This is a genomic window from Streptococcus vulneris (assembly GCF_019218685.1).
Classification (GTDB): domain Bacteria; phylum Bacillota; class Bacilli; order Lactobacillales; family Streptococcaceae; genus Streptococcus; species Streptococcus vulneris.
In genome coordinates, this window is the sequence record NZ_JAHUZC010000001.1 from 57,672 (window position 1) to 115,342 (window position 57,671).

The following is a 57,671-nucleotide window of genomic DNA, read 5'->3' on the forward strand; positions in this document are numbered from 1 at the left end:
CTCTTTGTGGTAGAAGAAGTTTATCACCATTTTTCACGCTTTTTCTGGGTATCTACTCTCGCAGCTAGTCTCGTAGCAAACTTTGTCTCACTACTCATATTTGGCTTAACACCCGTACTGGACATGCCAGACAACATCCCACACATGACCCTAGACCAGTATTGGATTTACCTCCTTATGGGAGTTTTTCTTGGACTATCTGGTTTTCTCTATGAGAAAGCTGTGCTCAATGTTGGTAGAGTTTATGACTGGCTTGGTCAAAAAATCCGTTTGGATAGAGCTTATTATCCAATTCTGGCTTTCATTCTCATCATCCCAGTCGGAATCTTCTTACCCCAAATCCTTGGTGGTGGAAATCAGCTGGTTCTTTCCTTAACTGAACAAGATTTTAGTTTCCAAGTTCTATTAGCTTACTTTTTGATTCGATTTGTTTGGAGCATGATTAGCTATGGAAGTGGCCTTCCAGGAGGTATTTTCCTACCAATTCTGGCGCTTGGCTCCTTACTTGGTGCCCTAGTTGGTGTTATTTGTGTCAATCTTGGCCTTGTAAGCCAAGAGCAGTTTCCTATCTTTGTCATTCTAGGAATGAGTGGCTATTTTGGAGCAATATCCAAAGCTCCCTTAACTGCTATGATACTCGTAACTGAGATGGTAGGAGATATTCGCAACCTCATGCCACTTGGATTAGTAACCTTGGTCGCCTACATCATCATGGATCTACTAAAGGGTGCACCAGTATATGAGGCTATGTTGGAAAAAATGCTGCCAGAAGAAGCGACAGATGAAGGAGAAGTCACTCTCATTGAAATCCCTGTTTCAGATAAAATAGCAGGAAAACAAGTACACGAACTCAACTTGCCACATAACGTACTCATCACCACCCAAGTCCATAATGGCAAGAGCCAAACCGTTAACGGCTCAACCAGAATGTATCTCGGAGATATGATTCACCTAGTTATTCCAAAAAGTGAAATTGGGAAAGTCAAAGATTTGTTATTGTAGAAGTTTATACATAATTTATGTTATGTGAAAATGAATTTCTTAATTAAATACACTAGAAAACCGATTCTCAGCAATGAGGTCGGTTTTTTCTTGTTAGAAATATTATAATATATTATAAAAAATGATTAAATTATTCTAGGTTATAGTATAATGAGAAAAGGAGGAAAGCTTAAATGAATAATTCTTGCATCAAAAAGAGTCATAAAAGGTTACTAATATTTTTGTCAATCGCAATCATCACAGCAGGAGGTTTTTTTATGTTTAGCATGTTAGGGAAATCTCAAGAAGAACGTCGGAATAGAGAGTACGAAGTCAGTCTGGTGAATGCTTTAAAGAATTCCTATGAAGGGATAGAAGAGATCAAGATTACGGAACCTTATTATAGTGAGAAGCCAGGATCATGGTCTTGTGATATTGAAATAAAGTTCAGTGATAATCAAATGATAACTTATGGAATTAATCACAGATTAACTTATAAAGAAAACCACGATGGCCTTATGAAAGGAAATACTGATGAGGAAATTAATCAACAATGGTTGAAACTAAAAAAACACATTGGTAAAACAGAATCTACTGTTTTAGTGCAATATTCAAATGATGAAACAGGAGAGCAATAATGGAATTTAATTATACTGATAATCAATTGAATCATTTAAACCAAGATTTTGCTATTTATATTATAAATGAAGAGTTTTCAAGTAGAAAAAGGAGGAAATCTTAAATGAGTAATTCTGGCATCAAAAAAAGTCATAAATGGCTTCTAATCGTTGTGTCACTCGCAATCATCACAGCAGGAGGTGTTTTTATGTTTTCTATGTTAGGGAGATCCCAAGAAGAGCGTCGGAATAGAGAGTATGAAGTTAGTTTGGTAAATGCCTTGAAGAATTCTTATCAAGGGATAGAAGAAATCGAAATTTCCAATCCAACATATACGAACCCTCCTGGCGACTGGTCTTGTAAGATTGATATCTTGTTCAAAGATGGAGAAAAAATCTTTTATGGAATTCCACATAACTTAGATGATAAAGAAAATTATAACGGTCGTATGACTTATGGACAACGAGATTTTCTTAACCTAAGAAAAGGAATAACAACTAATACAGTTACGGTTACATACTCCAACAAAGAAAGAGGGAAGCAGTAATGGTATTCACTTATACAGATAAACAACTTAATGAATTAAACCATGGGAAGAATGTATATAGCGTCAATGCTGAATACGCTGAGAGAAATAATAAACCTTTGGTTACAGAAACTCCTAATCCGAATCCTTCTTCATCTGATTTCGAAGAAACCAACACTATAACTACCTCCGATGGTCAAGAATTCCGTGTCGTTGTCACTAAGTTTGACCTAGGAACAGGTTTTGATGTTTTGGCGGTAGCTCCTATGGTCAACGGCGAACCAAATTATAAAAATGTAGCTGTGATTGCTGCAGGGACGGATCAAGAGAGTCCTACTAAGACTGACAGATGTAAAACAACTTTTTCTTATTATAGTGTAATATAGACTAATCTTATAGTATAATAAGAAAAAGGAGAAAAGCTTAAATGAATAATTCCAGCAATAAAAAAAGTCATAAAAGGCTGCTAATCGTTGTATCACTCGCAACCATCACAACAGCAGGAGGTGTTTTTATGTTTAGTATGTTAGGGAAGTCTCAAGAGGAACGTCGAAATAGAGAGTACGAAGTCAGTTTGGTAAATTCCTTAAAGAATTCCTACCAAGGGATTAAGGAGATTAAGATTTCCAATCCAAACTACACAAACCCTCCAGGTTCATGGTCTTGTGATGTAGAAATCAAATTTAATGATGAAAGAAAAACTAACTATAGGATAGGTCATGGACTTAATGATAAAAAGAATTATCAAGGATCATTGACCAATGAGAAAAGGCAATTCCTTAACAATTACAAAGGCGTGACTGACTTAAAAGTAATTGTTACATATTCAGATAATAGCACAGGAGAACAATGATGACATTTTCCTATACAGATGAGCAGTTAAACAATTTGAATCAAGATTATGCTGTATATAGTGTAAATCTTGAGTTCGCTAAGCGTAACGGTAGGACTTATGTCAATTCAAATCTCATTGAAAATACATCTCCTGATGATTTAGAAAAAACCAACACCATAACCACCTCTGACGGACAAGAATTCCGTGTTGTTGCCACTAAGTCTGACACTGAAACAGGTTTTGATGGGCTGGCAGTTGCACCAATTGTCAATGGCGAACCAGATTATAAAAATGTAGCCGTGATTGCTGCTGGAACGGACCCTGATAGTCCGGTGAATAAACAAGGTCCTTTTACACGCGATGTCTATAGTGCTATAGTTGCTAGACAAACTTATTTATCTCCACAATATAAGGTTGCTGACCAATTCGTAAAAGAAATTATGGATGATTCCAGATATGAAGTTAGTCAACTATCCGGTTATTCACAAGGATCCTACATGCTGAAAGTAGGGGCTAAATACCACATCCCTACGACTACCTTCAATGCTTGGTTTAAATACGGTGCACTCACACTGGAAGAAAAAGAATTTATCGAAAATAATCCTGCTATGTTTATAGATTACCGTAGAAAACATGATGATGTAGTACGTTGGAATGACTCTAATCACCCAGAAAGGTACACCAGTCCGATTGATATTACAAATTCTATGCCTAACACGATTCATTGGCTTGATGGGACAAGTCACAAAATTGGTGATTGGGAGTTTGATCCTGTAACAGGTCAAGTTGTTGATGGTAAAGGTGGAAAACCCTTAATTAGTGGTGTTTATCGAGCTTATGCCAACAGTCTCCGAGGAATGGCTCATTACAAGGACTTGAAGTCAAAATGGTCATCAGGTGGCATTAGTAGCTCTGAGGAAATATACTTAGATGCAGCTCAAGGTTCTATCCTATCATCATCAATGGCTACGGCAGCAAGAACTGGAGCTGATGAAGTGAGCGCCTTAGCCAAAAACGCCAATCAAGAATTACAAGAAATTTGGTCAAAAATCGATTTTACAAGCTACACAGCCTTGGCTCCCTATGAAGTTGAAAGCCTTTTTGCTAGCCAAGGTATCACTCAAGCACAGTTTATCGATACTTTTCAGGCAGAAACGGATCAAATAGTCGCTAAGATGAATGCTCCCGCCCAAGCATTTGAACAGTTAGATAAACAATTACAGGAAGTCATCGAAAAAACAGTGGCAACAGACACACAATTTGCTAAGGAGTTCAGACAATGGAAAGCAGAGATGTAAAATGGGATGCCATTAGACAAAAAGAGAGGGAAATTCTTAACCTCGAAGAACAATACTATCTGGAAAAGAACAAGTTAGAGAAAAAGACCCTAGAATTAGAGGAACGTTCTGCAAGATTGGAAAGGATCATGAACGAAGAAGCTGATAAAATGTACCTAGTATTAAGAAAGTTTTCGTCACCAGCTGATTGTGTTAGAGAGTACTTTACAGAAATAGAAAATTTGAGATATCATTCTAACCAAGTTTATAGAACTAATGAAATAAAACTGGAAGAAGAAAAAGAAAAAATAGATAAAGAATTTCGACAAAGAAAAAATATCTTAGATGAAGAATATCAAAAACTAAGGAGAAATTATGCAAGCACCAATGAATGAGTACTATACTGATGAAGAATACCAATATGCTCTAAAACAAATGTATCGCATGATGGAAAGAAATCGTATCCTGGCTCAATGCCAATTGGCAAAGACCGCTAAAAATCAAATAAAAGAAAGTTTTGACCAAAAATCGAAAACAATTGCAAGAGATACTAAAGCAACAATAACAAGTATTAACAGCCAAATGGACACTGCAATACAAGGAAAAGTCCGCAAAAGTCTTGAAACAAAAATACCTAATATGTTAGTCAAGTATGATGATATATAAAGAAGAATTTTTCGTATGGTTATATAGTTTTCTTTGCATCTATGTCCTCTATAATATCTTTCCGAAAAACTATAATTTTCTTGAAAGATAAATGAGTCTATGCTATACTACTAGTAGAGTTTATTTATGGAGAAAATACATGAAACGTGAGATTTTACTGGAACGAATCGACAAACTAAAACAAATCATGCCCTGGTATGTTCTTGAATACTACCAATCTAAGCTTGCTGTTCCTTACAGTTTTACAACCTTGTACGAATACCTCAAGGAATATGATCGATTTTTCAGCTGGGTTTTAGAGTCTGGTATCTCAAATGCCGATAAAATATCTGATATTTCTTTATCTGTCTTGGAAAATATGTCTAAGAAAGACATGGAATCCTTTATCCTTTACCTACGTGAACGTCCTTTGCTGAATGCTAATACAACCAAGCAAGGAGTTTCTCAGACAACCATCAATCGGACTTTGTCAGCACTTTCTAGTCTTTATAAGTATTTGACTGAGGAAGTTGAAAACGATCAGGGAGAGCCTTATTTTTATCGTAATGTAATGAAAAAAGTTTCAACCAAGAAAAAGAAAGAAACGCTTGCTGCCAGAGCTGAAAACATCAAGCAAAAACTCTTTTTAGGTAATGAAACAGAAGGTTTTCTAACTTATATTGACCAAGAGTATCCACAACAACTTTCAAATCGAGCTCTCTCATCATTCAACAAAAATAAAGAACGTGATTTGGCCATTATTGCCCTTCTATTGGCGTCTGGTGTCCGCTTATCTGAAGCTGTTAATCTGGACCTAAAAGATCTCAATCTAAAAATGATGGTTATTGATGTCACTCGAAAAGGGGGCAAACGTGATTCGGTCAATGTCGCTGCTTTTGCTAAGCCTTATTTAGAGAATTATCTAGTCATTCGAAATCAACGCTATAAGACGGAAAAAACAGATACAGCCCTTTTTTTGACTCTCTACAGAGGTGTTCCTAATCGTATCGATGCTTCCAGCGTTGAGAAAATGGTTGCTAAGTACTCTGAGGACTTCAAAGTCCGTGTAACCCCCCACAAACTACGACATACCCTAGCAACTAGGCTCTATGATGCCACTAAATCGCAAGTTTTGGTCAGTCATCAGCTAGGACATGCCAGTACACAAGTCACTGACCTCTATACACATATCGTCAACGATGAACAAAAGAATGCTCTAGATAGTTTATGATTTTACGTATTTTAAATTATGTAAATACATATCAAAAAAAGAAGCTGGTCCTACAACCAACTTCTTTTTGATTTATCCAACTACCGCCTCAGCGATTTCTTCACGGCTAATACCAGCGAAGTAGCGTGTGATATCAATGGTTTCTAGCGCCTTAAGGACATCTTCGCGTTCGTATTTCACCCCACGAAGGATATCTTCTACTGCAGCAACGTCTTCAATACCAAAGAAGTCACCATAAATCTTGATGTCTTGGATTTTTGATTCAGTAACGTTAGCAAAGACTTCCACCTTACCACTAGTGAATTTTGTTCCACGACGGACGTTAAATTCAGGTGATTTACCGTAGTTCCAGTCCCAAGTACCGAACTTAGTATCCTTGATTCGATTGATTTCAGCCAATTCTTCCTCAGAAAAAACGTATTCTGTCATCTCTGGATACTCTTTTTTCATGTATTCCAAGAGTAAGTCACGGAATTCTTCGACTGTGATTTTTTCTGGTAGTTCATTGACAATATTGGTTACACGAGCACGGACGGATTTCACACCTTTTGACTCAAATTTATCTTTTGAAACCTTAAGAGCATTTGCGAGGACTGACAAATCAACGTCAAAGAGCAAGCAACCGTGGTGCATGATACGGCCGTTGATATAGGCTTGGGCATTGCCACAGAACTTCTTACCATCAATCTCAAGGTCATTACGACCTGTGAACTCAGCTTTAACCCCAAGTTGAGCCAGGGTATTGATAACCGGAGTTGAGAAGCTCTTGAAGTCAAAAGCCTTGTTTTCATCTTCCTTTGAGATAATCGTGTAGTTGAGGTTATTTAAATCGTGGTAAACAGCTCCACCACCGCTGATACGGCGGACCACCTCAATACCATTTTCTCGAACATAATCACGGTTGATTTCTTCGATGGTATTCTGGTGACGACCAACAATGATAGAGGGCTTGTTAATCCAAAGTAGGAAGATTTGATCCTCATCCAAAAGATGTTTAAAGGCGTATTCTTCCAAGGCGATATTAAAGGCAGTGTCGTTTGAATGATTGATAATATATTTCATGATATCCCTTTATACGATAGAGACTGGAAAGTTATTTTCCAGTCTAATCTATCTTTCTTTTATTTTTTCTTAGGTGAATGGATGGCCATTCCTAGAACATCCGCAAATGCTTCGTACATGACTTCAGAGTAGGTTGGGTGCCCATGGATAGTTTTCAGCATTTCTTCAACAGTAATTTCCATTTCTATAATGCTCGACGCTTCATTGATCAATTCTGCAGCAGCAGGACCAATGATATGAACACCAAGGATTTCTCCGTATTTCTTATCTGCAATGACTTTTACGAAACCTTGAGCAGCATCTGAGGCAATAGCACGACCGTTAGCAGCAAAGTTGAACTTACCGATGGCAACATCGTATTTCTCACGGGCTTGTTCTTCAGTCAAACCTACTGCTGCTACTTCAGGAAGAGTATAGATGGCTGCAGGAGTCAAATTCAACTTGGCAACAGCATGATTTCCTTTAAGAGCATTTTCTGCCGCAACTTCCCCCATACGGAAGGCTGCGTGCGCCAACATCTTAGTACCATTGATGTCACCTGGTGCGTAAATTCCTGGAACAGAAGTTTCCATGTATTCGTTGACCTTGATACGACCACGATCCAATTCAAACTCAACCTCTCCAATACCTTCAAGATCCGGCACACGACCGATTGAAAGAAGAGCTTTATTTGCGATGATATCGTCTTTTCCTTCAACCTTGATACGAAGTTGACCATTTTCCTCGATGATTTCTTGCAGTTTAGTACCAGTCAAGATGGTCATTCCTTTACGCTCAAGAATCAAGCGAAGGTTCTTAGACACTTCTGCATCCATAGCTGGCACGATACGGTCCATCATTTCGATAACAGTTACTTTTGAACCAAATGTCATGAAGGCCTGACCAAGTTCGATACCGACAACACCACCACCGATGATAACAAGGCTTTCTGGCACTTCGTTCATTTCAAGAATGTCGTCACTTGTCATCACGAGTGATGATTCCATACCAGGAACGTTGATCTTGCTGACTTTTGAACCACCAGCAAGGATGATTTTCTTGGTTTCAAGCAATTCAGAACCATTTACCAAGACATTCTTGTCTTTAGTAATAGTACCGATACCCTTATGAACAGTAACTCCGTAACTACGAAGAAGTCCTGCAACACCACCAACAAGAGTATTAACAACTTTAGATTTAGTTTCTAAAAGTTTGTCCATATCAACAGTGAAGTTAGGATTTTCAATCACGATACCACGATTTGCAGCATGACCGATATTTTCAATAATTTCAGCGTTATGAAGGTAGGTCTTGGTTGGAATACAGCCACGGTTTAAGCAGGTTCCACCAAGTTCAGATTTCTCAACAAGGGCAACCTTACCACCGAGTTGGGCAGCTTTAATGGCTGCCACGTATCCAGCAGGACCTCCACCAATCACAACGATATCAAAAGCATCATCGCTCTTACCATCATCGTTTGAGGCACTTGCTGCAGGTGCAGGGCTAGCTTCTGGGGCTGTTGCTCCAGAAGTTGGGATGTTTTCCCCTTCTTCACCAAGGTAACCGATAACTTCCGTTACAGGGACAGTTTCGCCATCTCCTTTGAGAATGGCAATCAAGTACCCATCTTCTTCGGCTTCCAATTCCATGCTGACTTTGTCAGTCATGATTTCCAAAAGGATTTCTCCTTCTTTTACAAATTCTCCGACTTTTTTATTCCATTGGACGATTTGTCCTTCTGTCATATCCACACCGGCTTTTGGCATAATTACTTCTAAGGCCATGTCTTCCTTCCTTTATCTATATCTTTAAAATGAATACTCTTGTTCTTAAATCAACATTGAGATTGGATTTTCAATCAACTCTTTCAAGTCTTTCATAAACTTAGCACCAGCCATACCATCTACGACACGGTGGTCAATTGTTAAACCAAGACTCATGATTGGGCGAATCACAATTTCACCATTGATAACAACAGGCTTCTCAATCGTCGAACTGACACCAAGGATAGCTGAGTTTGGTTGGTTGATGATCGGACCAAAGGACTGAACGCCAAACATTCCCAAGTTACTGATAGTAAATGTTGAATTTTGCAGTTCGCTTGGAGCTAATTTACCATCCAAGGTACGACCAATAACATCCTTGAAGGCTACAACCAGTTCAGAAAGACTCATCTTCTCAGCATTGTACACAACAGGTGTCATCAATCCATTATCCATTCCAACTGCCATCGCAAGGTTGACATAGTTGTGAGTGATAATAGTCTTGCCATCTTCAGTCAATGAAGCGTTGATGTAAGGATGCTTCATCAAGGTTTTTACAACAGCAAGTGAAAGAAGGTCTGTTACAGTGGTCTTCTTCCCAGTTGCTTCCATGATTGGCTCAAGAACCTTCTTACGAAGAGCCAACATTTCAGTCATATCAACTTCATAGTTGAGCGTGAAGGTTGGCGCAGTTAGGTAAGATTCAACCATCCGTTGGGCAATAACCTTACGCATTGGTGTCATTGGAATACGTTCAATTTCACCGTATGGTGTTACGTTATCAGGAACTTCTTCCACTTTTTCAATCTGAGCAGGAGACTTGATGGTGTCGTTTTCAATATTTTCAGGAAGCAAGGCCAAAACATCCTTCTTCATAATTTTACCACGATGACCAGTTCCTTGGATTTCCTGCCAAGCAATATTATGTTCGAGGGCAATTCGTTTTGCAAGTGGCGAAATGCGAACCACGTTTGTGTCTTTATAAGTTTCCACGTCTTCTTTGTGGACACGACCGTTTGCACCTGAGCCAGAAACGTCGTAGAGGTTGATCCCTAAATCATCCGCTAACTTTCTAGCTGCAGGAGTCGCTCTTAGCTTGTCATCAGCCATGACCTCTCCAATTCTATACTAAGATATTAAGGACGAAGAGCTCTGCACCTAAGAGATACAAAGATTCTCGTCAGCTTTATTTTGTTTACATAACTTATCTTATGTAATTCTATTCTTTGTTATATGTTTTACGGATGGCATCTTTGATGCTTTCAACTGTTGGAATCATTGCATTTTCTAGGTTTTGCGCATAAGGCATCGGCACATCTTCTCCTGCACAACGACGAATTGGTGCATCTAGATAATCAAATGCTTCTGATTCTGAAATAATTGCTGAAATCTCTCCGATATAGCCGCTTGTTTTGTGGGCATCGTTGACCAGAACAACCTTACCAGTCTTCTTAACTGAGTTAATGATAATATCCTTATCAAGCGGAACAAGGGTACGTGGGTCTACAATTTCAACAGAAATTCCTTCTTCTGCTAATTCTTCAGCAGCTTGAACCACACGGCGAAGCATTTTTCCATAAGTAACAACTGTTACATCCGTACCTTCACGTTTGATTTCGCCAACTCCAAGTGGAATCGTGTAGTCTGGATCAACTGGCACTTCCCCTTTTTGGTTAAATTCTGACTTGTACTCAAGTATGATAACTGGGTTGTTATCACGGATAGAAGACTTGAGAAGGCCTTTCATGTCTGCAGGCGTACCTGGAGCTACAACCTTTAGGCCAGGAATGTGAGTAAACCAAGACTCTAGTGATTGCGAGTGCTGGGCTGCAGAACCAACTCCGTTACCTGCTGCACAACGGACGGTCATTGGAACCTGACCTTTCCCACCAAACATGTAACGTGTTTTAGCAGCTTGGTTGACGATATTGTCCATGGCAATAACCGAGAAGTCCATGAAGGTCATATCGACGATTGGACGAAGTCCTGTCATCGCTGCTCCTGCTGCTGCTCCCGAGATGGCAGCCTCAGAAATCGGACAGTCACGAACACGTTCTGGACCAAATTCTTCAAGCATTCCAACAGAAGTTCCGAAGTCTCCTCCGAAGACACCAACATCTTCTCCCATCAAGAACACATTTTCATCGCGACGCATTTCCTCAGACATAGCAAGGATAATGGTGTCACGGAAGGACATTGTTTTTGTTTCCATTTTATCTCTTTCTCCTTAGTCTGCGTAAATATCTTCAAATGCTGATTCAAGCGGTGGGAATGGACTTTCTTCAGCAAATTTAACAGAAGATTCTACTGCTTCCTTAACTTGCGCTTGGATTTCTTCCAATTCTTCGGCACTTGCAATGTTATTTTCAATAAGGTAATTGCGGAGGTTTTCGATTGGATCTTTTTGTTTCCACAACTCCACCTCTTCACGCGTACGATATTTACCCGGGTCAGATGATGAATGGCCAAGCCAGCGATAAGTTACACTTTCAATCAATACAGGCCCATTGCCACCACGAACATGATCTACAGCTTTCTTAAATCCTTCATAGACGTCGATGACATTGTTACCGTCTTCGATGAACATTCCAGGAATTCCATATGCAGCACTACGTTGATGGATATGCTCTACATTAGTCATTTTCTTGATATCCGCAGAGATTCCATAACCGTTGTTAATGCAATAGAAAATGACTGGCAGGTTCCAGATAGAAGCCATGTTCACTGCTTCGTGGAAAACACCTTCATTGGTCGCACCATCTCCAAAGAAGCAGACTACGATTTTTCCAGTATGTTGCATTTGTTGGCTGAGGGCTGCACCAACAGCGATCCCCATACCACCACCTACGATACCATTGGCACCTAGGTTACCAGCATCAAGGTCGGCGATATGCATAGAACCACCTTTACCTTTACAGGTTCCAGTGTATTTGCCAAGGATTTCAGCCATCATTCCGTTGAGGTCAATCCCTTTGGCAATAGCTTGTCCGTGACCACGGTGGTTTGAGGTGATCAGATCATCTGGATTGAGAGCCAACATAGCACCCACGTTAGCTGCCTCTTCTCCAACAGAAAAGTGCGTCATTCCTGGCACTTTCCCTTTCTTTACCAATTGTGCAATTTTTAAGTCCATACGACGGATTTCTTCCATCTTACGGAACATCTCTAGCAAAAGATTTTTATCTAAAGTTAACATCTTCTTGCCTTTCTAAGTTTCTTCTTACCTTACTATTTTACCGTTTTTGGCAAATACTGTCAAAGTTTTTCTAAAGAAAATTTCACAAAATAAAAAAGAAAACCCCATGAAAACAAGGGATTTACTTATAAAGAATATTTTTTCACAAACTTTTTAGCGTTTAGATTTTTCTACAGATTCAAATCTCTTCATAATCACAGTTAAACGCCAACGGTAGAGAACCCCACTCACAATTAGACTAATAATCAAGCCGATCCAGTAAGAATAAGCTCCAAAATCTGTTAGGGAATCAAATAGCATAGCCACTGGGATTGCTACGCCCCAATAGCCAACCAAACCAAGGTAAAAAGGAATCACTGTATCCTTATACCCCCGCAAAATTCCCTGAAGGGGGGCCGCAAAGGTATCTGCTAACTGGAAGAAAAGGCTGTAAGTCAAAAAACGCGCTGTCAAATCGATAAATTCTGAGTCGTTCCCATAAAGACTGGCCACATTTCCCCTAAAAATGTAAAGAAAAGATAAGGTGAAGGCCGCAAAAATGAGGGCAGTCCATCTTCCTAGACCAATATAGGTTTTCGCATCATCAAATCGCTTGGCTCCAACTTCATAGGAAACGACAATAGCCATAGCCGATGAGATACTCATAGGGAAAGCATACATGAGAGATGAAAAATTCATAGCTGACTGGTGACTAGCGATAATCAAGGACGAAAACTTAGCCATAATCAAGCCAACCACGGAAAAGATAGCCACTTCCGCAAAGACAGTTCCCCCAATAGGCAGACCTAAGCGAACTCCTTCCTTGATTTTATTCATATTAAGTGGAATTCGTTTCTCAAGATGTAGGGCTTTGAGCTTCTCCTGTTTAAATAAAACCAGAACAGAAATCCCAAGCAAGACCCAGTAGGCCAAAGAAGTCCCTAAACCTGAACCAGCACCACCCAGCTCTGGAACTCCAAAGGCACCGTAAATCAAGAGATAGTTAAATCCACTATTCAAGGGAAGTAACAAAAGCATGAGGTACATGGACAGTTTGGTCAAGCCCAGCGAATCCAGCAAGGAACGAATGACACTAAAAAGCAACAAGGGGATAATTCCGATAGATAAAAACCAGAGATAGCGAACCGCTACTGCCGCCACCGGTGCTTCTAGTCCAATATGATTCAAGATTGGTGGTGCCAAGAAAAGCACCATCCCCAGCAAGACCACAGATAGACCCAAGGCCAGATAGATGAACTGGTAAAAATCAGACGCAACCTCTTCCTTTTTGCCTCGACCAAGATGGTGGCCAATGATGGGCACCAAGGCTGACACAATACCTGTTAGAAAGGTAAAGAAAGGATTCCAGATACTGGTTGCCATAGATACACCAGCCAAGTCCATGGTATTGTATTGGCCTGTCATAGTCGTATCAACAAAGGATGCAGAATAATTGGCAAATTGATAAATCAGGATAGGGAAAAATATCTTTAAAAATAAGATAAACTTGTCTTTAAAATGATGGGTTTGGTACATATAGGCTCTCTATTCTTTTTGTTTACAGAGCAGACTCCCACCTAGTTTTGATAGACGATTTGTCCCTTACAGATGGTATATTTAACCTGCCCTTTTAAGGTTTCACCAATGAATGGTGAATTAGCTGCTTTTGAAGCAAAATGGGAGTCCACAAGGCGGTCAGCCTTAGCATCAAAAATAGTAATATCCGCTGGACCATTCTCAGCCAAGTAACCTGCTTCAAAGTTGTAAAGCTTGGATGGGTTGTATGTCATTTTTTCAAGTAATTCCATCAAGCTTAACTCACCAGCTTCCACCAAATAGGTCAAGCCAAGAGATAGGGATGTTTCCAAACCTGTCATACCAGATGGCGCTTTGGTAATATCCTCAACATTTTTTTCATCTGCATGATGAGGCGCATGGTCAGTCGCTATAACTGTGATGACGCCTGATTTAAGACCTTCGATAACAGCACGACGGTCTGATTCCAAACGAAGCGGCGGATTCATCTTAGCATTGCTACCTTGTGTCAAAAGAAGTGCTTCGGTCTTAGAAAAATGCTGTGGCGCTACTTCTGCTGTTACTTGCGCACCCAATCCTTGAGCAAACTCCACTACTTTAACACTTTCTTCCTTAGACAAATGTTGAATGTGAACATGGGACTTGGTTGCATAGGCAATCATGACATCACGCGCCATCATAGCGTACTCAGCCACCCCAGTTGCACCACAGATATGGAAATGTTCTTTAGCAATATTTTCATTAAAGCCAAGAATCCCATTCAAACCTGGATCTTCCTCATGAAGACTAATAAAGGTATTAAGCTTTTTAGCTTCCTCCATGGCTTCCTTGACAACTTTACTGCTTTCAAGTGGAATACCGTCATCAGAGAAACCAACCGCACCTGCTTCTAAGAGTGCCTGAAAGTCTGTCAAATCTTGGCCATTAAAATTCTTAGTAATGGTCGCAACCGTCTTGACATTGATTTTTTCCTTGGCAGCTGACTGGAGAACTTCTTGCAAAGTCTCCACGTCTGAAATGGTTGGACTGGTATTAGCCATCATGACAACAGTTGTAAAACCACCTGCAGCGGCTGCTAGGGCACCCGTATGAATATCTTCCTTGTGGGTTTGACCAGGTTCACGGAAATGAACATGAATATCGACCAAGCCAGGAGCAACTACAAGACCAGTAGCATCAATTATCTCTGCTCCTTCTTCTTTAATCTCAGGCGCAATTTTGATAATTTTCCCATCTTGAACTAAGACATCACAAACTTGATCCAAACCAGACTTGGGATCCATTACACGACCATTTTTGATTAGTAGCATCTGCTTTCTCCTTTATTCATAGAAATCAACTTGGGTATCCAACAATTTATCCCCATCATAAACAAACTTGGCTGAAAAGAAGGGTTTATCCTCTAAAAGCCACTCAACAAAGGTATGGTCACCTTCCCAAGTCGGCTTGCTTAAGACTTCATCATAGGGAACCCATTCCAGCGTTCCCTCATTACAGTCAATCAAGTCCCCCTCAAACTCTGTCACCTTAAAAACATAGGTGTACCAGTCTAAATCTGGTGTAAATTCAGGAAAAGTGATGACGCCTTTTAGAACTGGCTTGGCTTTCAGTCCTGTTTCTTCGAGTATTTCACGCGCTGCGCATTCCTGAGGTGTCTCGCCTCGCTCTAGCTTACCACCCACACCAATCCATTTCCCTTCATGGACATCATTAGGCTTCTTATTACGATGGAGCATGAGCAGTTCTTTTCCGTTATCAATGTAGCAAATCGTCGCTAACTGAGGCATATTTTCTCCTTATCTAAGCCAATCGATTGGCTCTTGTCCTGTCTCTTTTAAGAATGCATTGGCCTTGGAAAAAGGCTTGGAACCCCAAAATCCTCTATAAACTGACAAAGGACTAGGATGGGCTGATTCGATAATCAAGTGATGAGGATTGGTAACTAAGGCCTTCTTCTTGCGTGCAAAAGAACCCCAAAGGACAAAGACTACAGGTCTATCCAGATTATTGACAACCTTAATAACCGCATCTGTAAAAGGTTCCCATATCTGACCAGCATGACCATTGGCCTGTCCAGCAGGAACCGTCAAACAAGCATTAAGAAGCAAGACTCCTTGCTCAGCCCAAGCTGTCAAATCATGAGATTTCTTAACGCCGATATCATCTGACAATTCTGTCAAGATATTTTGCAGAGATGGCGGTGCTGGAATAGAGTCAGGTACAGAAAAACTCAAGCCCTGCGCTTGACCTGGCCCGTGATAGGGATCTTGCCCTAGAATCACCACCTTAACTTCTTCAAGCGGTGTTGTCAAGAGAGCTTGAAAAACCTTTTCCTTGGGCGGATAAACAGTACCCTGAGCATAGACCTGCTCCATAAACTGATTGATTTTCCCAAAATAACCCTCAGGTAATTGCGCCTTAATCAAAGCATGCCAAGACGAGTGTTCCATAGCCGACTCCTTCATTTTTACTGCCTCTATTATAGCAAAAAGTGGCTATGGAAACCACTTTTTACAGTTTATCTAAGCAATCCAGCAAGTCTTGGTAAGAATGAACTTCGTAAGTCGGCTGGGCTAGTGTGTGATTTTCGAGGTGATGAGGATTGTACCAGATAGTGTCAATTCCAGCATTATTGCCACCCTGAATGTCGGCGGTTAGGGAATCTCCAATCATCAGCGTCTCTTCTTTGCTAAAACCTACAATCTGTTGACCAATTTTTTCATAAAAGAGAGCATCAGGCTTTTGTGTTTGCAACTGTTCTGAGATAAAAACTTGATTGAAATAAGGTGCTAGACCAGATTGAGTCAAACGCCCTGTCTGAATGGCAGTAATGCCATTTGTCGCAGCATACAAGTCATAATCTCGCTCGATGAGGATATCCAAGAGTTCATGAGCGCCTGAAAAAGTTTGTCCCTGTTGAGCGAGGTAAAATTGGTAACGATGGGCTAGAAAACTACCGTCTTTTTCCTGTCCAAAGTGAGCAAATAGACGAGAAAAGCGCGTGTTAACCAACTCTTGTTTACTGATTTTCTTTTGCTCTAAGTCCTTCCATAGAGCCTTGTTCATAGGAACATAATAGTCTTTATAAGCCTGAATATCTGTAACCCCTTCTTCTTTTAGGAGTTGCGTCAAAGCCACATCCTCAGCAGCATCAAAATCAAGAAGAGTGTGGTCGAGGTCGAAGAGTAGAAATTTGTAGGACAATTTGAGGTTTTCCTTTCTAGGTACTTAATAGATTAGTTTATTTCTTCTTTTTCTTAGTTTTATTCATCAACATACCAACTACAACTGGAGTAACCACACTTCCAACTTGTCCAACAACTTTAAGTATCTTTTTTGCTTCATCTATTTTTTTGTTTCTACACGATTCGCACTTATTGTGCTTATAACTTAATGGTAAATCCCTAGTACATGTCTTGCATTTTTTTATTTCTTTCATTCTAGCACCTCTGTCTCAATAGCATCTGGTTTATTTGGCAATTTCATTATAGAAGTTTCAATTTTTGGCAATTCTTTTGTCCAGTAATTTGTAGGCGAAGGATCAAGTAGATCAAGTCTCTCTACTAATTCTTGAGAACTGAGATAAGTTTCGTTAATAAATTTCCCAAAGTAATCCAAACTTTTTTGAGCAGCCTTTTTCTCGCCCAACTCATTATAAGCTATTGCTGCTGATAGTGAAACGATATTTACGGCTGCTAATCCATCTCTAATCTCATTCATACGAGCTTCAATTTTATCTGGTTTATCCCCTTTTAATAACTTCCCCCAAGTAGAATCTGGTTGTTCTTTAATAAAATTTACATTAGATTTTTGACTAAGCATTAGAAGGTTTCGACTATCTTCTGCATCTGAAATAACTTGCAGTAACATCATTGTTCTAATGTTTGGATCTGATATCTCTCTAGCCTGCAAGAGTTTCTGTTGACAACTATAGGCTATGGCAAGTCTATCTGACTCCTGTCCTTTTCTGACGTCTTCAATAGCATATTGTACATTTTGAATCTCCTCTGCAATCTGAGCCATTTGAATTTGTGACGAATAATCAGCTAACGCTTTATTTAATTCTGGTGTCAATTTAACAGATTTCAATGGTACATTTCCAATGACTTTATTAGTATTAGTATCTACTAATACCGCCAAGAGAGAGCCATCTTTCTTTGTCATTAATTTTAGCACTCCTTGAGCAATTTGTTCCCGTTGTTCTGGAGAAAGAATTGCCTGAAAAACCTCTTCAGGTATACTAGATTGGACAACATGGATAAAGGCTGGAGCAGAATATAACATTTTTTCTACTTCAGATAAGATTTTATTTGCATTTTTGGCTAAAGGTTGGGCTATTTCTGGTAACTTATTAAAAAACGTTGAGGGTTTTAGTTCATAACCGTCAATATCAAGAATATCAAAGTCAACTTCGCCAAAAAATAAAACTTCATCCATAAATTACTACCTCATTATGTTTAAATTATTAGAAATATTATACCATATTAAACAAAATTATGATTTTGATTTTTCTTTAATATTATCTATCAAATCATTTTTACTGGAATCTAACATAAAAAAACACTCTCCTATCCAATTGACAGCCCAAATCTTTCAGAATAGAACTATCCTGACTATCTAATACTCTGAATACATAAATATCCATGTAATTCTAGACCTAGAACTCCTATAAACTAAATGCTTTCGTACTATTCTAAGTCCATGATAGTCTTAAATTTTAATTTTTGAAGGATTCTAAAGCTAGAATTGCTCTAAAACAAAGAAAAATAAGGTATTCGAAACTTAGAAGAGCCCATCTACACCTCAACTACGACACTTACAATTTTTCTGATGAGCTTTGAGTTTTTTCATAGCCCAATCATAATGACTGGAGGTGTTACTGACAAAGTAGAACCTAGACTTGTTCCGCCAGTCCACTTATAGACACCTTTGGTAAAGAGTTCGTCATTGCTAAAAACTTCTATCAACTCTAAAACCTTCTATCAACTCTAAAACCTTCCTATGTGATTGTTCTAGGAGTCTAGTCGCTTCTTCTAAGGAGGTTTTCTGGTGCTTCTTCCAAAAAGCGACATTCATTTCTCCATAAGTTTTCCAATTATAAGATTCAGGGAGAAAAAGTCTCTCGAGACCTTCTTGATTAGAATGTACCCAAGTCAAAAGTAACTGCTGCCATTCATAAAGATGAATCAGGACATCTCTTAGATTCTTATCCCTTTTCCAGTGAGCTTCTTTTTTCTTTGGGTCTCTTGATAAATCAAATGGAGTCTGTAGCTCATCTTCACTTAGTTGGGAGATGAAACGATTAAGCTTTTCATAGTTTTCCTTAGAGGCCAGTACTAGCTCCTCTTTTGTTTTAGGTCTTGGCATAGAGTTCTCCCTTCATATCTCTAGTTATTATTAGAGATTTTTTATCCTTTAAATCTCTATAACTTATCCTTTAATTTCTCAACAAAGAGATAGGCTGCTGGACAGGTCAAAGTATTCTTAATCGTCAAATGGTTGATTTGATGGATCTTTTTCCTGTCTGTATGAGGAAATTCACGACAGGCCTTTGGACGAACGTCATAGATGGAACAGAGATTATCTCCTCCTAGAAATGGACAAGGCATAGATTTGAAAACCTTGTCACCATCTTCATCTACCTGCAGAAACTCTGCTTCAAAAGCGGGTAATTTCATCTTAAAATACTTGGCGATTCGTGTAATATCCGCTTCTTTAAAGTCAGGTCCCAATGTCTTGCAACAGTTGGCACAGGCAGTGCAATCAATCTCCTCAAAAACTTCTTGGTGAATCTGTTGAGCTATCTTATCTAGATTTTTTGGTGGTTTTTTCTTTAGATTTGCTAAAATTTTACGGTGCTCCTTTTGCTTTTGCAAGGCTAGCTGGTGGTAATACTCAATATCAATTTCTTTAGACATAATTTCTTTCTAATTCACGTATTTTTGTCTATTATACCATAAACACTGCCCCTTTTTTGCACCCTGAACAGAAAAAAAGCCCTTCGGATAAAATCCGAGGGGCTAGAAACGTTGTTAAATCAACGGCTGAACTTTTGAATTTCAAGGTTCAGGATAAAATAGTTCACTGAACTATTTTATTTTTTAAGGTTGTAGAATGATTTCAATCCACGGTATTCAGCTACTTCACCAAGTTGGTCTTCGATGCGAAGCAATTGGTTGTATTTAGCGATACGGTCTGTACGTGAAAGTGAACCAGTCTTGATTTGTCCTGCGTTAGTTGCAACTGCGATGTCAGCGATTGTTGAATCTTCAGTTTCACCTGAACGGTGTGATACAACGGCAGTGTAACCAGCTTCTTTAGCCATTTCGATAGCTTCAAAAGTTTCAGTAAGTGTACCGATTTGGTTAACTTTGATAAGGATTGAGTTAGCAGCACCTTCTTGGATACCACGTGCAAGGTAGTCAGTGTTTGTTACGAAGAAGTCGTCACCAACAAGTTGTACTTTCTTACCAAGACGTTCAGTAAGAGCTTTCCAACCATCCCAGTCGTTTTCATCCATACCATCTTCGATAGTGATGATTGGGTATTTGTTAACCAATTCTTCAAGGTAGTCGATTTGTTCTGCAGATGTACGAACAGCAGCGCCTTCACCTTCAAATTTAGTGTAGTCGTAGACTTTGCGTTCTTTATCGTAGAATTCTGATGAAGCACAGTCAAATCCGATAAATACGTCCTTACCTGGAACATATCCAGCAGCTTCGATCGCAGCAAGGATAGTTTCAACACCGTCTTCAGTTCCTTCGAAACGAGGAGCGAATCCACCTTCGTCACCTACGGCAGTTTCCAAACCACGTGATTTAAGGATTTTCTTAAGAGCGTGGAAGATTTCAGCACCGTAACGAAGAGCTTCTTTAAATGTTGGCGCACCAACTGGCAAGATCATGAACTCTTGGAAAGCGATTGGAGCGTCAGAGTGAGAACCACCGTTGATGATGTTCATCATTGGAGTTGGAAGAACTTTAGTGTTGAATCCACCAAGGTAGCTGTAAAGTGGGATTTCAAGGTAGTCAGCAGCAGCACGAGCTACAGCGATAGACACACCAAGGATTGCGTTAGCGCCCAATTTACCTTTGTTAGGAGTACCGTCAAGAGCGATCATAGCACGGTCGATAGCTTGTTGATCACGTACATCGTAGCCAATGATAGCTTCAGCAATGATGTTGTTTACGTTGTCAACAGCTTTTTGTGTACCAAGACCACCGTAACGAGATTTGTCACCGTCGCGAAGTTCAACTGCTTCGTGTTCACCAGTAGAAGCTCCTGATGGAACCATACCACGTCCGAAAGCACCTGATTCAGTGTAAACTTCTACTTCAAGTGTTGGGTTACCGCGTGAGTCTAGGACTTCGCGAGCGTAAACATCAGTAATAATTGACATTTTTTACTCTCCTTATGAGTTAATTTTTTTACACCTCTATAATACCTTAAAAGCCCTCCTTTTTCAAGAAAAAACGTTATCTTTGTGCAAATTTTCCTTAACTTTATAAAGTAATCGCTTTCTTTTGTCTGTTTTATTCTAACTTTTATGATATACTGTTTTCATGACAGATTTATCAAAACAATTACTTGAAAAAGCTCATGGTGGAGCAAAATTAAATCCAGATGAGCAAAGACGCTATCTTGGTACCTTTGAGGAAAGAGTTCTTGGGTATGCAGATATTGACACAGCAAATAGCCCTCAGTTAGAAAAAGGTTTTTTATCTATTTTAGAAAACCTTCAGGAAAAAGCAGAGCCACTATTTGTAAAGATTTCTCCAACTATCGAATTTGACAAGCAAGTTTTCTACTTAAAGGAAGCTAAAGAAACTGATAGTCAAGCTACCATTGTATCTGAAGAGCATACTTCTTCTCCTTTTGGCCTGATTATCCATAGCAATGCACCAGTTCAAGTAGAAGAAAAGAACCTTCGACTTGCTTTTGCAAAACTTTGGGAAGTTAAAAAGGAAGAACCAGCCAAAACATCCTTATGGAAGAAATGGTTTGGCTAAATCATGCGCATATTTAATAAATGCCCGATATTGGCAGCCGTGTGCTCCAAATAGAGACTGGCATTTTTCAAACTATCTTCTAGAGGTTCACTTTTCTCCAAAATAGAAAAGGCAGCTTGAATATTTTCAAATGGTAGGGAAGGTAAATCCTCAGCAAGACTACCGCAAATAGCAATAACAGGAACTCCGACAGGGTTTTTTTTGCAACACATATAGGCGCTTTCCCAGCAAAGCTTTGACAATCTAGTCTTCCTTCTCCAACAATAACCAAGTCAGCATCTGAAACTTTCTTATCAAAGTTGATCAGGTTCAAGCAGGTATCAATTCCCGACACGATATTTGCCTGAGTAAAGGCACACAAACCAGCAGCAATGCCTCCACCAGCTCCTGCTCCTTTAATTTGCAATGTTGCTGGTGAAACTTTTTTATAAAAATCTTGGATTGCCTGATCTACGACTGCAAACATAGTAGGTTGTAGGCCTTTTTGTTTGCCAAAAGTGTAAGTCGCACCTTGAGGACCACATAAGGGACTCACGACATCTGCTAAAATATGAATTTGAACACCTTCAGGAATTTCATAGAGATTTTCTGTTGAAACAGAAGCTAAGTTTAGTAAGTGACCGCATGCAGGCAAGACATTTCCATCCCTATCATAAAATCGATAACCTAAACCAGCAGCAATCCCAATACCTCCATCATTACTGGACGTGCCACCAACGCCGATATAGATATCTTTAATCCCTTGAGCAATGAGATGACGAATCAACTCTCCAATACCACAAGTTTGGATTTGAAGTGGATTTCGTTTCTCTAGCGGAATCTTTCCAAGGCCAACCAAGTCGGCAACTTCAAATAGCGCCAGTCCCCCTTTTTGAAAATAGCGCATGGCTTCTTTTTGTCCAAAAGGTCCTGTCACTTTGATCCATTTTTCTTCAAGGTCAATAGAATGCCGAATAGCATCTACTGTACCTTCGCCACCATCACCAACAGGGCAGAGAAAACATTCTATATCTGCTATCGATTGTTGGAAGCCTCTTTTAATAGCTTCAGCCACCTCTTCAGCGCTCAAGCTTTCCTTAAATGAATCTGGTGCAATTACAATCTTCATATTTTCCCTCATTCTAAACAGTCAATCAAAGATAGAACTTCTAAAAAATCCCTCTTGTCAACATGATTTGGTATTTCTTGTTTCAGCACTTCTTTGGCACAAAAAGCAATTCCCAGTCCTGCTGACTTCAACATTAATAAATCATTGGCCCCATCACCAATTGCAACCGTTCTATCTTTAGAAAGTTTTAGTTCCTCTCTCCATTGTTCTAGAGTATCTTTTTTGACCTCGGGATTGATAATTTGTCCAACTAACTTTCCTGTTAGAAGACCTTCTTTGACTTCAAGTTGGTTGGCAGAAAAATAGGCAATTCCAAGAGATTTTGCTAGTCTCGCAACTATTGGTGTAAAGCCACCAGACAGTAGACCAACTAGGATACCATTCTTTTGGAGAATGGAAATGAATTCCTGGGCATTTGGCGATAGATGAATAGAGTTGAATACTGTATCAAAGACCGAATCAGGGAGGCCTTTTAACAAAGCTACTCTCTCTCGTAAACTCGTTTCAAAGTCTAACTCTCCTCTCATTGCCCGACTTGTAATCAGCGAAATTTCCTCCTCACGACCTGCCTCTCTTCCCAAAAGATCAATTACTTCTTCTAGGAGTAAGGTTCCATCAACATCCATAACACACAAACCTTTTACTTGAGACATCAGTTCTCCTCTCTAAACAGCCCAAAAATCGTATGAAGTCATCATACGATTTTATCTATTAATTAACTAAACTATGGTACAACTCAAGGTATGACCTGCAGGCTGTATCCCACGAGAAATCACACTCCATAGCTTGTTTTTGTAGGTTTCTCCAAACATCAGGATGGTTTCTATACAAGTCCAAAGCTGTTTGGAAAGTCCAATTTAACCAGTAAGGAGATAAATTGTCAAAGCTAAAGCCAGTACCGCTTCCTTCGATTGGATTGAAGGCTTTAACGGTATCTCGCAAGCCACCAACTTCATGGACCAATGGCAAGGTTCCGTAACGCATAGCCATCATCTGAGACAAACCACACGGTTCAAAACGACTCGGCATGAGGAAGAGGTCACAAGCAGCGTAGATTTCTTGAGCAAGTTTGACATCAAAAGTGATATTTGCTGATAGCTTGTCTGGGTAAATCTGAGCAAACCACGAGAAAGCTCCTTCAAAGGCTGGATCTCCAGTTCCCAAAAGAACAATCTGAACATCATTTTGCAAGATATGGTGAAGACTTTCCACCACCACATCAAAACCTTTTTGACGTGTCAAACGAGAAACAATTCCCACCAGAGGAACGTCAGCTCTAACTGGCAAGCCAACTCTTTCTTGCAATTTTGCCTTGTTTTGGGCTTTACCAGACAAATCGTCCTGATTAAAATGATAATCTAAAAGAGCATCCGTCTGAGGATTATAAAGGTCAGCATCAATCCCATTCACGATACCAGACACCTTGCCAGACTCCATTCGAAGAATCTGATCCAAGTTACATCCGAACTGACTGGTCATAATTTCATGAGCATAACTAGGTGAAACGGTTGAAACACGGTCCGCATAGAGAATACCTGCCTTCATCCAATTCAGACAGTTGTTCCAGCGAAGGGTGCCATCAGCGTAACGTTCAAAGCCGACTCCAAACAAATCCCATAACATTCCTTCTGAAAATTGTCCCTGGAATTCTAAATTATGAATGGTTAAAACTGTTTTAATGCCCTCATAGGCTTGAATCCAACGGTATTTTTCCTTCAACAAGAAAGGAATCATAGCTGTATGGTAGTCATGAACATGGAGAAGTTCAGGAATAAAGTCAATCCTTTCCATAGCCTCAATGGCAGCCAGTTGGAAAAAGGCAAAGCGTTCTCCGTCGTCAAAATCACCGTAAACATGACCACGGAAGAAATAATATTGGTTGTCAATAAAGTAGAAGGTTACACCGTTTAAAACGGTTTTCTTAATTCCACAATACTGTCTGCGCCAACCAACACTCACCTCAAAATGAAGAACATTTTCAATCTGATTTCCAAATTTAGCCTCTACCATGTCATAGTAGGGTAAAATTACTGCAACTTCATGTCCCGCTTTTACCAGTGATTTAGGAAGAGCCCCAATGACGTCTCCCAAACCACCTGTTTTTGAAAAGGGTGCCCCCTCAGCTGCTACAAATAAAATTTTCATGAATGAATATCCTCTGTTACTTTAGCACCTTTCTTAACGACGACTGGATGTTCTGCAGTTCCACGGATCACAACGCCATCCGCAACTTCAACACCCTTGTCCAAGATAGCGTATTCTACCTGAGCACCTTCTCCAATAACAACACGAGGGAATAAGATGCTATCTTTAACCAAGCTATCCTTATGGACATGAATATTACGTGATAAAACAGAATTAGCCACTTGACCTTCAACGATACTACCAGAAGCAAACTGAGAAGTGCTTACTTTAGATGTATTAGCATAATAAGTTGGCTCTTCGTTTTTTACCTTTGTGTAAATCTTTTGGTTTGGAGTAAATAGAGAGTAGAATTTTTGAGATTCAAGCATATCTTTATTAGCTTGGTAATAAGACTCTACAGAATGAATATTTGCCAGATAACCTGTGTACTCGTAGGCAAAAGCCCCTTCTTTTGCCGCCAAATCCCGTAAAACATAACGCAATTTCTCTGGATGTTCTTTCTTAGCTTCTTCTTCTAAGCGTTCAATCAACCAAGGTGTATCGACGACAAAGATATCTGTGGACATATTGTAAACTTCATCTGATGATTTACTATCAAAGAGTTTATGAGAACGGACATGGTCTGTTTCATCCACTTCTAAGATTGCATTTACTTCTGAAATATCTTTTTTAGGTAGTTTTTTATAAACTACAGTGATTGGACCTTTTGTTGTAGTGTGTAGGTGGAATACTTGATTCAGATCAATATTAATCAAAACATCACAGTTAAGTGATACTGTTTGGTTTGAGCCGGAACGTTTCAAATAAGTAAGAAGCTGTTGGTAGTATTCTTTTCCAACTGTACTACTTTCCACACGGGTATTGTAAATACCTAGATAGTAGTGACTAAGAAGGGTTGATAAGCCCCACTCACGTCCTGAACGGATATGGTCAAAGACTGAACTGATATTGTCTTGTTGGAAAATACCGAAAATGCTACGCACACCAGCATTAGCAAGACTTGAAAGCGGGAAGTCAATCAAGCGATATTTACCACCAAATGGCAAACTAGCTACTGGACGGTGGTCTGTCAGTGTTGACATATCATGAAAACCAACTGTGTTTCCTAAAATGGCAGAATATTTATCAATCTTCATCTGTTGCTACCCCTACTACTTCATCATATCCTACAACTTGTACTTCTTCTGTTCCATCAATTTCGACACCATCAGAAATAACTGCACCTTCACCAATAATGGCACGTTTGATTTTAGCTCCCTGACCAACAATTGCACCACTCATGATAACTGAATCTACTACTTCTGCCCCTTCGCGAACTTGCGCACCTGTTGAAAGGATAGAATGTTTAACAGTTCCATCTACGAAACAGCCATCGACAACCAAGGAATCTTCCACGTGAGCATTTGCCCCAAGGAAGTTTGGTGGTGAAATTAAGTTTCTTGAGTAAATCTTCCATTGACGGTTACGGCTGTCCAAGGCATTTTCTGGAGAAATGTACTCCATGTTAGCTTCCCAAAGCGATTCAATCGTACCAACATCTTTCCAGTAGCCATTAAACTCGTAGGCATAAACACTTTCACCTGACTCAAGGTAATTTGGAATGACATTTTTACCAAAATCTGACATATCGACATTGCTCTTTTCAGCAGCAACAAGCATATTGCGGAGACGTTGCCAATCAAAGATATAGATTCCCATAGAAGCTTTGGTAGATTTAGGTTGAGCTGGTTTTTCTTCAAATTCAACAATACGATTGTTTGCATCTGTATTCATGATACCAAAACGGCTAGCTTCTTTAAGAGGGACGTCAAGAACTGCGACTGTCAAACTAGCATTATTATCTTTGTGAGACTGGAGCATATCATCATAATCCATTTTGTAGATATGGTCCCCAGACAGAATCAAGACATACTCAGGGTTGACACTGTCGATATAATCAATATTTTGATAAATGGCGTGGCTAGTCCCCTCAAACCAACGATTTCCTTCACTTGCAGAATAAGGTTGAAGAATAGAGACACCAGAATTGATACCATCTAGTCCCCAGCTTGAACCATTCCCGATATGGTTGTTGAGAGCAAGTGGTTGGTACTGTGTAATGACTCCAACATTGTTGATGCCTGAGTTGGCACAGTTTGAAAGAGCAAAGTCAATGATACGATAGCGCCCACCAAATTGCACAGCTGGTTTTGCGATGCTTTGAGTGAGTTTACCGAGACGAGTTCCTTGCCCACCAGCAAGAATCAAAGCTAACATTTCATTCTTCATTTTCTACTCCTTTTTAGTTTTTACTTGTGACGGTTTTAGTAGGTTTCAAGCGACGTTTAATTTTCCAAACACTTGCTCCCATAGCCGGTAGGGTAAAGGTCAAGGTCTGCTCATAATCTTTCCAAAGTCCTTCTTGCGTTTGAACAGTTTGATTATGTTCTTTCCAGACGCCTCCCCACTCTTCTAACTCAGTATTCCAGACTTCTTCGTAAATCCCTGCAACAGGCAGTCCGATTGTAAAATCTTTTCGTTCAACAGGTGCCATATTAAAGATACAGACTAACATATCGTCCTTCTTACCCTTACGGATGAAGGACAGAACACTCTGGTCTCGATTATCCGCATCGATGATTTCAATACCATCATAGCTAGTATCAATTTCCCACAGACAGCGGTGATCTTTGTAAAACTGGTTTAGCTGAGAAGTGAAATACTTCATCTTAGCATTCATTGGATCTTCTAGGTTAGACCATTCCAACTGTTCTTCAGATTTCCATTCTAGGAATTGCCCATATTCACTACCCATGAAGAGCAATTTCTTACCAGGGTGACAAATTTGGTAAGTGTAGAGATTACGCAAGCCTGCGAATTGATTATAACGATCTCCCCACATCTTGTGCATCATACTCTTCTTGCCATGAACCACTTCATCGTGTGAGAATGGTAGGAGATAATTCTCTTTGAAGACATACATAAAGCTGAAAGTCACTAGGTTAAAGTCGTATTTACGATAAATCGGATCTTCTTCGTAGAATCGGAGGATATCATTCATCCAACCCATATTCCATTTGTAGTCAAATCCTAGACCATCTGAATCCTTGGTGTCAGTAATCTGAGTAGCTGAAGAACTTTCCTCAGCTATCATCATCACATCAGGATGAACTAGTTTAATCACATCATTCAAGCGTTGAAGGAAATAATAACCTTCATAGTTGAGATTACCACCATCTTTATTAGGTGTCCATGGAGCATCATCGTAGTCAAGATAGAGCATATTGCTAACGGCATCTACGCGAATACCATCTAGATGGTAAAAGTCAATCCAAAACTTAATACTAGAGATCAAGAAAGACTGGACTTCATTCTTTCCAAGGTCAAAATTAAGTGCTCCCCAACCGTAGTTATGAGCCTTATTATGGTCTTGGTATTCAAAAGTCGGTGTTCCATCATAATAGGCCAAGGCATCATCATTAATAGTAAAGTGACCAGGTACCCAGTCTACAATAACGCCTATATTGTTTAAGTGACATTCCTCAACAAAATCTTGAAACTCTTCAGGACGACCATAGGCATGCTCTAGAGCAAAGTAACCCATAAGCTGATAGCCCCAACTCAAACCTAGTGGGTGAGACATCAGGGGCATAAACTCAATGTGAGTATAATTCATCTCAACCAAGTAAGGAATGAGTTCATCTTTCAATTGAGCAAAACTATAGGGGCTGCCATCAGGATTTCTCTTCCAAGAGCCAGCATGAGCCTCATAAATATTGACAGGACGCTCTTCAAAGCTCAATCGTTTTCTACGGGCTAGCCAGAGACCATCCTTCCATTTCTTTTCTGGAATATCTGTTAAAATAGCCCCAGTACCAGGTCGTGCCTCATACCGTACAGCCAAAGGGTCAATCTTCATCAGCTGATGACCATTTGAACGTGTAATATTGTACTTATAAATTTGGCCTTCTTGAGCAAGACTGGTAAAGACTTCCCAGACTCCAAATTCATTCCGTTCCATCAGAATTTGATTTTCAACCCAATTGGTGAAATCCCCTACCAAGTGAACAGCCTGAGCATTAGGCGCCCACACACGAAAAGTATAGCCATACTCTCCATTTTTTTCTTCCCTATGAGCTCCCAGATAGTGCTGGAGGTGAAAATTTTCACCTGTCATAAAGGTTTCTAAAGCTTGTTTCTTATCCATACACCCTCCTAATTCTGTAAGCGTTTTCTATAGATTTATTATACTACCTTTTTAGGGAAGATTCAAGTAAATTACGGAATTTGCAAAAAAATCTTTTGAAAGTCTTCAACAAATTCACTGATGTGTTCACTTGTAAATCAAGAAATTTTCAGAAACGCTTTGAAAACGAATTGTTTTTTTACAATACTATCATAAAGTTCGTTATTTAGCTAACAAAAATATAATTTTAAGTAAAAAAATAAATCAGGAAACGAATCTCCTGATTTTATTAACAGATAAATCACCACAAATGAATTTAAATTGTAAATCTATTCTACAAAACTTTAAAGACGCTGGCACTGACGCCACCAACCATGTCTTTATCACTTAAATGGCTATTGGTCATCAATAGTTCTAGATTTCCAGCATTATCAAACTGGAAGTCTTGCCCTTTAGCATTAAATACAACCAGTAAATGTTCTTCCCCTTGAATCTCATAGACAATCCAACCACTATGTTCGTGGGCTGAATGAACAAAAACATGATGGTAAATCTCATCATAAGTTGGGTAAGAAAAGGCACTGCTTTCTGTCTTCAATCGAATCATCTGACGAATAAACTCAATACTATCTTGACGCTCATTAATCAAGTCCCAGTTCACTTGATTCACACTGTCTGGAGCATTATAGCTATTCATAGCACGTTCTCTATCATCATGGGTCAGCTCACCATTTTCACCAGTCGCAACCAGTTTGGTACGACCAAATTCTTGACCGATTTCCATAAAGGCCATCCCCTGCATGAGCAGATTCATGGCTGTGGCAGTTTCGACCTTGCGCATGATTTGCTCTGAACTTTGGTCTGGATGTAGGGTTGCCAACAAATCGTGAAGATTGTAATTGTCATGGGCCTCTACATAGTTAAGCACTTGGTTTGGATGTGTATAGGTTCCTAATTCACGACTACCTAGGATCGCTTTGGCTAGAATTGGCTCTGTAGCAGCACCACTAACAAAACCAGACTTGATAGCACCATAAACTTCTCCACCTTTGACAGCATCACGCTGATTGTCATTAAAGAAACCAATATTTGGCATCTGGTAGGCATTGTCTTTCTTGGCCTTATCATAAGGTGCAAGACCTGTTCCCATATCCCAACCTTCTCCATAAAGGATAATGTTAGGATCAATTTCGTCCAAACTTTGACGAATCATCTGCATGGTCTTGACATCATGAATCCCCATCAAATCAAAACGGAAGCCGTCAATATTGTATTCCTGCACCCAGTATAGAAGAGAATCAATCATATACTTGCGGAACATTTCGTGTTCACTGGCTGTTTCATTTCCAACACCCGTTCCATTTTGGAAGGTACCGTCTGGATTCATACGATAATAGTAATCAGGGACAGTTGTTTGGAAAGGTGCATCAACAACTGAGAAGGTATGGTTATAAACCACATCCATAATGACACCAATACCCGCATCATGATAGGCTTGAACCATGGTCTTCAAATCACGAATGACCTGTGCTGGATCCTCTGGATTAGTTGAAAGGCTCGTTTCTGGTGCGTTATAGTTTTGTGGGTCATAACCCCAGTTGTAGGTTACATTCCCATCTGCATCATACTCTTTATGACGATCTGCAATTGGTTGCAACTGAACATAATTGTAGCCCAGCTCCTTAATGTAATCAAAAGCAGTTGACTGACCGTACTGGTTAACAGTTCCAGACTGAGCAGCACCCAAGAAAGTTCCTCGAAGATGTTCATCCACACCTGAAGTCGGTGATTTGGTCAAATCACGAATGTGCATTTCACAAATAACTGCCTTACATGGATTAGCCAAGCGCCAAGTAGCCTCCGAACCGTGCTTAACCTCAAAGTTTTCAACTTGCTTTTCTTCATGACTCAGAATAGCTGAACGTTTGCCATCGGGACTGGTCGCGATTGTATAAGGATCGCGTGTCAGTGTTTGGTGGTGAGGGAATTGGACTTGATACTGATAAGCCTTACCAGTCAAATCTTCCTCAACATCCAAACTCCAGACACCAATAGTATTGTCCTTATGGTTATAAGAGTAGCTATTGCCTCTTTCCATATCAAATGTTTTCCAAACAGGTGCATCGTTAGCAGCTGATTCATAAACGACAATCTGCACTTCTATCGCTGTTGGAGCCCAAAGGGCAAAATGAGCCTGATTATCCTCTATACGGCAACCCAATTCACCTTGGTACCCCCAGTGGTGGTCGAAACTAGCACTATTGATAGCCTTGTCAAAGGCAAATGGATTTTGATTTTTATAGAAAGGACTGGCAATAGCAGGATTCTCAGAGTAATAAATTCTGTCATCTCCTTCCAAAATCCAGACCTCTGTTAAAAGAGGATAGTGATTGAAACGGATAGCATATTCTTTACTGGTTTGGCCTGTATGAACTACAAAATTCAAGCTTTCTAGGGGATGAGCGCTTGGATGTTCAAAACTAAATAAAGCGCCAAAATAATCTTCTTGGTAAGTTAGTAAGTCAATTCGCTGATCCTGACTTTTTACAAAAGAGCAAGTGTCGTATTCTCCATTCTTGCGATGGTAATGAATACGCATAGGGTAGTTATACATTTTTTATTTTTCCTTTATACTTCTTAATTTGTTTCTATTTGATTAATAAATACTTGACCGATTTTGTTCCGATTAACAAACATAGTCCTCTTATCTAAACTCTGCTTTTAAACGATCATTACAAACTTTCTAGCCAAGCTTCATCTCGAACCTCGATACCAAGTTCTTGTGCTTTTTGCAGTTTACTTCCAGCATCTGCACCTGCCACGACGAGGTCGGTCTTTTTAGAAACACTGCCAGTCACTTTAGCACCCAAACTTTCGAGTTTATTTTTAGCTTCTGAGCGCTTGAGCCGTTCCAATTTTCCAGTCAATACAACGGTCAAACCTGACAAGGCCGCATCTGCCACTACCGTCTGTCCTTTATAGTCCAGATTGACCCCAGCTTCTCTCAATTCTCTGAGGAGAATTTCAGAGCCTTCTGTCGCAAAATAAGTCTGAAGACTATTGGCAATCACACCACCCAGACTCTCAATACTAGCCACTTCATCTGGATCTGCCTGAGCCAGATTTTCAATTGAATGAAAATGTTGAAGTAAAAGCTGACTGGCCTTGCTTCCGACATGGCGAATTCCCAAACCAAACAAGAGTTTCTCGGCAGAATTTTCCTTGGATGCTTGAATAGCTTGATACAGTTTAGAAGCAGACTTTTCCTTAACCCCCTCTAAAAGTAGGAAATTCTCTTCTTTCAAACGATAAATATCCGCCACATCCTTAACTAAATTAGCAGCAAAGAGCTTCTCAACAATAGATGGACCAAGGCCTGTAATATTCATGGCATCTCGAGAGGCAAAGTGGATCAAACCTTCCATGATTTGAGCAGGGCAACGCGGATTTATACAACGAAGGGCCACTTCATCTTCAAAGTGCAACAAGTCAGAGTCACAACTTGGGCAGTTTGTAGGGATATCTAGTTTTTCTTCAGAAACCCGCTTGGACTCTACTACTCGTAAAACGGCAGGGATGATATCTCCAGCCTTATAGACGATGACCGTGTCGTCTTTGCGGATATCTTTTTCAGCAATATAATCCACATTGTGTAGGGTCGCACGGCTAACAGTTGTACCAGCTAGTTGTACTGGTGTTAGATTGGCAGTCGGGGTTACAACACCCGTACGGCCAACTGTCCAATCAACGGATAAGAGTTTAGCTTCTTTTTCCTCAGCAGGAAACTTGTAGGCTACTGCCCACTTTGGAGCCTTAACAGTAAAGCCAAGTTCTTCTTGACCTGCTAGGTCGTTGACCTTGATCACCACCCCATCGATATCATAAGGCAGATTGTCCCGTTCCTCTCCTACTTCTTGGATAAAATTCCAGATTTCATCTATGTTTTCAGCCAAGATTCGCTTAGGATTAACCACAAAACCAAGTTGTTCGAGATGCTTCAAAACCTTTTCTTGGCTGTCTCGAGTTGAAGGGCTAGCTTCTTGATAGAGGAAAGTCGCAAGATTGCGCTTGGCAACTACAGCTGTATCCAACTGACGCAAGGTTCCTGCCGCCGCATTACGAGGATTGGCAAATTCAGGCTCTCCATTTTCTTGTCGAGCTTGGTTGACCTGGTCAAAAGAAGCGCGTGGCATATAACATTCCCCACGAACTGTGATATCTAGTTCTTCTGGCAAAGTCAAAGGAATATCCTTAACACGCTTGAGGTTTTCTGTGATATTTTCACCAATTGAACCATCTCCACGTGTTGCACCTGCAACTAGAATCCCCTTTTCATAAGTAAGCGAGATAGATAAGCCATCGATTTTCAGCTCACAAATATAGGTCGGATTGGCAACTTCCTTACGAACACGCGCATCAAAAGCTTCAAGCTCCTCACGTGAAAAAGCATCCTGCAAACTATAAAGAGGATACTGATGACTGTATTTTTCAAAACCATCTAAAACCTTGCCACCAACACGATGGGTCGGACTGTCTGCTAACACTTGCTTTGGATAAGCAGTTTCTAACTCGACCAACTCACGGTAAAGACGGTCATACTCACTGTCTGAAACCGACGGATTATCGCTGGTATAATACTCAGTCGCATAGCGATTGAGCAAGGCGACTAACTCATTCATTCTTTTATTCATAAAACCATTTTACCATAAATTAAGCCCTCCTCACAATGGAGAAGGGCAGAAAACTTAGAAATCTTACACCTGCTCTGATAATTCTTCCCACTCAAGCATAGCTTCTTCCTGACGATGGCTGATTTTGTCCAGTTCAGCCTGCAATTCCACCAGTTTGCCGGCATCGTTTGTTTCCAACATTTGTTCAGAAATGTCTTGGCTTTGACTTTCTAACTCTTCGATTTCAGCTTCTAGACTTTCGATTTGTCGCATGAGTTTACGGGCTTCTTTTTGACTTTCTTTCTGAGCTTGATAGTCATTAACTGGACTTGCTTCTTTTGCTTGATTAGTAGTTGAAATTTCCTCAGTTTGAATCATTTCTACTTCTGCTTTCTTCTCGACATAGTAGTCGTAATCTCCAAGATAGAGAGTTGATCCATTCTCAGACAATTCCAGTACATGAGTTGCCACACGATTGATAAAGTAACGGTCGTGACTGACGAATAGAAGAGTTCCATCAAAGTCAATCAAAGCATTTTCTAACACTTCCTTGCTATCAATATCCAAGTGGTTGGTTGGCTCATCCAGAATCAAGAAGTTGTTGTTTTCCATGGAAAGTTTAGCGAGAAGTAAACGGGCTTTCTCGCCACCAGACAGCATGCCGACTGATTTTTTAACATCATCTCCTGAGAAAAGGAAGGCACCTAGACGGTTACGAATTTCAACTTCTGGTGTCAGTTTAAAATCATTCCAGAGTTCATCCAGTACAGTATTACTTGGTGTCAGCTTGCTTTGGGTTTGGTCATAGTAACCAACCTCAACATTGGCGCCAAAGCGCTTCTCACCCTTGATAAAAGGAATCTGGTCCACAATAGACTTGATAAAGGTTGACTTGCCAATACCATTTGGTCCAACAATAGCAACAGCATTCATCTTACGAAGGTCTAGGTTGATAGGATCTGACAATATTTCCCCATCATAGCCAATAGCTGCATTCTCAACAGTCAAAACAACATTGCCCGACGTTTTTTCAGACTGGAAGGTCATGTTGGCTGATTTCTTGCCAGCTTCAGGTTTGTCCAAACGCTCCATTTTTTCCAGTTGTTTGCGTCGAGATTGGGCTCGTTTGGTCGTCGAAGCACGTACTAGATTGCGATTGACAAAGTCTTCCAGAGCAGCGATTTCCTTTTGTTGCTTTTCATAGTTTTTTGCCTCAGTAGCTAGCTTTTGCTCCTTTAACTCAACAAAACGAGAGTAATTCCCCACATAACGATCCAAGGAATGCTTGGTCAAATCTAGCGTAATTGTCGCAACCTTATCTAAGAAATAACGGTCGTGGCTGACGATAATGAGGGCACCGCTATAATTTACCAAGTAATTCTCTAGCCAGGCTATAGTTTCAATATCTAAGTGGTTAGTTGGCTCGTCCAAGACCAAGAAATTTGGCTTTTCAAGAAGCATTTTGGCAAGTGCCAAACGAGTATTTTGACCACCTGAAAGCTCGGCAATTTTCATCTGCCACATAGACTCGTCAAACTTAAATCCATTCAAAATCGCTCGAATATCAGCTTCATAGGTAAAGCCACCTGCTTGGCGAAAATTCTCAGATAAACGATCATAATCTGACATCAGTTTGTTCAAATCCTCACCAGACTTTTCACCCATCTCTAACTCCATCTGACGCAGTTGTTTCTCCGTCCGACGTAAGTCATCAAAGACATGAAGCATTTCATCGTAGATGGTATTTTCAGACTCAAAACGGCTATCTTGGGCTAGGTAAGACAGAGAAATATCTTTTTTCTTATTGATTTCTCCACTAGTTGGCTCCTCTTCTCCAACCAAAATCTTCAAAAGAGTAGACTTACCTGCACCATTTTTCCCAACGAGAGCAATCCGGTCTCGTTCATCAACTTGTAGGTTAATATTATCAAAAAGAACCTCTCCTGCAAAAGAACGTTCAATTCTATTAGCTTGTAAAATAATCATAAGAGTAGTATAGCATGTTTCCCTAAGGCATTCAAGACTTGATAAACCGGCATATGTCACTACTTTTCTGTAAATTATGCTAGGGTTTTACTAAAATGCTAAAAAATGCTATAATGTGAACGGTTAAAACAATTTACAAAAAGGAGAATTTCAATGTCTTACCAAGAAAATTACCAGAAATGGGTTGATTTTGCGGAACTTCCTGACTACCTTCGTCAAGATTTAGAAAATATGGATGAAAAAACTAAGGAAGATGCCTTCTATACAAATCTTGAATTTGGTACTGCAGGTATGCGTGGCTTGATTGGTGCGGGTACAAACCGTATCAACATCTACGTTGTTCGCCAAGCTACTGAAGGATTGGCTCGTTTGATTGAGTCAAAAGGTGGAAACGAAAAAGAACGCGGTGTAGCAATTGCCTACGATAGCCGTCACTTCTCACCTGAGTTTGCCTTTGAATCTGCGGCAGTTCTTGCTAAACACGGCATCAAATCTTACGTATTTGAAAGCCTTCGTCCAACTCCAGAACTATCATTTGCAGTTCGTCACCTCAACTGTTTTGCGGGTATCATGGTCACAGCCAGTCATAACCCTGCACCATTTAACGGATACAAGGTTTACGGTGAAGACGGTGGACAAATGCCTCCACACGACGCAGACGCTTTGACTACATATATCCGTGCAATCGAAAATCCATTTGCTGTAGAAGTTGCTGATGTGGAAGCTGAAAAAGCTTCTGGCTTGATTGAAGTTATCGGCGAAGCTGTCGATGTTGAATACCTCAAAGAAGTTAAGGACGTAAACATCAACCCAGCCTTGATTGAAGAATTTGGTAAAGACATGAAAATTGTCTACACACCACTTCATGGTACTGGTGAAATGTTGGCTCGTCGCGCTCTTGCCCAAGCAGGATTTAACTCTGTTCAAGTCGTTGAAGCGCAAGCAACTGCCGATCCTGACTTCTCAACTGTAAAATCTCCAAACCCAGAAAGCCAAGCAGCCTTTGCCCTTGCTGAAGAACTTGGTCGTCAAGTTGGTGCAGATGTTCTTGTGGCAACTGACCCAGACGCTGACCGTGTTGGTGTTGAAGTTCTTCAAAAAGATGGTAGCTACCTCAACCTTTCAGGTAACCAAATCGGTGCTATCATGGCTAAATACATCTTGGAAGCCCACAAAAACGCTGGAACTCTTCCAGAAAACGCAGCCCTCTGCAAATCTATCGTATCAACTGACTTGGTAACGAAGATTGCTGAAAGCTACGGCGCAACCATGTTCAACGTTTTGACAGGTTTCAAATTTATCGCTGAAAAAATCCAAGAATTCGAAGAAAAACACAATCACACATACATGATGGGATTTGAAGAAAGCTTCGGTTACTTGATTAAACCTTTCGTACGTGATAAAGACGCTATTCAAGCCGTTCTTGTCGTTGCTGAACTTGCTGCCTACTACCGTTCTCGTGGTTTGACACTTGCTGACGGTATCGAAGAAATCTACAAAGAATACGGCTACTACGCAGAAAAAACTATCTCTGTTACCCTTTCAGGTGTTGATGGTGCTGAACAAATCAAAGCGATTATGGCTAAATTCCGTAACAACGCTCCAAAAGAATGGAATGCAACAGCTATCACTGTAGTAGAAGACTTCAAGGCTCAAACTGCCACTGCTGCTGACGGTACTGTTACAAATTTGACAACTCCTCCAAGTGATGTGTTGAAATACACACTTGCTGACGGTTCATGGATTGCCGTTCGCCCTTCAGGTACAGAACCAAAAATCAAGTTCTACATTGCAGTTGTAGGTGAAACCAACGAAGAATCACAAGCTAAGATTGCTAACATCGAAGCAGAGATCAATGCTTTTGTAAAATAAAGTCCTATAAAAGATGAGACCAACCAATCTCATCTTTTTTCGTATCAAATCTAAGCAATTTTAGAAACTTTATGGCATACTAGACTTATCAATGAAAGCGAGGTAATCTCATGGAACAATTTTTAGATAATATCAAAGACCTTGAAGTCACTACAGTTGCGCGTGCGCAAGAAGCTCTTGATAAAAAAGAAACTGCAACCTTCTTTATTGGTCGCAAAACTTGTCCTTACTGCCGTAAATTTGCAGGTACTTTAGCAGGTGTCGTAGCTGAAACCAAAGCTCACATCTACTTCATCAACAGTGAAGAACCAAGCCAACTCAATGAGTTGCAAGCATTCCGCTCACGCTACGGAATCCCAACTGTACCAGGCTTCGTTCACATTGCAGATGGACAAATCAATGTCCGTTGCGACTCTTCAATGTCAGCACAAGAAATCAAAGAATTTGCAGGATTGTAAAAAAGCCACTCATCGAGTGGTTTTTAAATGGTCAAAATTACCTTTTTTCAATCAAATCTTGTATCATTCGCTGTAGTTCTTCGATTTTCTCAGATTGTTTCTCTATTAATATTCTTTGGCTCGATAATTCGTCTTGTAGTTTATCAAGTTTTATCTGTTCACCTGGATTATCTTTTACAAAAAAGTTCGTCAAGGCACTTGTTAACATTCCTATTGTACTAATCCCTACCAACATTAATAAAACAGCTAGCCATTTCCCAAAAAGGGAAACTGGAACAATATCACCATAACCAACAGTGGTTACTGTCACAAGAGCCCACCAAAGACTATCTGAGAAAGATTTTTCTTCAACTACAGATAAAATTGAACTTCCTACTAGAACAATAAAGATATTAACATACAAGATATAAATCAGGCCATTTGTCCGTAAGAATCTACTAATTTTTCTTTCTAATTTACCTGTAAGTCCAATTATTCTAAGTAAACGAGTCAGTTTCAGTAATTTTGTCAGCCTTGCTAAGCGGAAAATACGCCCTAATCGAAATACTGTAAAAATAGCATTTAAAGGAAGGATAGCTAACAAGTCAAAGATATTTTCAAGTATAAACCTCCATTTTGCTTCACTTGAAAAGAACCGCCAAACATAATCTACCACAAACACAAACCAAAGTAGTAAGTCAATAATACTGTATGGAGGACTGTCTAAATCAATCATCTCAGCAAATCCAAGTAATACCAGAATAACAGAGATTAAAGCAAGTAAAATAATTGTTGTATCATAATAATCTGCAAAAAACCATTTTTTCTTCAAATTTTACTCTCCTCACTTTCTATACTGTTATTACTCAACTTTAATTCAATAAATATCTCTCCGATGACCAACTTCTAAAGTAGCAATGACTAATTCATCATCTACAATTTGTACGATAACTCGATAATTACCAATCCTATAGCGCCATTGACCAACGCGATTACCAACCAAAGCCTTTCCGTGTCGTCTTGGGTCTTCCAAAACATTGGTTTGTAAATAGTTTGTAATTATCTTCTGCGTATAACGATCCAATTTTTTCAATTGCTTGATGAAACGTCTTGTTGGAACTAATTTATACAAATTATTCATCCTCCAAGCCTAAATCATGCATCATTTCTTCCCAAGTAATGGGTTCAACTCCTTTTTCCAAGTCTTCTAAATACTCTTGATAGGCTAAATCTGCCACACGAGCATCGTATTCGTCTTCTAGAGCTTCAAGAGTTTTGGTGCGGATAAGTTCCGACAGGGAAACTCCTTCAAACTTAGCCATTGCTTTCATAAATGTTTTGTCAGCTTCAGAAACTTTTAATGTAATAGTAGTCATCTTTTGCACTCCCTTTTTTAATAGTAACACCATTGTATTACTTTTTAGGTGTTCAGTCAATATAAAAAGAACACCTTCTTAGCGTTCTTTCTATATATCTGTCAATGGTGTTGCGGTATCTGGTGAGGTATCATAAACCTTAAAGTCTACTCCTACACCTAGATCAGCTTGCGCCAGCTGATTGACCATGGTCATATGAGCCAGTTCCTTGATATTGTTTTCCTTAGACAAATGTCCTAGGTAGATTTTCTTAGTACGATTTCCTAGCGTCCGAATCATTGCTTCAGCACCGTCCTCGTTAGAAAGGTGACCGAGATCTGATAGGATTCGTTGTTTGAGTCGCCAAGCGTAAGAACCTGCTCGCAAAATCTCTACATCATGGTTGGACTCGATAAGATAGCCATCTGCATTCTCGACAATTCCTGCCATACGGTCACTAACATAACCTGTATCTGTCAAAAGAACAAAACTCTTGTCATCCTTCATAAAGCGATAGAACTGCGGTGCGACTGCATCATGGCTTACACCAAAACTCTCGATGTCAATATCTCCAAAGGTTTTGGTTTTGCCCATCTCAAAGATATGCTTTTGCGAAGAATCCACCTTGCCAAGATACTTGCTATTTTCCATGGCCTGCCAAGTCTTTTCATTGGCATACAAATCCATACCATACTTGCGAGCCAACACACCGACTCCATGTATATGGTCTGAATGCTCATGCGTAATCAAGATAGCATCCAGGTCTTCAGGTTTGCGATTTATTTCAGCAAGTAGGCTGGTGATTTTCTTACCAGATAAGCCTGCATCCACTAACAATTTCTTTTTTGGGGTTTCCAGATAAAAGGAATTTCCACTGGAACCCGACGCTAAAATACTGTATTTAAAGCCTGTTTCACTCATTCTAGTCTTCTACTTCGTCCTCCCATACTTCTTCCTTCACTGCATCCTTATCATAAGGGAGCACAATGGTAAAGGTTGAACCCTTACCATATATACTCTTGGCCCAAATAAAGCCCTTATGTTGTTTGATAATTTCTTTGGCAATAGACAGTCCTAAACCTGTTCCACCTTGGGCACGACTTCTAGCACGATCCACACGGTAGAAACGGTCAAAGATACGTGGTAAATCCTGCTTAGGAATACCCAAGCCTTGGTCTGAGATGGATAAAATCATCTGATCATCAGTAGTCTTCATGGTCACTGTGATTTTCCCACCATCTGGAGAATATTTAATGGCATTGTTGAGAATATTATCAATCACCTGCGTCATCTTGTCTGTATCAATTTCAATCCAGACAGAGGTAATCGGATAATCTCTAACCAATTCGTATTTCTTCTCTTCGTCTGGTCCCCTCATCTTATCAAAACGGTTAAGGATAAAGGTAATAAAGGCAGTAAAGTTAATCAGTTCCACATCTAGGTGACTAGTTGCATTATCAATTCGAGAAAGATGGAGAAGGTCTGTCACCATCCGCATCATACGGTTGGTTTCGTCTAGAGACACCTTGATAAAGTCTGGTGCAACAGGTTCTGACAAGGCTCCCTCATCCAAGGCTTCAAGATAGGATTTTACACTAGTCAGAGGCGTCCGTAACTCATGACTAACGTTGGAAACAAAGAGTCTTCGTTCGCGTTCTTCCTTCTCCTGCTCCGTCGTATCATGCAAAACAGCTACCAAACCTGAGATAAATCCAGACTCACGACGCACCAAGGCGAAGCGTACACGAAGGCTCAGATACTCACCATTGGCATCCTGAGAATCAATCATGAGTTCAGGAACTTGGGTAATCAAATCACGAAGTTCATACTCATCTTCAATCTGAAGTAATTCTAGAATACTTTTATTGAGAACATCTTCCTTCTGAACACCTAGCTGTTTCTTAGCCATGTCATTAATCATAGTAATCTTACCACGACGATTGGTCGCGAGGACTCCATCTGTCATGTAAGAGAGGATACTGTGCAATCGTTTACTCTCTTGTTCCAGATTTTCTTGGGTCAAACGGATTACTTCTGATAAATCATTGAGATTATTGGTAATATTAGTGATTTCAGAGCTTCCCTGCATATCCAATACCTGAGAATAATCTCCTGCAATCAAGTCTTTAACTTTTTGATTAATTTGCTTCAACCGAATATTATCTCGCCGATTTTCTAGCAAAAGCAAGGTAACAATCAAGATAAAACCCAATAAAATTAAAATGAAGATAAAATCACTAGTAAGAATATTTTTTCTAATCAATTCAATCATTATTTCTCATATAATAACCAACACCACGACGTGTTAGGATATACTCTGGACGACTAGGTGTATCTTCAATCTTCTCACGCAAACGTCTGATAGTTACGTCAACAGTCCGAACATCTCCGAAATAATCATACCCCCAGACCGTTTCAAGCAAGTGTTCACGGGTAATCACTTGACCAATATGAGAAGCCAAGTGGTACAAAAGTTCAAATTCACGGTGGGTCAAGTCTAGTTCTTCACCATATTTTTTAGCCACATAGGCATCTGGTACAATCTCCAAGTCCCCAATTTGCAAAGGTTGGGTTTTCTTTTCATCTGACTCTTGATTATCTACAGAAACCAAGTCCGTACGACGAAGAAGAGCTTTAACACGCGCCTGCAACTCACGATTTGAGAAGGGTTTTGTCACATAGTCATCCGCTCCAAGCTCCAAACCAATAACCTTATCAAATTCGCTGTCTTTAGCTGACAGCATGATAATAGGAACACTACTCGTCTTACGAATAGTCTTTGCAACTTCTAAACCATCAATTTCGGGAAGCATCAAATCCAGAATAATAATATCTGGTTGCTCTGCTTCAAATTGTTCTAGTGCTTCACGACCATTAAAAGCAGTTACAACCTCGTAACCTTCCTTGGTCATATTAAACTTGATAATATCCGAGATTGGTTTTTCATCATCTACAATTAATATTTTTTTCATTTGTTCACCTTTTTCTCTACTATTATACCAAAAAAATAACAAGAAGACACAATAGCTAGTCTTTACTACTGTCTAAGTTGGCTTTTGCATAAGCCTGCCAGATTTTTTGTTGGGGTTTGGCAAGTGGGTAATTCTTAAACTCTTCTGGTGAAAGCCAGCGAACTTCCCTATCTGGAAAGTCATTGTAGTCACTCACCTGACCTGCTACAATTTGAACATGCCACTTACGATGACTAAAGATATGCTTGACAGTCTCAAAATAAATATCAAGCCAATCAACATCTAGGTCATAGTCCTGCTGGAAACTCTCTTCTGGACTGGGACCAAAGTTCACGCTTTCTTCTGCAACCTGATGAAAGAGGTCAAACTGCTCTCCTTGCGAAAAGTTATCAACTTCTATCAAGGGGAAATGCCAAAAACCTGCCAATAGCTTTTCACTTTCATTTTTTTCAAGTAAAAATTGTCCCTGAGTATTTTTGACCACCAAGGCTTTAAGATAAATGGGAACAGGCTTTTTCTTGGGAGCCTTAATTGGATAACGGTCCATTGTGCCATTCTGATATGCCGCACTAAAGTCCTTAACTGGGCTTTCTTCTGGTCTGGGATTTACAGGCGCCTCAATATCAGATCCTAAGTCCATCAAAGCTTGATTAAAGTCACCAGGCCTTTCTGGGTCAATCAAGATTTCCATCATTGCCTGAAAAATTTTACGATTACTTGGAATCCCAATATCGTGATTAACTTCAAATAGACGCGCCAAGACCCGCATGACATTACCATCTACAGCCGGCTCAGGCAAATTAAAAGCAATACTGGATATGGCTCCTGCTGTGTAAGGTCCAATACCTTTCAAGATGGAAATTCCTTCATAGGTGTTTGGGAATTGACCACCAAAGTCTGTCATAATCTGCTGAGCCGCAGCCTGCATATTGCGTACTCGAGAATAATACCCCAAACCTTCCCAAGCCTTCAACAAACGCTCTTCAGGGGCAGTTGCCAAACTTTCCACTGTTGGAAACCAGTCCAAGAATCGTTCATAGTAAGGGATAACCGTATCCACCCTGGTCTGCTGAAGCATAATTTCAGAGACCCAGATATGATAAGGATTCTTACTCCTACGCCATGGTAAATCTCTTTTGTTTTCATCATACCAAGTGAGAAGTTTCTCACGAAAAGAAACAATCTTCTCCTCTGGCCACATGACGATACCGTATTCTTTCAAATCTAACATATTTCTAGTATAACACAGAAGATTCTAACTGTCCTTTTCCTAGTATTAGTACTCTTCGAAAATCAAATTCAAACCACGTCAACGTCGCCTTGCCGTACTCAAGTACAGCCTGCGGCTAGTTTCCTAGTTTGCTCTTTGATTTTCATTGAGTATAAAAAGCCTCTTCCCAAGGGAAAGAGGACTAAATCTTATTGATGAACTGCCTGGGCTGCTGTGATAAGTGTTAACTTGTAAACATCATCAGCATTACATCCACGAGAAAGGTCGTTAACTGGCTTGTTCAAACCTTGCAAAACAGGACCAACAGCCGCAAAACCACCGAGACGTTCGGCCATCTTGTAGCCGATATTTCCTGCCTCGATACCTGGGAAGATGAAGACATTTGCTTGACCAGCTACTGTACTTCCAGGAGCTTTCAAAGCTGCAGTTTCAGGAACAAAGGCTGCATCAAATTGCAACTCACCATCGATTTCAAGGTCAGGGCGCAAGTCGTGAGCAATTTTAGTTGCTTCAACAACCTTATCAACGCTTTCTCCAAATCCTGAACCTTTAGTAGAATAGCTTAGCATAGCAATTTTAGGCTCGATTCCAAACATCTTAGCTGTAATTGCTGAGTTGATTGCAATTTCAGCCAAGGCTTCAGCGTCTGGATTGATATTGATGGCACAGTCCCCAAAGAGGTAACGCTCCGTACCACGAACCATGAGGAAGGCACCTGAAGTACGAGTTACATTTGGACGAGTTTTGATGATTTGAAGAGCTGGACGAACTGTTGAAGCTGTTGAGTGAATCGCTCCTGACACCATTCCATCAACCAAGCCCAAGTAAACCAACATAACACCAAAATAGTTGACATCTTCAACCAAAACCTTGCGTGCATCTTCTTCAGACATTTTGCCCTTGCGACGCTCCACTAAAGCAGCAACCATTTCTTCAAATTTATCGTAGTGTTGAGGGTCGATGACTTCATAACCGTCCTCAATACCTTCGATTTCAAGATAAATTTTAATTTTTTCAGGATTTCCAAGCAAAACAGGAATCACTTCTGTTTCTTTTACCAGGCGTTTAGTCGCTTGAAGAATACGAGGTTCTTCCCCTTCAGGGAGAACGATACGAGCATTTTTACCAACCAGGTTGGCTTTGAGACTTTCAAAAACTTCCATGAGTTTTCTCCTTTAAGAAAATAAATTATACTCCAAATAATTTTTATAGAGTATTAGTTGATAACTGGGTAATAAGGTTACTGAAATCATCCGGCAAGGGGCTTTCTAACTGCAAGTCTTGCTCTAAAAATGGATGATAGAAGGATAGGTAATGGCAATGCAAGGCCTGACGTTGAATGCCGTCGTCCAGACTACCACCATACAAATCATCTCCCAACAAAGGAAAACCAATGTGAGAAAAATGCACTCGGATTTGGTGGGTTCGCCCAGTATGAAGACGAATATCAACTAGGTGAATATTCCCATAAGATGCTACAATCTTGTAGGATGTATGGGCATACTTTCCACCTTTAGCCACTCTTCTGGTGATAATGGAGTCTTCATCACGCGCAATCGGAGCAATAATTTCTCCTTCCGGTTCCAAATGTCCATCTCCCTTAACCAAAGCAAAGTAGCGTTTCTCGATAGATTTCTTCTGCAACTGCTTGTCTAATCGTGCATGGGCATAGCCGTGCTTGGCAAAGAGCATCAAGCCAGAAGTATCTCTATCAAGCCTAGTTACAATGTGAACCTGCTGATTTTCATAGTCTTGCTTGACGTAGTAACCCTTGATAAAATTAGCAATGGTATTGGAGTGATTAACACTAGGAATAGAAGCCACTCCATAGGGTTTATTCAAAACTAGAAAATGGTCATCCTCATAGAGAATATCCAGTGGGCGCTCGATTGCTTCCAGAGTTTCAAAACCTTCCTCAGCGGGAATATCGATAGTAACGCGGTCTCCAACGTCCAATAAATAAGTTGCATTTTGTGGTTGGTCATTGACCAGAATAGCTCCGCCTCGAAACTTAATCTTAGCTAGCAGTCCCTTAGAAACCTCGTGCTTTTTCAAAAAGGTCTTAACCTTGACATGCTCATCTGCGATAAATTCAAACATCATTCATCCACCTCGCCGATGAAAGCATCCTTAACACGGTTCCAGAAACTGGTGTGGCTAGGTGAGGCAACAAAGTGAATCTTATGATGGTCGATTTGATACTCAATTCGCTCAATATTGCGGAAGGAATACACACTATTGTCAACCGAAATGGTATGGTAATCGTTTCTCGTTGGAATGAGTTCAATCTTATCCTTCTTAGGAACAATAATGGACGAACCCAGCGTTCGATAAACACGATTATTAAGGCTGGCAATTTCCGTCAACTGAAGAGCTTCAATGGTAGGATGCAAAACAGCTCCACCGAGAGACTTGTTATAGGCTGTACTACCAGTCGGGGTCGAAACTGTTAGCCCATCTCCACGAAAACGTTCAAAGGGAACACCGTTAATCACAACATCAGCCACCATGGTTCGATCAGACCTTCGGATACTGGCTTCATTTAGTGCTCTAAAAATCTTCACTTCACCATTTTCAAGAAAGACCTTCACATTCAGAACAGGGTAAGAGACTCTAGCTCCGGTATCTAGCTGCAAATTAGTTACTAGCTTATCCAACTCAAAATCACGGTAGTCCGTATAGAAGCCCAAATGTCCAGTATGAACACCTATAAAGCGTACCTTATCAAGTTGATTTTCGTACTTATGAAAGGCTGATAAGAGCATGCCATCCCCACCGATAGAAATGACAATGTCCGGATTGGTATCATTGAGTATGAACTGATTTCTCTTCAAACGATCTCGCAATTCATACAAAACCCTTTGACTCTGTGGTTTTCTATTAGCTATCAGGTCAATTCGTTTACCTGTATTCTTCATCTGTATCGTCACTGTTTCCTACACCGTCATTTAATTTTCTACTTAAAGGATCAAAAAGTGCCTGGGCTTCTTGGATATCATCACGTATTTTACCCATTTCTTCATCCAACTGATGAGCGATTTTGGCCGTGATTTCTAGTCGCTCCTTAATCTCCTCTGGGAAATCCCCTTGGTACTTGTAGTTGAGAGAATGTTCTATCGTTGCCCAGAAATTCATGGCCAAGGTACGTATTTGAATTTCTGCCAAAATAGTCTTAGCCCCATTAATGGTATCAACCGAATATTCAACTACCACATGATAGGAACGATAGCCTGAGGATTTTCGATGAGTAATGTAATCACGCTCCTGTATGATCCGCATATCCTGACGCTTGCGCAGAATCTCCACTACTTCCTTGACGTCATCTACAAACTGGACCATCACACGCAAGCCAGCAATATCCTGCAAATCGTGTTCCAAGGTCGCATAAGTAATGCCACGACGAGCCATTTTTTCCTTGATACTTTCAATCGGCTTGACTCGACCAGTCACAAACTCAATCGGAGAATGCTTATTTTGCTTGCGATATTGCTTACGAATACCACGAAGTTTAATCTTTAACTCACCAACAGCTTGAATGTAAGGATCTAGAAATTCTTCCCATTCTAAGGTCATATATTCTCCCTTGTTCTCATATTATCCTTCAAAAATATCTTTGATTTTTTCTCCAGATTCATATACAATAAATACAATGCTTATTATACCATAAATCCGCTTTCAACGATAAAGAAAAGGTAAGAAAAATGAAACATTTAGAAATTGAATTGAAAACACTCCTGAAAAAAGATGAATATGATCGTCTAAAAGACCAGTTCACAGGTGTCACTCCTGTTCTTCAAAAAAATTACTACATCGACACGCCTGATTTTGAACTGCGAGAAAAGAAGGTTGCTATGCGCATTCGAACTTTTGAAGACTGGGCAGAATTGACACTCAAAGTCCCGCAAAGTGTTGGAAACATGGAGTACAACCAAAAATTGGAACTAAAAGATGCTGAAAACTACCTGTGCAAGAAAGAACTTCCTCAGGGACTGGTGCTGGATGAATTGGCTAAACATGGTATCCAAAGTAAAAAATGGCAGGTTCTTGGTTGTCTAACAACTCTTCGCTATGAAATGCAAACACCAATTGGCCTCATGGCACTGGATGAAAGTCAGTACTTTGATATTACAGATTACGAATTAGAGCTTGAGGTGGAAAATCACGAGCAAGGAAAGCAAGATTTCCAGCAATTTTTAGAGAAAAATCAGATTGCTTACCAAAAAGCTCCTTCAAAATTGGTTCGATTTGTCAAAAGCATGAAAAATAGCTGAAATAATCTCTATTTTTTGGTAAAATAGAAAAGATAAAAATACACAAAACCTAGTTCATATATGTAAAGCAGATATAACTCGGTTTTATAAAGTTTACAGAGGACGGTCTATAATGTCAGATAGAAAAAATATGAAACTTTTCGCGCTCAACTCTAACCAAGAGATTGCACAAAAAATTGCGGATGCTGTCGGTATTCCACTTGGAAAACTGTCATCACGTCAATTTTCTGATGGAGAAATCCAAGTAAATATCGAAGAAAGTGTCCGTGGTTATGATGTTTACATCATCCAGTCTACAAGTTTCCCTGTTAACAACCACCTAATGGAATTGTTGATCATGGTCGACGCTTGTGTACGTGCAAGTGCCCACAGTATCAACGTTGTCCTTCCATATTTTGGCTATGCACGTCAAGACCGTATCGCTTCACCTCGTGAGCCACTTACAGCGAAACTAGTTGCCAATATGCTAGTTAAGGCTGGTGTCGATCGTATCCTTACGCTTGATTTGCATGCCGTTCAGGTTCAAGGCTTCTTTGACATCCCTGTCGATAACCTTTTCACAGTTCCCCTATTTGCAAAACATTATTGCGATAAGGGCCTACTCGGTTCAGATGTTGTCGTGGTTAGCCCTAAAAATTCAGGTGTAAAACGTGCTCGTAGCTTAGCTGAATATCTTGATGCTCCTATCGCCATTATCGATTACCCTCAGGACGATGCAACTCGTAACGAAGGTTATATTATTGGTGATGTTGAAGGTAAGAAAGCCATCTTGATTGACGATATTTTAAATACAGGACGCACCTTCTCTGAAGCTGCTAAAATCGTTGAACGTGAAGGGGCTACAGAAATTTATGCTGTTTCTAGCCACGGTCTCTTCGTTGAGGGAGCTGCTGAACTTCTCGACAATACTAATATTAAAGAAATTCTTGTGACTGATTCAGTAGCAACAAAAGAAAAAACTCCTAAAAACGTATGCTACATCACTGCTAGTGAGTTAATTGGTGATGCTATCGTCCGTATCCACGAAAGAAAACCAGTCAGCCCACTCTTTGCCTACAACAAAAAGAAATAAGGTGATTCTTTGATTTATTTGGACAATGCTGCAACGACTCCCATGTCAGCAGTTGCTATTTCAGCTATGACCAAGGTTATGCAAGAAACTCATGGAAATCCTTCTAGTATTCATGGGCATGGCCGTCAAGCTGGCAAGCTCTTACGCGAAGCCCGTCAGGAACTAGCCCAGTTACTGGGAACAAAACCTCAACATATCTTTTTCACTTCTGGTGGGACTGAAGGCAACAATACTGCTATCATTGGCTACTGCCTTCGTCATCAAGAACAAGGAAAACACATCATCACAACTGCCATTGAGCACCATGCCGTCCTTGAAACCATTGATTACTTGGTTCAACACTTCGGTTTTGAAGCAACCATTATCCAACCAGAAAATCAAGAAATCACAGCCCAACAAATTCAAAAAGCTTTACGTGATGATACAATTTTGGTTTCTACCATGTTTGCCAATAATGAGACAGGAAACCTACTTCCCATCGCTGAAATTGGCCAAATACTCAAGCAACACCCTGCTGCCTATCATGTTGATGCAGTTCAAGCTATTGGTAAAATACCAATTCACCCAGAAGAGTTGGGCATTGATTTTCTCACCGCTTCTGCACATAAATTCCATGGTCCTAAGGGAATCGGTTTTCTCTATGCTTCTAGCATGGACTTTGATTCCTATCTCCATGGTGGAGACCAAGAACAGAAAAAACGTGCAGGTACTGAAAATTTGGCTGCCATCGTAGGCATGGTTGCAGCCCTAAAAGAGGACCTAGAAAAACAAGAAGAACATTTTCAACATGTACAAAATCTAGAAACTGCCTTTCTTGCAGAGCTAGAGGGAGTTCAGTATTACTTGAATAGAGGAGAATATCATCTCCCTTATGTCCTCAATATTGGATTTCCTGGCCAAAAAAATGACCTCTTACTCCTTCGTTTAGATTTGGCTGGAATTTCAATCTCTACTGGCTCAGCCTGCACTGCAGGCATTGTCCAATCCAGCCATGTTCTTGAAGCTATGTACGGAGCAAATTCAGAACGCTTGAAGGAATCCGTTCGTATCAGTTTGTCGCCACAAAATACTGTTGAAGACCTACATACCCTCGCAAAAACCTTAAAAGAAATTATCGGAGGTTAGCCATATGGCATTTGAAAAAACCATTCAGTTAAAAAATTGTCGTTACGACTACACTCTTAGTCCTTCTGTTAAAAAATTCACCCTTAAGGACAACACCTTTTTTGAGACTAAGGTTGGTAACTATGAATTGACTCGCCTTTTGGAAAAAGTTCCGAACAGCGGTGAGGGATTCCAACTCAAAATCATCATTAACAAGGAACTTACAGGTGCTAAAATCAATATCACTGACAAGTTTGGGCTACGCCTAGTTGATATTTTCAAATCAGAAGACCACCACATTCATCAGGAAAAATTCTACTTCCTCATGGATAGCTTGGTAGAACGTGGTGTCTTTACAAAATCGGAAAGATAGAGCCAAAATGTTTGAACTGACCTATAAGGACAGCTATCATGTAGAGCGAACTCTCAAGTATGAGGATTACGAAGCTCTCATGCTGGCTCTGTCAGGATGTGTTACCCTACCAGATACACTTTATGTAACTTCTTTGACCTTTAAAGGACAAGAAGTTTACCAAGGACTGGTCGGAGACCTCTACCGTTTTCTATCACATGCAGATTTTTTACATCAAAACTAAGATTTTTCTTAGTTTTTTCTTATTTTTGTTGATTTTTTCACAATGTTTCTATAAAATAGAAGAATAGAAAGGTTGTGATTTTGTGAAAGATAAACAGTCTGCTATTCCAAAAGCTACAGCGAAAAGACTCTCTCTCTACTATCGAATTTTTAAGAGATTTCATGCAGAAAAGATTGAACGTGCCAACTCTAAGCAAATTGCAGAGGCTATCGGTATTGATTCCGCGACCGTACGTCGTGATTTTTCCTATTTTGGTGAACTAGGTCGTCGTGGTTTTGGCTATGATGTCAAAAAACTGATGACATTTTTTGCCGATTTACTCAATGATAACTCTATTACCAATGTCATGCTGGTAGGTATTGGAAATATGGGCCATGCCCTTCTCCACTACCGCTTCCACGAGCGTAACAAGATGAAGATTATCATGGCCTTTGATCTAGATGACCATCCTGAAGTCGGTACCCAAACTCCTGATGGGATTCCCATTTACGGAATTTCTCAAATCAAGGATAAAATCAAGGATGCTGATGTGAAGACTGCTATCTTGACTGTTCCCAGCGTCAAGTCGCAAGAGGTTGCCAATCTCTTGGTGGATGCTGGCGTGAAAGGAATCCTCAGTTTTTCACCAGTCCATCTGCATTTACCAAAAGACGTGGTCGTTCAATATGTCGATTTGACAAGTGAACTCCAAACTCTCCTCTACTTCATGCGAAAAGAGGATTAGAAAGCGAAAATCATTTTATGAAAAAACCAGTTATTGGGATAACAGGAAACGAAAAAACTCATCCAGATGATGACATCATGATGAGTTACGCAGCAAAAGGCTTTGTTGAAGGCGTTAAAGACGCTGGAGGGATTCCCATCATCCTACCGATTGGTGATCAAGAAATGGCTAGCCACTATATTAGTTTGATTGACAAGCTCATCTTGACAGGTGGGCAAAATGTTGATCCAAAATTCTATGGTGAACCAAAAACCATCGATAGCGATGACTATCACCTTCAAAGGGATATCTTTGAACTGGCCCTCATCAAGGAAGCTATTAACCAGAAAAAGCCTATTTTCTCCGTCTGCCGTGGGACTCAACTCTTTAATGTTGCCATGGGTGGAACTTTGTATCAAGATATCGAAGACCACTGGCAAGATTGTTCTGCCGAGTACACAACTCAACGCTTGATGACAGAACCAAATACTGTTCTTCGAGAAATCTATGGAGAAATTTCCCATATCAACTCCTTCCACCACCAGAGCATCAAAGATTTAGCACCTAACTTAAAGATTGCAGCTCATGATCCTAAGGATGGTATCATTGAAGCTGTCATGAGTACAGATGATGTCGCCTTTCTCGGTGTCCAATGGCACCCAGAATTTCTTTTTGAAAATCGTCCCAAAGATAAAAACCTCTTTGACTATGTCGTCAATGAACTTTAGATTAAATCCGTCTTTTCACGATAACTAAAGTAATTAGAATGAGAGACAATCAAATGGTCCAAGAGGACAATCCCCATCAGGTCACAGGCTTCTTTTACAAGTTTAGTCACATGATCATCATTTCGGCTAGGGGCTACCGCTCCTGAAGGATGATTGTGGACCAAGATAAGAGAGGTTGCCATATGCTTGATAGCATAGTGAAGAATCTCACGTGGTTCAGCAATACTACGAGTAGCTGAGCCGATAAAAATGGTCTGTTGATGAATGATTTGATTTTGAGTATTGAGATAGAGCGCCACCAGGTGCTCTTGTTTTTTATGTCCCAACTCCTGTTGCATCTTCTTGGCCAACTTTTGACTGCTGAGAATACTTTCCATCTCAATAGTTTCATGTTTGTGAATACGATGCCCCAGTTCAATCATAGCTTGTAATTCTATGGCCTTAACACGCCCAATACCAGACAGACTCTGTAATTCCTGCAGGGTCATTTTTTTCAAATCCGTTAGACTTGAAAGGTTGTTCAAAACTTTCTGGGCAATTTCAAAAACACTAGCTTGACGTGTTCCTGTCCTAAGTAAAATAGCTAACAACTCTTGATTACTGAGCGCTTCAACTCCTTCTTTTGCCAGCCTTTCTCTTGGTAATAGTGAATCTTCTTGGAATGAAATACTGTACATAAAAATCCTCCTCACTTTATTATTCGTGAGAAGGATGGAAAATTATATTTTTTTCTCAATTGGGGCTACACTAGCTAAAAGTTTTTTCAAACCTACTTCTGGGAAATTGATTTTTAATTCCTGCCTAGCACCGCTTCCTGAAACTTCCAGAACAGTTCCCTCTCCCCATTTCTTGTGGAGAGCAATGTCACCAATGGACCAATTTGCCTCGCTAGACCCTGATTTTGCTCCAGCTGTAAATTGACCAAATGGGAGACCGCTTGACTGGATAGTTTTTGGTGCCACACCGCGTTTACGGTCTTGAAGGGCCTGGGCAAGACTCATACCTTGACCAAAGGCGAGACCACCACTGCTATAAGATGTCTTAAAGCTTGTATTTACAGGACGAGCCAGACCTTGATACTCAAGTAAGTCTGAGCTGATTTCGTTAATAAAACGAGTCGGACGGTTGTAGTTGGTACGACCAAAAAGCAGGCGCGAATTGGCATTTGTCAGATAGAGAATTTTCTCTGCACGCGTAATTCCTACATAGGCCAGACGGCGTTCTTCTTCTAATTCATCTAGATCCTCAGCCGCGCGGCTAAGCGGAAAGACATTCTCTTCCATCCCAATCAAAAAGACAACTGGAAACTCGAGACCTTTGGCAGCATGCAGGGTCATTAGGGTAACTTCTGATGTCTCCTGACTACCTGAATCTGTATCAGCAATCAAGGCCAGGTCATTTAAGAAACGACTTAGTTTGTCCAAACCAGTTTCTTCTTCTGGTCCATCAGATGTGTCATCAAAGTTTTTCGTCACAGAAAGGAACTCTTCAATATTTTCAACCCTAGCCTTGCTTTCTAAAGTCGCTTGAGCGTTTAGAATATCGACGTAACCTGTTTTTTCTAGGACGGCCTCAACCAACTCTGTAATAGTTAATTGATCTAGCTGCTCTCGTAAATTTAGAATCATATTGGCAAAATCCCAGATAGACTGGGCTGCTTTACCCTTGATACCAGATAACATGATATTGGCTGAAGCATCTAGCATGGACATGTCTTGCATATTCGCAAAGTCACGGATTTTCTCAACCGTTCCTGGCCCAATTCCACGTTTCGGCTCGTTGATAATACGCTCAAAACTGATATTGTCACTCAAATTGGCAATAAGATTGAGGTAAGCGATAATATCTCGGATTTCCTTACGGCTGTAGAACTTGGTTCCGCCAACCATGGTATAAGGAATATTTGACTTGAGCAAGGCTTCCTCAATAGTACGGGACTGCGCATTAGTACGATAGAGAACTGCAAAATCCTTGTGAAGGAAGTTTTGGTTGCGACCCAGTTCATCGATGGTTTTGGCTACAAATACAGCCTCATCTAGCTCATCATTGGCACGATAGTAAACGATTTGTTCCCCATCAGCGTTTTGAGTCCAGAGATTCTTAGGACGGCGGTTTTTATTATTTTTAATAACCTCATTGGCCGCTTGGAGAATGGTTTTAGTTGAACGATAATTCTCCTCCAACAAAACAACCTTGGCTTGGGGATAATCCTTTTCGAAGTCCAAGATATTCTGCATATCAGCACCACGCCAACCGTAGATAGACTGGTCCGCATCTCCAACCACACAGATATTTTTAAAACGGGAAGCCAAGAGTTTGACCAATTGGTACTGAGCGTGGTTGGTATCTTGGTACTCATCAACATGGATGTATTGAAACTTCTGCTGGTAGTAGGTCAAAACATCAGGATTTTGATCAAAGAGACGCAGGGTCAACATAATCAAATCATCAAAGTCAACAGACTCAGACTGACGCAGTTCTTTTTGGTAAGCAGTGTAGCACTGGGACACGATTTGCGTGTACATATCTCCAGCTTGGGCAGCATAGGCAACATCATCAATCAAATCATTCTTAGCATTGGAAATAGTCCCTAAGATGCTCCGTTCATTCCATTTTTTCGGATCCAAGTTCAACTGTTTGAGAATGCGTTTCACGAGCGTTCGCTGTTCACCAGGATCGACAATTGTAAAATTACGATTGTAGCCAATATGGTCCGCATCGCGACGCAAAATACGAACACACATGGAGTGAAAGGTCGCAATCAGACAGTCCTGAGTAGCTGGATTGAGGCTATAAGCACGCTCTTTCATCTCACGCGCAGCCTTATTAGTAAAGGTAATGGCCAAGATATTCCACGGATTGATCAGCTTTTCATCAATCAGATAAGCAATGCGGTGGGTCAAAACTCGGGTCTTTCCAGAACCAGCCCCCGCCATGATCAACAAGGGGCCTTCTGTCGTTTGCACCGCCTCAGCCTGACGGTCATTCATTCCATTTAATAATGCGTTCATCTTCTCTTCCTTACTCTTGAAGTCAATATTTCTATTATATCAGAATTCAGGGAAAATATCTTTACCTAGACTGGTTACGTGTAGAAGGCAACTTCTTATATCTAGATAAAAAATGAGCTTGGATGGTATTTCCAAACTCATTTTTTACTCAATGAAAATCGAAGTGCAAACTAGGAAGCTAGCCGCAGGCTGTACTTGAGTACGGCAAGGTGAAGCTGACGTGGTTTGAATTTGATTTTCGAAGAGTATAAAGTCAATTACAATATACTAGAACAAGCCTAATACTGTTCCATCGCTTTCAACATCCATGTTGAGGGCTGCTGGTCGTTTTGGAAGGCCTGGCATGGTCATGACATCACCAGTTAATGCAACGATGAAGCCTGCACCTAATTTTGGCACCAATTCACGAATGGTAATTTCAAAGTTTTCAGGTGCTCCAAGTGCATTTGGATTGTCTGAAAAGCTATACTGGGTCTTAGCCATACAGATTGGCAATTTGTCCCAACCGTTTTGAACGATTTGGGCGATTTGTGTTTGAGCTTTCTTCTCAAAGTTCACTTTGCTACCACGGTAGATTTCAGTAACAATCTTTTCAATCTTTTCTTGGACAGAAAGGTCATTATCATACAAACGTTTATAGTTAGATGGGTTTTCAGCGATAGTCTTGACAACCGTTTCAGCAAGAGCTACTCCACCTTCTGCACCATCAGCCCAGACACTTGCTAGTTCAACTGGCACATCAATAGAAGCACAGAGTTCTTTCAAGGCTGCAATTTCAGCTTCTGTATCAGATACAAATTCGTTAATCGCAACAACTGCGGGTACTCCAAATTTACGGATATTTTCAACGTGGCGTTTCAAGTTAGCAAAACCTGCATGAACTGCCTCAACATTTTCCTCTGTAAGAGCGTCTTTAGCCACGCCACCATTCATCTTAAGAGCACGAAGGGTTGCAACAATAACTACTGCATCTGGAGATGTTGGCAAGTTTGGTGTCTTAATATCAAGGAATTTCTCAGCACCAAGGTCTGCACCAAAACCAGCTTCAGTAACTGTGTAATCAGCCAAGTGAAGGGCTGTTGTAGTTGCCAAGACAGAGTTACATCCGTGAGCGATATTGGCAAATGGACCACCATGTACAAAGGCAGGTGTACCGTAAATTGTCTGAACCAGGTTCGGTTTAATAGCATCCTTCAAAATCAATGCTAAGGCACCTTCAACCTGCAAATCACCTACAGAAACAGGTGTACGGTCATAGCGATAACCGATAACGATATTAGCGAAACGGCGTTTCAAGTCCTCGATATCCGTTGCCAAGCAAAGAATCGCCATGATTTCGGAAGCGACGGTAATGTCAAAGCCATCCTCACGAGGAATACCATTTAAAGGGCCACCAAGTCCAACGGTCACATGGCGAAGAGCACGATCATTCAAGTCCACTACACGTTTCCAGAGGATACGACGTTGGTCAATTCCCAACTCATTTCCTTGGTGTAAGTGGTTGTCAATCAAGGCAGAAAGCGCATTGTTGGCAGTCGTAATGGCATGCATGTCCCCCGTAAAGTGTAGGTTGATGTCTTCCATTGGCAGAACTTGAGCGTAACCACCTCCTGCAGCACCTCCCTTAATACCCATTACTGGACCAAGAGATGGTTCGCGAATAGCGATCATGGTTTTCTTGCCAATCTTGTTCAAGGCATCCGCAAGACCAATGGTAATAGTTGATTTTCCTTCACCTGCAGGTGTTGGGTTGATGGCAGTCACCAAAATCAATTTCCCAACTGGATTGCTCTCAACTGCACGAATTTTATCAAAGCTGAGCTTAGCCTTGTACTTTCCGTACAACTCCAAATCGTCGTAAGAAATACCAAGTTTCTCTACAACATCAACGATTGGCTTCAACTCAATACTCTGTGCGATTTCAATATCTGTTTTCATTCAAAACTCCTCTAACCTCTTATATGATAATTCATTATAACACAAAACAAGATTTTTAACATCCTTAAACTCTCTAAACGTTCGTAAATATCCTTATTTTTAAGGTTTTTAGAGCCCTTTCTTAAATTTTATATGGCTTTATAGTTTGAAACTATATTCTTTCCTTTTACCAAAATTTTATCACTTTCATTTTACTTACCGTTTATTTTTGTGTACAATAGTGCTATGAAAATTTTAGTTACATCGGGCGGTACCAGTGAAGCTATCGATAGCGTCCGCTCTATCACTAACCATTCTACAGGTCGTTTGGGCAAAATCATCACAGAAACCTTGCTTGCTGCAGGACATGAAGTTTGTTTAATTACTACAAAACGAGCTCTGAGGCCAGAAGCCCATCCCAACCTAAGTATTATAGAAATTAACAATACCAAGGACCTTCTCCTTGAAATGCAAGAACGTGTTAAGGATTATCAGATCTTGATTCACTCAATGGCTGTATCTGACTACACTCCTGTTTATATGACGGGGATGGAGGAAGTTCAGGCTAGCTCCAATCTAGAAGAATTTTTAAGCAAGCAGAATCATCAAGCTAAGATTTCTTCAACTGATGAGGTTCAAGTTTTGTTTCTGAAAAAAACACCCAAAATCATCTCTCTAGTCAAGGAATGGA

General features: G+C 40.2%; 57 protein-coding genes and 2 pseudogenes (2 of these 59 cut by a window edge). 20 read left to right on the forward strand and 39 right to left on the reverse strand.

The features are described from left to right. The 9 genes from KUA57_RS00290 to xerS all read left to right on the forward strand — a co-directional run. On the forward strand, window positions 1–1,002 hold the 3' portion of the coding sequence (locus KUA57_RS00290; RefSeq protein WP_218493450.1) for a ClC family H(+)/Cl(-) exchange transporter. 549 nt of this gene lie to the left of the window's left edge; only the last 1,002 of its 1,551 coding nucleotides appear in the window; the start codon falls outside the window, past its left edge; its stop codon occupies window positions 1,000–1,002. A gap of 173 nt (window positions 1,003–1,175) precedes the next feature. Continuing rightward, on the forward strand, window positions 1,176–1,619 hold the full coding sequence (locus tag KUA57_RS00295) for a hypothetical protein (protein ID WP_125447399.1): 444 nt from the start codon (window positions 1,176–1,178) through the stop codon (window positions 1,617–1,619). 104 nt (window positions 1,620–1,723) lie between these two features. Beyond that, on the forward strand, window positions 1,724–2,146 hold the full coding sequence (locus tag KUA57_RS00300) for a hypothetical protein (RefSeq protein ID WP_218493451.1): 423 nt from the start codon (window positions 1,724–1,726) through the stop codon (window positions 2,144–2,146). Then, the gene (locus tag KUA57_RS00305) at window positions 2,146–2,511 is read left to right on the forward strand and encodes a hypothetical protein (RefSeq protein ID WP_125447413.1); all 366 of its coding nucleotides are present in this window, start codon (window positions 2,146–2,148) and stop codon (window positions 2,509–2,511) included. Before KUA57_RS00300 ends, KUA57_RS00305 begins: the two co-directional genes overlap by 1 nt. 41 nt (window positions 2,512–2,552) lie before the next feature. Then, the gene (locus tag KUA57_RS00310) at window positions 2,553–2,978 is read left to right on the forward strand and encodes a hypothetical protein (protein WP_125447415.1); all 426 of its coding nucleotides are present in this window, start codon (window positions 2,553–2,555) and stop codon (window positions 2,976–2,978) included. After that, window positions 2,978–4,258: a hypothetical protein gene (locus KUA57_RS00315; RefSeq protein ID WP_125447417.1), complete on the forward strand. Its 1,281-nt coding sequence runs from the start codon at window positions 2,978–2,980 to the stop codon at window positions 4,256–4,258. Before KUA57_RS00310 ends, KUA57_RS00315 begins: the two co-directional genes overlap by 1 nt. Continuing rightward, complete coding sequence (locus tag KUA57_RS00320) at window positions 4,240–4,632, forward strand: hypothetical protein (protein WP_049491408.1); 393 nt, start codon at window positions 4,240–4,242, stop codon at window positions 4,630–4,632. Before KUA57_RS00315 ends, KUA57_RS00320 begins: the two co-directional genes overlap by 19 nt. After that, a complete protein-coding gene (locus KUA57_RS00325; protein WP_185756773.1) occupies window positions 4,613–4,903 on the forward strand; it encodes a hypothetical protein in 291 nt (96 codons plus the stop codon). Before KUA57_RS00320 ends, KUA57_RS00325 begins: the two co-directional genes overlap by 20 nt. Before the next feature lie 139 nt (window positions 4,904–5,042). Further along, a complete protein-coding gene (gene xerS, locus KUA57_RS00330; RefSeq protein WP_125447419.1) occupies window positions 5,043–6,113 on the forward strand; it encodes a tyrosine recombinase XerS in 1,071 nt (356 codons plus the stop codon). Between the two features lie 72 nt (window positions 6,114–6,185). Here the strand turns inward: xerS and lplA are convergent, their stop codons facing one another. From lplA to eno, 16 genes and pseudogenes are all read right to left on the reverse strand, one after another. Beyond that, a complete protein-coding gene (gene lplA / locus KUA57_RS00335) occupies window positions 6,186–7,175 on the reverse strand; it encodes a lipoate--protein ligase (protein WP_125447421.1) in 990 nt (329 codons plus the stop codon). A 59-nt stretch (window positions 7,176–7,234) separates the two neighbouring features. Continuing rightward, entirely contained in the window at window positions 7,235–8,938 is a 1,704-nt protein-coding gene (lpdA, locus tag KUA57_RS00340; protein ID WP_125447423.1) for a dihydrolipoyl dehydrogenase, read from the reverse strand. A gap of 45 nt (window positions 8,939–8,983) precedes the next feature. After that, window positions 8,984–10,027, reverse strand: coding sequence for a dihydrolipoamide acetyltransferase (locus KUA57_RS00345; protein WP_125447425.1), 1,044 nt, complete (start codon window positions 10,025–10,027; stop codon window positions 8,984–8,986). Between the two features lie 109 nt (window positions 10,028–10,136). Further along, a complete protein-coding gene (locus KUA57_RS00350) occupies window positions 10,137–11,129 on the reverse strand; it encodes an alpha-ketoacid dehydrogenase subunit beta (protein WP_000448714.1) in 993 nt (330 codons plus the stop codon). Window positions 11,130–11,144: 15 nt separating this feature from the next. Continuing rightward, window positions 11,145–12,113 carry a thiamine pyrophosphate-dependent dehydrogenase E1 component subunit alpha gene (locus KUA57_RS00355; protein WP_125415666.1) on the reverse strand — a complete coding sequence of 323 codons (969 nt, stop codon included), beginning with the start codon at window positions 12,111–12,113 and terminating at the stop codon, window positions 11,145–11,147. 153 nt (window positions 12,114–12,266) lie between these two features. Next, window positions 12,267–13,628, reverse strand: coding sequence for a sodium-coupled multidrug efflux MATE transporter PdrM (pdrM, locus tag KUA57_RS00360; protein ID WP_125415669.1), 1,362 nt, complete (start codon window positions 13,626–13,628; stop codon window positions 12,267–12,269). Between the two features lie 41 nt (window positions 13,629–13,669). After that, window positions 13,670–14,938 carry a dihydroorotase gene (locus tag KUA57_RS00365; protein WP_125415672.1) on the reverse strand — a complete coding sequence of 423 codons (1,269 nt, stop codon included), beginning with the start codon at window positions 14,936–14,938 and terminating at the stop codon, window positions 13,670–13,672. Window positions 14,939–14,950: 12 nt separating this feature from the next. Next, on the reverse strand, window positions 14,951–15,415 hold the full coding sequence (locus KUA57_RS00370) for an NUDIX hydrolase (protein ID WP_001135768.1): 465 nt from the start codon (window positions 15,413–15,415) through the stop codon (window positions 14,951–14,953). A gap of 9 nt (window positions 15,416–15,424) precedes the next feature. Then, entirely contained in the window at window positions 15,425–16,078 is a 654-nt protein-coding gene (locus KUA57_RS00375; RefSeq protein WP_070843060.1) for a uracil-DNA glycosylase, read from the reverse strand. 61 nt (window positions 16,079–16,139) lie between these two features. Beyond that, window positions 16,140–16,832 carry a pyrimidine 5'-nucleotidase PynA gene (gene pynA / locus KUA57_RS00380; protein ID WP_125415674.1) on the reverse strand — a complete coding sequence of 231 codons (693 nt, stop codon included), beginning with the start codon at window positions 16,830–16,832 and terminating at the stop codon, window positions 16,140–16,142. A 37-nt stretch (window positions 16,833–16,869) separates the two neighbouring features. Then, window positions 16,870–17,067, reverse strand: a complete 198-nt coding sequence (locus tag KUA57_RS00385; protein WP_023942550.1) for a hypothetical protein — start codon at window positions 17,065–17,067, stop codon at window positions 16,870–16,872. Further along, complete coding sequence (locus KUA57_RS00390) at window positions 17,064–18,065, reverse strand: hypothetical protein (RefSeq protein WP_125415676.1); 1,002 nt, start codon at window positions 18,063–18,065, stop codon at window positions 17,064–17,066. The genes KUA57_RS00385 and KUA57_RS00390 overlap by 4 nt, the downstream gene beginning before the upstream one ends. 366 nt (window positions 18,066–18,431) lie before the next feature. Beyond that, window positions 18,432–18,595 (reverse strand): annotated as a pseudogene (locus KUA57_RS09740) (ClbS/DfsB family four-helix bundle protein). Next, window positions 18,579–18,995 (reverse strand): ClbS/DfsB family four-helix bundle protein, encoded by a 417-nt coding sequence (locus tag KUA57_RS00395; protein ID WP_431830572.1) that lies wholly within the window; start codon window positions 18,993–18,995, stop codon window positions 18,579–18,581. Before KUA57_RS00395 ends, KUA57_RS09740 begins: the two are co-directional and overlap by 17 nt. 56 nt (window positions 18,996–19,051) lie before the next feature. Further along, window positions 19,052–19,546, reverse strand: a complete 495-nt coding sequence (locus KUA57_RS00400) for a YkgJ family cysteine cluster protein (protein WP_000031466.1) — start codon at window positions 19,544–19,546, stop codon at window positions 19,052–19,054. 176 nt (window positions 19,547–19,722) lie between these two features. After that, window positions 19,723–21,027, reverse strand: coding sequence for a surface-displayed alpha-enolase (gene eno / locus KUA57_RS00405; RefSeq protein ID WP_000022813.1), 1,305 nt, complete (start codon window positions 21,025–21,027; stop codon window positions 19,723–19,725). A 163-nt stretch (window positions 21,028–21,190) separates the two neighbouring features. On the opposite strand from eno, the gene KUA57_RS00410 reads away from it, so the two are divergent. Continuing rightward, window positions 21,191–21,637, forward strand: coding sequence for a DUF1694 domain-containing protein (locus KUA57_RS00410; RefSeq protein ID WP_120770207.1), 447 nt, complete (start codon window positions 21,191–21,193; stop codon window positions 21,635–21,637). Here KUA57_RS00410 and KUA57_RS00415 read toward each other — a convergent pair. The 9 genes and pseudogenes from KUA57_RS00415 to KUA57_RS00455 form a co-directional block, all read right to left on the reverse strand. Beyond that, window positions 21,634–22,745 (reverse strand): annotated as a pseudogene (locus KUA57_RS00415) (glycerate kinase). The gene KUA57_RS00410 and the pseudogene KUA57_RS00415 overlap by 4 nt on opposite strands. Before the next feature lie 8 nt (window positions 22,746–22,753). Further along, a complete protein-coding gene (serB, locus tag KUA57_RS00420) occupies window positions 22,754–23,398 on the reverse strand; it encodes a phosphoserine phosphatase SerB (protein WP_218493452.1) in 645 nt (214 codons plus the stop codon). A 58-nt stretch (window positions 23,399–23,456) separates the two neighbouring features. Continuing rightward, window positions 23,457–24,890 carry a glycogen synthase GlgA gene (glgA, locus tag KUA57_RS00425; RefSeq protein ID WP_000697311.1) on the reverse strand — a complete coding sequence of 478 codons (1,434 nt, stop codon included), beginning with the start codon at window positions 24,888–24,890 and terminating at the stop codon, window positions 23,457–23,459. Further along, window positions 24,887–26,026: a glucose-1-phosphate adenylyltransferase subunit GlgD gene (gene glgD / locus KUA57_RS00430; RefSeq protein ID WP_218493453.1), complete on the reverse strand. Its 1,140-nt coding sequence runs from the start codon at window positions 26,024–26,026 to the stop codon at window positions 24,887–24,889. Before glgD ends, glgA begins: the two co-directional genes overlap by 4 nt. Next, a complete protein-coding gene (locus KUA57_RS00435; protein ID WP_020902830.1) occupies window positions 26,016–27,158 on the reverse strand; it encodes a glucose-1-phosphate adenylyltransferase in 1,143 nt (380 codons plus the stop codon). Before KUA57_RS00435 ends, glgD begins: the two co-directional genes overlap by 11 nt. A gap of 13 nt (window positions 27,159–27,171) precedes the next feature. Next, the gene (gene glgB, locus KUA57_RS00440; protein ID WP_125447446.1) at window positions 27,172–29,076 is read right to left on the reverse strand and encodes a 1,4-alpha-glucan branching protein GlgB; all 1,905 of its coding nucleotides are present in this window, start codon (window positions 29,074–29,076) and stop codon (window positions 27,172–27,174) included. Between the two features lie 313 nt (window positions 29,077–29,389). After that, window positions 29,390–31,669, reverse strand: a complete 2,280-nt coding sequence (gene pulA / locus KUA57_RS00445) for a type I pullulanase (protein ID WP_125447449.1) — start codon at window positions 31,667–31,669, stop codon at window positions 29,390–29,392. A 118-nt stretch (window positions 31,670–31,787) separates the two neighbouring features. Next, the gene (ligA, locus tag KUA57_RS00450; RefSeq protein WP_084926523.1) at window positions 31,788–33,746 is read right to left on the reverse strand and encodes an NAD-dependent DNA ligase LigA; all 1,959 of its coding nucleotides are present in this window, start codon (window positions 33,744–33,746) and stop codon (window positions 31,788–31,790) included. 63 nt (window positions 33,747–33,809) lie between these two features. Beyond that, window positions 33,810–35,711 (reverse strand): ABC transporter ATP-binding protein, encoded by a 1,902-nt coding sequence (locus KUA57_RS00455; protein WP_218493454.1) that lies wholly within the window; start codon window positions 35,709–35,711, stop codon window positions 33,810–33,812. Window positions 35,712–35,864: 153 nt separating this feature from the next. Here KUA57_RS00455 and KUA57_RS00460 point away from each other — a divergent pair, with 153 nt between their 5' ends. Then, complete coding sequence (locus KUA57_RS00460; protein WP_218493455.1) at window positions 35,865–37,583, forward strand: phospho-sugar mutase; 1,719 nt, start codon at window positions 35,865–35,867, stop codon at window positions 37,581–37,583. A gap of 110 nt (window positions 37,584–37,693) precedes the next feature. Next, window positions 37,694–38,041, forward strand: coding sequence for a thioredoxin (locus KUA57_RS00465; protein ID WP_023944304.1), 348 nt, complete (start codon window positions 37,694–37,696; stop codon window positions 38,039–38,041). Between the two features lie 37 nt (window positions 38,042–38,078). Here KUA57_RS00465 and KUA57_RS00470 read toward each other — a convergent pair whose 3' ends face one another. The 11 genes from KUA57_RS00470 to yjbM form a co-directional block, all read right to left on the reverse strand. Continuing rightward, complete coding sequence (locus KUA57_RS00470) at window positions 38,079–38,852, reverse strand: potassium channel family protein (protein ID WP_033685149.1); 774 nt, start codon at window positions 38,850–38,852, stop codon at window positions 38,079–38,081. A gap of 45 nt (window positions 38,853–38,897) precedes the next feature. Next, complete coding sequence (locus KUA57_RS00475; protein ID WP_004239453.1) at window positions 38,898–39,152, reverse strand: type II toxin-antitoxin system RelE family toxin; 255 nt, start codon at window positions 39,150–39,152, stop codon at window positions 38,898–38,900. Window position 39,153: 1 nt separating this feature from the next. Next, a complete protein-coding gene (relB, locus tag KUA57_RS00480) occupies window positions 39,154–39,396 on the reverse strand; it encodes a type II toxin-antitoxin system RelB family antitoxin (protein WP_000208079.1) in 243 nt (80 codons plus the stop codon). 90 nt (window positions 39,397–39,486) lie between these two features. After that, complete coding sequence (locus KUA57_RS00485; RefSeq protein WP_000004961.1) at window positions 39,487–40,296, reverse strand: MBL fold metallo-hydrolase; 810 nt, start codon at window positions 40,294–40,296, stop codon at window positions 39,487–39,489. A gap of 1 nt (window position 40,297) precedes the next feature. After that, window positions 40,298–41,647, reverse strand: coding sequence for a cell wall metabolism sensor histidine kinase VicK (gene vicK, locus KUA57_RS00490; RefSeq protein WP_218493456.1), 1,350 nt, complete (start codon window positions 41,645–41,647; stop codon window positions 40,298–40,300). Continuing rightward, window positions 41,640–42,347, reverse strand: coding sequence for a response regulator YycF (gene yycF, locus KUA57_RS00495; RefSeq protein ID WP_000722072.1), 708 nt, complete (start codon window positions 42,345–42,347; stop codon window positions 41,640–41,642). The genes vicK and yycF overlap by 8 nt, the downstream gene beginning before the upstream one ends. A gap of 55 nt (window positions 42,348–42,402) precedes the next feature. Next, window positions 42,403–43,578: an A/G-specific adenine glycosylase gene (gene mutY / locus KUA57_RS00500; RefSeq protein WP_218493457.1), complete on the reverse strand. Its 1,176-nt coding sequence runs from the start codon at window positions 43,576–43,578 to the stop codon at window positions 42,403–42,405. A gap of 188 nt (window positions 43,579–43,766) precedes the next feature. Then, window positions 43,767–44,741, reverse strand: coding sequence for a phosphate acetyltransferase (gene pta, locus KUA57_RS00505; RefSeq protein WP_000451571.1), 975 nt, complete (start codon window positions 44,739–44,741; stop codon window positions 43,767–43,769). 43 nt (window positions 44,742–44,784) lie between these two features. Beyond that, window positions 44,785–45,681: an RluA family pseudouridine synthase gene (locus KUA57_RS00510; protein ID WP_218493458.1), complete on the reverse strand. Its 897-nt coding sequence runs from the start codon at window positions 45,679–45,681 to the stop codon at window positions 44,785–44,787. Further along, window positions 45,678–46,496 (reverse strand): NAD kinase, encoded by an 819-nt coding sequence (locus tag KUA57_RS00515; RefSeq protein ID WP_218493459.1) that lies wholly within the window; start codon window positions 46,494–46,496, stop codon window positions 45,678–45,680. Before KUA57_RS00515 ends, KUA57_RS00510 begins: the two co-directional genes overlap by 4 nt. Further along, on the reverse strand, window positions 46,480–47,151 hold the full coding sequence (yjbM, locus tag KUA57_RS00520) for a GTP diphosphokinase (protein WP_218493460.1): 672 nt from the start codon (window positions 47,149–47,151) through the stop codon (window positions 46,480–46,482). Before yjbM ends, KUA57_RS00515 begins: the two co-directional genes overlap by 17 nt. A gap of 128 nt (window positions 47,152–47,279) precedes the next feature. Here yjbM and KUA57_RS00525 point away from each other — a divergent pair, with 128 nt between their 5' ends. From KUA57_RS00525 to KUA57_RS00555, 7 genes are all read left to right on the forward strand, one after another. After that, window positions 47,280–47,849 (forward strand): CYTH domain-containing protein, encoded by a 570-nt coding sequence (locus KUA57_RS00525; protein WP_218493461.1) that lies wholly within the window; start codon window positions 47,280–47,282, stop codon window positions 47,847–47,849. Window positions 47,850–47,961: 112 nt separating this feature from the next. Continuing rightward, a complete protein-coding gene (locus KUA57_RS00530) occupies window positions 47,962–48,921 on the forward strand; it encodes a ribose-phosphate diphosphokinase (protein ID WP_173876226.1) in 960 nt (319 codons plus the stop codon). A gap of 9 nt (window positions 48,922–48,930) precedes the next feature. Then, complete coding sequence (locus KUA57_RS00535; RefSeq protein WP_218493462.1) at window positions 48,931–50,046, forward strand: cysteine desulfurase family protein; 1,116 nt, start codon at window positions 48,931–48,933, stop codon at window positions 50,044–50,046. A 4-nt stretch (window positions 50,047–50,050) separates the two neighbouring features. Then, entirely contained in the window at window positions 50,051–50,398 is a 348-nt protein-coding gene (locus KUA57_RS00540) for a DUF1831 domain-containing protein (RefSeq protein ID WP_000863540.1), read from the forward strand. Window positions 50,399–50,405: 7 nt separating this feature from the next. Next, the gene (locus KUA57_RS00545) at window positions 50,406–50,621 is read left to right on the forward strand and encodes a DUF4649 family protein (RefSeq protein ID WP_000462491.1); all 216 of its coding nucleotides are present in this window, start codon (window positions 50,406–50,408) and stop codon (window positions 50,619–50,621) included. A gap of 82 nt (window positions 50,622–50,703) precedes the next feature. Then, on the forward strand, window positions 50,704–51,345 hold the full coding sequence (locus KUA57_RS00550) for a redox-sensing transcriptional repressor Rex (protein WP_000653417.1): 642 nt from the start codon (window positions 50,704–50,706) through the stop codon (window positions 51,343–51,345). A 17-nt stretch (window positions 51,346–51,362) separates the two neighbouring features. Then, on the forward strand, window positions 51,363–52,052 hold the full coding sequence (locus KUA57_RS00555) for a gamma-glutamyl-gamma-aminobutyrate hydrolase family protein (RefSeq protein WP_218493463.1): 690 nt from the start codon (window positions 51,363–51,365) through the stop codon (window positions 52,050–52,052). Here the strand turns inward: KUA57_RS00555 and radC are convergent. From radC to KUA57_RS00570, 3 genes are all read right to left on the reverse strand, one after another. Beyond that, a complete protein-coding gene (gene radC, locus KUA57_RS00560; protein WP_218493464.1) occupies window positions 52,049–52,729 on the reverse strand; it encodes a RadC family protein in 681 nt (226 codons plus the stop codon). The two genes, KUA57_RS00555 and radC, sit on opposite strands and share 4 nt — an antisense overlap. A 42-nt stretch (window positions 52,730–52,771) precedes the next feature. After that, on the reverse strand, window positions 52,772–55,063 hold the full coding sequence (gene pcrA / locus KUA57_RS00565) for a DNA helicase PcrA (RefSeq protein ID WP_218493465.1): 2,292 nt from the start codon (window positions 55,061–55,063) through the stop codon (window positions 52,772–52,774). A gap of 267 nt (window positions 55,064–55,330) precedes the next feature. After that, window positions 55,331–57,001: a formate--tetrahydrofolate ligase gene (locus KUA57_RS00570; protein WP_218493466.1), complete on the reverse strand. Its 1,671-nt coding sequence runs from the start codon at window positions 56,999–57,001 to the stop codon at window positions 55,331–55,333. A 225-nt stretch (window positions 57,002–57,226) separates the two neighbouring features. Here KUA57_RS00570 and coaB point away from each other — a divergent pair, with 225 nt between their 5' ends. After that, window positions 57,227–57,671: the 5' portion of a phosphopantothenate--cysteine ligase gene (gene coaB / locus KUA57_RS00575; RefSeq protein WP_218493467.1), read on the forward strand. It continues 245 nt past the right edge of the window; 445 of the gene's 690 nt are visible here — the first part of the coding sequence; it begins with the start codon at window positions 57,227–57,229; its stop codon lies off the right edge, out of view.

Coding starts and splice junctions, on each gene's coding strand:
- KUA57_RS00295 (WP_125447399.1), top strand. CDS start 1,176: ATGAATAATTCTTGCATCAAAAAGAGTCATAAAAGGTTACTAATATTT.
- KUA57_RS00300 (WP_218493451.1), top strand. CDS start 1,724: ATGAGTAATTCTGGCATCAAAAAAAGTCATAAATGGCTTCTAATCGTT.
- KUA57_RS00305 (WP_125447413.1), top strand. CDS start 2,146: ATGGTATTCACTTATACAGATAAACAACTTAATGAATTAAACCATGGG.
- KUA57_RS00310 (WP_125447415.1), top strand. CDS start 2,553: ATGAATAATTCCAGCAATAAAAAAAGTCATAAAAGGCTGCTAATCGTT.
- KUA57_RS00315 (WP_125447417.1), top strand. CDS start 2,978: ATGACATTTTCCTATACAGATGAGCAGTTAAACAATTTGAATCAAGAT.
- KUA57_RS00320 (WP_049491408.1), top strand. CDS start 4,240: ATGGAAAGCAGAGATGTAAAATGGGATGCCATTAGACAAAAAGAGAGG.
- KUA57_RS00325 (WP_185756773.1), top strand. CDS start 4,613: ATGCAAGCACCAATGAATGAGTACTATACTGATGAAGAATACCAATAT.
- xerS (WP_125447419.1), top strand. CDS start 5,043: ATGAAACGTGAGATTTTACTGGAACGAATCGACAAACTAAAACAAATC.
- lplA (WP_125447421.1), bottom strand. CDS start 7,175: ATGAAATATATTATCAATCATTCAAACGACACTGCCTTTAATATCGCC.
- lpdA (WP_125447423.1), bottom strand. CDS start 8,938: ATGGCCTTAGAAGTAATTATGCCAAAAGCCGGTGTGGATATGACAGAA.
- KUA57_RS00345 (WP_125447425.1), bottom strand. CDS start 10,027: ATGGCTGATGACAAGCTAAGAGCGACTCCTGCAGCTAGAAAGTTAGCG.
- KUA57_RS00350 (WP_000448714.1), bottom strand. CDS start 11,129: ATGGAAACAAAAACAATGTCCTTCCGTGACACCATTATCCTTGCTATG.
- KUA57_RS00355 (WP_125415666.1), bottom strand. CDS start 12,113: ATGTTAACTTTAGATAAAAATCTTTTGCTAGAGATGTTCCGTAAGATG.
- pdrM (WP_125415669.1), bottom strand. CDS start 13,628: ATGTACCAAACCCATCATTTTAAAGACAAGTTTATCTTATTTTTAAAG.
- KUA57_RS00365 (WP_125415672.1), bottom strand. CDS start 14,938: ATGCTACTAATCAAAAATGGTCGTGTAATGGATCCCAAGTCTGGTTTG.
- KUA57_RS00370 (WP_001135768.1), bottom strand. CDS start 15,415: ATGCCTCAGTTAGCGACGATTTGCTACATTGATAACGGAAAAGAACTG.
- KUA57_RS00375 (WP_070843060.1), bottom strand. CDS start 16,078: ATGGAACACTCGTCTTGGCATGCTTTGATTAAGGCGCAATTACCTGAG.
- KUA57_RS00385 (WP_023942550.1), bottom strand. CDS start 17,067: ATGAAAGAAATAAAAAAATGCAAGACATGTACTAGGGATTTACCATTA.
- KUA57_RS00390 (WP_125415676.1), bottom strand. CDS start 18,065: ATGGATGAAGTTTTATTTTTTGGCGAAGTTGACTTTGATATTCTTGAT.
- KUA57_RS00395 (WP_431830572.1), bottom strand. CDS start 18,995: ATGCCAAGACCTAAAACAAAAGAGGAGCTAGTACTGGCCTCTAAGGAA.
- KUA57_RS00400 (WP_000031466.1), bottom strand. CDS start 19,546: ATGTCTAAAGAAATTGATATTGAGTATTACCACCAGCTAGCCTTGCAA.
- eno (WP_000022813.1), bottom strand. CDS start 21,027: ATGTCAATTATTACTGATGTTTACGCTCGCGAAGTCCTAGACTCACGC.
- KUA57_RS00410 (WP_120770207.1), top strand. CDS start 21,191: ATGACAGATTTATCAAAACAATTACTTGAAAAAGCTCATGGTGGAGCA.
- serB (WP_218493452.1), bottom strand. CDS start 23,398: ATGTCTCAAGTAAAAGGTTTGTGTGTTATGGATGTTGATGGAACCTTA.
- glgA (WP_000697311.1), bottom strand. CDS start 24,890: ATGAAAATTTTATTTGTAGCAGCTGAGGGGGCACCCTTTTCAAAAACA.
- glgD (WP_218493453.1), bottom strand. CDS start 26,026: ATGAAGATTGATAAATATTCTGCCATTTTAGGAAACACAGTTGGTTTT.
- KUA57_RS00435 (WP_020902830.1), bottom strand. CDS start 27,158: ATGAAGAATGAAATGTTAGCTTTGATTCTTGCTGGTGGGCAAGGAACT.
- glgB (WP_125447446.1), bottom strand. CDS start 29,076: ATGGATAAGAAACAAGCTTTAGAAACCTTTATGACAGGTGAAAATTTT.
- pulA (WP_125447449.1), bottom strand. CDS start 31,669: ATGTATAACTACCCTATGCGTATTCATTACCATCGCAAGAATGGAGAA.
- ligA (WP_084926523.1), bottom strand. CDS start 33,746: ATGAATAAAAGAATGAATGAGTTAGTCGCCTTGCTCAATCGCTATGCG.
- KUA57_RS00455 (WP_218493454.1), bottom strand. CDS start 35,711: ATGATTATTTTACAAGCTAATAGAATTGAACGTTCTTTTGCAGGAGAG.
- KUA57_RS00460 (WP_218493455.1), top strand. CDS start 35,865: ATGTCTTACCAAGAAAATTACCAGAAATGGGTTGATTTTGCGGAACTT.
- KUA57_RS00465 (WP_023944304.1), top strand. CDS start 37,694: ATGGAACAATTTTTAGATAATATCAAAGACCTTGAAGTCACTACAGTT.
- relB (WP_000208079.1), bottom strand. CDS start 39,396: ATGACTACTATTACATTAAAAGTTTCTGAAGCTGACAAAACATTTATG.
- KUA57_RS00485 (WP_000004961.1), bottom strand. CDS start 40,296: ATGAGTGAAACAGGCTTTAAATACAGTATTTTAGCGTCGGGTTCCAGT.
- vicK (WP_218493456.1), bottom strand. CDS start 41,647: ATGATTGAATTGATTAGAAAAAATATTCTTACTAGTGATTTTATCTTC.
- yycF (WP_000722072.1), bottom strand. CDS start 42,347: ATGAAAAAAATATTAATTGTAGATGATGAAAAACCAATCTCGGATATT.
- mutY (WP_218493457.1), bottom strand. CDS start 43,578: ATGTTAGATTTGAAAGAATACGGTATCGTCATGTGGCCAGAGGAGAAG.
- pta (WP_000451571.1), bottom strand. CDS start 44,741: ATGGAAGTTTTTGAAAGTCTCAAAGCCAACCTGGTTGGTAAAAATGCT.
- KUA57_RS00510 (WP_218493458.1), bottom strand. CDS start 45,681: ATGATGTTTGAATTTATCGCAGATGAGCATGTCAAGGTTAAGACCTTT.
- KUA57_RS00515 (WP_218493459.1), bottom strand. CDS start 46,496: ATGAAGAATACAGGTAAACGAATTGACCTGATAGCTAATAGAAAACCA.
- yjbM (WP_218493460.1), bottom strand. CDS start 47,151: ATGACCTTAGAATGGGAAGAATTTCTAGATCCTTACATTCAAGCTGTT.
- KUA57_RS00525 (WP_218493461.1), top strand. CDS start 47,280: ATGAAACATTTAGAAATTGAATTGAAAACACTCCTGAAAAAAGATGAA.
- KUA57_RS00530 (WP_173876226.1), top strand. CDS start 47,962: ATGTCAGATAGAAAAAATATGAAACTTTTCGCGCTCAACTCTAACCAA.
- KUA57_RS00540 (WP_000863540.1), top strand. CDS start 50,051: ATGGCATTTGAAAAAACCATTCAGTTAAAAAATTGTCGTTACGACTAC.
- KUA57_RS00545 (WP_000462491.1), top strand. CDS start 50,406: ATGTTTGAACTGACCTATAAGGACAGCTATCATGTAGAGCGAACTCTC.
- KUA57_RS00555 (WP_218493463.1), top strand. CDS start 51,363: ATGAAAAAACCAGTTATTGGGATAACAGGAAACGAAAAAACTCATCCA.
- radC (WP_218493464.1), bottom strand. CDS start 52,729: ATGTACAGTATTTCATTCCAAGAAGATTCACTATTACCAAGAGAAAGG.
- pcrA (WP_218493465.1), bottom strand. CDS start 55,063: ATGAACGCATTATTAAATGGAATGAATGACCGTCAGGCTGAGGCGGTG.
- KUA57_RS00570 (WP_218493466.1), bottom strand. CDS start 57,001: ATGAAAACAGATATTGAAATCGCACAGAGTATTGAGTTGAAGCCAATC.